The organism is Thermoanaerobacterium thermosulfurigenes (assembly GCF_051201035.1).
Taxonomy (GTDB): domain Bacteria; phylum Bacillota; class Thermoanaerobacteria; order Thermoanaerobacterales; family Thermoanaerobacteraceae; genus Thermoanaerobacterium; species Thermoanaerobacterium thermosulfurigenes.
This window is the reverse complement of sequence record NZ_JBPODR010000003.1, coordinates 57672-115342: the sequence shown is the minus strand read 5'-3', so window position 1 is coordinate 115342 and position 57671 is coordinate 57672. Positions and strand designations below refer to the sequence as shown.

Below are 57671 nucleotides of genomic sequence, written 5' to 3'. Positions count from 1 at the left end.
CGCAAATACTCCTCTTCCTGTTCTTTAGTCAAATGCCGACACCTTCCCGAATACCTCGGTATATCTCCTCTTTTAACAGATTCCTCTCTGTCTTTATCCAGCTCTTCAGGAGTACAGTAACATCTGTAGGCTTTGCCTTCTTTTATAAGCTTTTCTGCGTATTCATTGTATATGTGAAGCCTTTCGCTTTGCCTGTATGGTCCGTATTCACCAGGTTTGTCAGGCCCTTCATCCCATTCTATGCCAAGCCAGCTTAACTCTTTGAATATCAACTTTTCAAAGTCCTTAGAAGACCTCGTTAAATCCGTATCTTCTATCCTCAATATAAGCTTAGCGCCTTCACTTCTTGAAAATAAATAATTAAATAGCGCAGTGCGGATATTTCCTATGTGAATAGCACCAGTAGGGCTTGGTGCAAACCTAACTCTCTTTTCCATATAGCCATCTCCATCTTTTGTATTCATCATATACCATTATACAAATTTTATTTCACACTTACAATATGTTTTCATAAAAACGGCAATATTATATATTCTAACGCCTAAAGTAAGTAATGCGTAAAGTAATAAAGGGATAGTCTCCTATCCCTTTAATCATTTAACCGTCATGTGATTTACTTTGACAGATGGAATGCTTGTAAGCTCTTTTGAAAATTCATTTATATACTTCTCATCCCCTCTGATATTTAACGTTATAAGCCCATTATCATCACTGTCATCGTGTATTCCAAACCTGGCCAATATGTTTTGTCCGTGCTTCGTCAATACTTCTTGCACTTTTGGTGCAAAATCCGATCTTTTATCGACAGAAATGCCCATTATGTAAATAGACATTAAACCACTCCTTTCCTACTTTATTTTTTTGTCATTCTTAAAATATTATGCAAAAAAGGAGCATTTAGCTCCTACATATTTTCACTGATCAATTCTTTGACTTTGCCTAAAACTTCATCGTATTTTAATTCTATGGGCTTTTCTTCTCTTCTTAATTTCAGCTCAACTATATTGTCTTCAGCTTTCTTTCCCACTGTTATTCTAATAGGTATACCTAACAAATCGGCATCATTAAATTTTACGCCAGCTCTCAAATCCCTGTCATCAATCAAAACCTCAATGCCAGCCTTCGATAATTCATCGTACAATTTCTCTGAAAGATCTCTTTGTACATCATTTGACACATTTACAGGTACGATTATGACATGATATGGTGCTATAGACATTGGCCAAATGATACCTTTATCATCGTGATTTTGCTCTATTGCAGCAGCCGCAATTCTGTTTAACCCTATGCCGTAACAACCCATTATTATAGGCTTTTCATTGCCGTTTTCATCTATATAATTTGCACCTAATGCATCAGAATATTTTGTGCCTAATTTAAAAATGTGCCCTACTTCAATTCCTCTGTCAAGTTTTAAAGGACTGCCACATTTCGGGCATTTATCGCCATCTACAACTTTTCTGACGTCTGATACTACATCTGCTTTAAAATCCCTTCCATAATTGACATTTTTTAAATGGTAGTCTGTCTCATTAGCGCCGACGATGACATTTCTCATGGCAGGTATTTCTGCATCTGCTATAAGCATTACGTCATCTTTGAGTCCAATAGGACCAGCAAATCCCACATTGGCAGATGTGACTTTCTTTACAGTTTCTTCATCAGCCAATTCAACATCATTTTCGCTTACATTTAAAAGATTCGCCAGTTTTACAATATTTACTTCCCTGTCGCCTCTTATAAGCACCGCAGCTACCTTATTCTTGTACTTGTATATCAATGTCTTTACAAATCTTTCCGCTTCAACATCCAAATGCGACACAAGTTCATCAATCGTCTTTACATCAGGCGTATAAATTTTTTCCAATGGCCTCATCTCTTCGTCAATTGTGTTTTGTACAGTGCATTCCGCCTTTTCTTCATTGGCAGCATAGCCGCAGTTGTCGCAATAGGCAATTACTGCTTCTCCAACATTAGATGTCACCATAAATTCTTTAGAATCCTTTCCACCCATAGCACCTGTATCAGCTTCAACGACAGTATACTTTAAGCCGCACCTGTCAAATATCCTGCAGTAAGCATCGTACATCTTATCAAAAGATACATCCAGTCCATCCCAATCGACATCAAAGCTGTAGGCATCTTTCATTATAAATTCGCGAGACCTCATGACCCCAAATCTGGGCCGCCTCTCATCTCTATACTTCGTCTGAATCTGATATATTGTCAGTGGAAGCTGCCTGTATGACTTTACATCATTTCTTATAAGGTCTGTAAAAACTTCTTCATGCGTAGGGCCTAAGCAAAATTCCCTTTCATTTCTATCCTTTAGCTTAAACATCTCAGGTCCAAAAACATCCCATCTGCCGGATTCTTTTAAAAGTTCCGCAGGTATTATGGCAGACATAAGCACTTCCTGTGCCCCCGCTCTGTCCATCTCTTCCCTCACGATTTCTTCAATCTTCTTAAGGACTCTTTTGCCAAGCGGCAAATAAATGTACACACCTGATGCAAGTTTTCTCATCATGGCAGCTTTTAACATGAGAATATGGCTTGGTATCTCAGCTTCCGCTGGCACTTCTCTCATCGTTGGTATAAACAATTGTGATAATCTCATCGTCTACCTCCTAATATTTATCATGTTTGTATTTTATTTAATTTAATTTTAACTGTCAATACATTTTTCAGAAAGACTTGCTATCGCGTACGCAGCAATTCCTTCTTTTCTACCTGTGAATCCAAGACCTTCTTCGGTCTTTGCTTTAATGTTAACTCTGTCAATCCCAATATTTAAAACTTTCGACAGATTTTTGGATATAGCATCTTTATACGGTGCCAATTTTGGTTCCTGAGCTACAATGATGCAGTCAATATTGTTTATAAAAAATTTGTCTTTTATCAAATCTAATGTCTTCTTAAGGAGCACAGTGCTGTCTATATCCTTATAGATCCATTCGGAGTCAGGGAAATGAGTTCCTATATCGCCTAACCCTGCAGCACCGAGAATTGCGTCAATGACAGCATGTATAAGGACATCGGCATCTGAATGACCTAAAAGCCCCTTAACGTACGGAATCTGTACACCGCCCAATATCAATTTTCTTCCCGCCTCTAATCTGTGTACGTCATATCCAATACCGACTCTCATAAAAACACTCCTATCCCTTAAACTCAAAATTACCATTTCTATCCACAAAAAGACGAGTTTCAGACTTCCTAAATCTGTCTTTTTGCTTTATTGTTTTAACAGCAAAACCTTTATTGGTATGAATCATGATAGACCTTGCTGCAAAGTCTGGTGAAGAAAAGTGGTATTCCCCTTCTTCATTAATAGCCATGTACCAATTTACTTTTCCAAAGACATTGTACTTTTTAAGTTTTTGCCCTCTGTCAAGCACAATGACTTTGCTATCTGTCAATATATTTACAAAAGACAATACCTTTTCCAAAACACTTGCCTTAGGTGCTTCTTCTACGCCCAGTATTTCTTTTAGATGCGGAATAGAAGCATTTAATATTCCTCCATGGCCTGCATTCAAGACATATTTATTTCCCTCAACTCCTAAAGCACTTTTAATCAATACGGTTCCATCCCCTTTATCATCTCTGACAACACCAACAGCCCGACCGTCAGGCCACAATACGCTATCGTCACTATCAGCAACTTGAATGAATTTATTCGTGTATATACCATTTCCTGAAAAAACGTAAACTTCATCGGCTCTTTCATAAAATTTATCAATTGAGCTGTTTAATTCATTTAAAAAGCCATTCTGTTCTTTCATGTAAAGTATATTTTTAAACACGATCTTGTTGTTTTTAATCGGGTATTTAAAAACGTAGTTTCCGTATTCAGCACTGGGCATGAGAGATTTTATAGATGGAATGTATCTTCTTATTATCATAAGCTCATCTTTCTCCCCTTTTATTTTGCCTATAGCCCAGATAAATCCTTTTAAAAGTATATTCAAAAAATCCTCATCGTTGTCAGGAGGAACTGCACCGCCTTCCCACGCATAATATGCATTAGCAGCTCCATAATGGGGAGAAGATAAAAAGACGACTTTACCTACATCATTTCTGTAAAAATTTCCTTGCACATAGCTTCTAAGAAGTAAACCACCCATGCTGTGGCATACAACATCGACTTTATCGCAATTATTTTTTATTCTTGCCTCATTTATCTTAGACATAAGTGTGTTTACGCACTCAGGTATATCCTTCCACCACTCATAATAGCAGATAAAGAGATTCTTGCCTTCCATGTATCCCAATGATTTTAAATTTTCAATGAAAGAATCGTATATATAACCTGCAGGTCCAAACCCCCATGCTTTGCCGACAAGCGTAGGAACATACATGGAGCCAAATATTCCGTGAATAAATACAAGAGGCCTTCTCATCACAATCACCTCATATAATTTAAGCATCTTTTGCTATAATTATATGAGGTTAAAATAATAATGTTATTGATATATTGTATTTAAGAAAGCTTCAGATATTATCAAATCCTCAGGCGTAGTAATCTTTATATTTCTATAACTTCCTTCCACAAGCTTTACTTTATGTCCAAGTCTCTCTACAAGGACAGTATCATCTGTACCTAAAAAACCATCTTCCATCGCTTTTAAATGTGCCTCGTATATAAGCCTGTATTCAAAAATTTGTGGCGTTTGGATGGCCATAAGATTTGTCCTGTCAGGTGTAGACACTACAAAATTGTCATCGTCAACTACCTTTATAGTATCTTTCACTGGAACAGCAATACCTACAGCACTGTGAAGTTTAGACTCTTCTATGCCCTTTTTTAGTGTGGTTTTGTCGATAAAAGGTCTTGCTCCATCATGTATCATCACTATGTCGCATCTGCTGTCCACAGCCTTTAACCCATTGAAAACAGATTCCTGCCTCTCCATTCCACCGGCAACTATCCGCCTTACCTTTTTAAAATTATATTTATCGACTATTTCCCGTCTGCAGTAATCTATGTCCTCATTAGACACTACTAAAACTATCTCATTAAGTTCCAATAATTTTTCAAAGACATTTAGAGTATAGTACAGAACAGGCTTTCCGTTTAATTTCAAAAAAACCTTGTTTAATTTTGTACCCATTCTTCTGCCTTTACCAGCAGCAACAATTATTGCACTAATAAACATAATGCACCCTCTACAAAAAATATACTGGTAAAATTATATCACATTCACCATTTTTCCGCCATCGACAAAATAAAAAAGGCATCTTCAAAAAGAAAATGCCTTAAAAAATCACATAGCTTTTTCTTGATCTGTTTGCTTCGGCTTGGCAAATATCATTCTACCTGCTGCAGTCTGCAAAACGCTTGTTACAAGAACGTCCAACGTATCACCTATGTGTTTTTTGCCACCGTCTACTACGATCATAGTACCATCGTCAAGGTACGCTATGCCTTGACCAGATTCCTTACCATCCTTTATAACTTGAACGACCATCTCTTCCCCAGGAAGCACCACAGGCTTTACTGCATTTGAAAGTTCATTTATATTAAGGACAGGTACGCCTTGAAATTCAGCTACTTTATTCAAATTATAATCATTTGTTATGACTTTCCCATTCATCATCTTGGCAAGCCTTAAAAGTTTCGTGTCTACTTCGGATGCGTCCACATCCTTATCTACAATCTGCACCTTCATGTCCAATTCCTTTTGTATTTTGTTTAATACATCAAGGCCTCTTCTGCCTCTATTCCTCTTTAATGAATCAGATGAATCAGCTATATGCCTCAATTCCTCCAGCACAAAATTAGGTATAATAAGTGGTCCTTCTACAAACCCCGTTTTACATATATCAAAAATCCTGCCATCTATTATGACACTGGTATCGAGAATTTTTGGTATTTCACTTATCTCTACTTTTTGCGATTTTTGCTGTCCCATCTTTTTCACTATCGCAAACAAATTCATAAATTCATCTTTTTTCTTCAATGATATGCTTATTCCAAGGTAACCGAAAAACACACTGATTATTATAGGAATAACCTTCCCTACAAACGGAAGTTGATAAATGGGAGCACTAATAAGATTTGCCAAAATCAATCCAATGATTAATCCAAAAGCGCCAACTAAGATATCGTATATCGGCGATTTTTGAAGCGCTGTCTCAAGCCAACCTTCGAAATCTTTTCCCCATTTAATAAGTTTAGGAGAAAAAATAAAAAATATGATTCCGCCTATCAAAGCCCCAACAGCGTATACAATGATTGATGTAATACTCGTCAATGTCAAATCCATTAGTTTTTGCAGCTTCAATACGGCCAAAGACAAATAAGCCGCTTCAAATCCCACTCCTAAGCCGACTATCGAAATAATTCCTCTTACAATTTTGTATAACATATATTCACCTCCACTTCTATTATTATCAAAAATGCCACTAATTATAAGTCAATGGGGAAATTTTATAAATGCACATAACAAATTTTACATGTATAGGGCTTCTTTAATAAAAGTATACTACTTATAGATAAACATTGTCAATTTACAAAAAATTTAGTCATGCTATAAATGTTATTTCGTGTAAATATTGACAACGCAACATTTACAAGTATATAATTAACTTAAGATTTAAAGAAACGGGAGTGGCATAACCATGAAGGATATAATAGTCGATGATCTACAAAACACAGTAGAAGAATACCTAATACGTCACAAAAGCATTCTCGATATTTTGACAAAAATTCAAGAAAGCAGTGCCAGGGTCAACAGAGCAGTAGCAAAATCTGTTACAGAGTGCGGCTGTCTAAAAATCAATGCACAAAAACAAGAAATCCCTGAAGACGCCATGATAGAAGACGCACATAAGTACATTAAAACACATGTGGATGGTCAGTTGTGCGATAATTGCCGTGAAGTTTTGGAAACCGAAATCGGCAACAACATATTTTATATAATAGCACTTTGCAACACGCTTGGTTTAAATTTCTACGATATATTGCTTAAAAAAGATAAAGAGCTTAATACTCTGGGAGTTTTCAATATGTTGTAATTTGGTGGGGATAGACCCACTTTTTATTTTGCAATAACATCTGTAAGTTCTACGATGTTTTTAATCTTTTTTATGTTCATATCGTAATTATTTTCTACCTTCATCTGTGGCACTACTATTGTTTTAAACCCCATCTTTTTAGCTTCACTTATCCTTCTCTCCAAATTGCTTACAGGTCTTACTTCGCCTATCAGTCCAACTTCACCAGAAAAACAGATGTCATTAGAGATAGGAATATTTAAATACCCTGATATTAAAGCTGCAACTATTCCTAAATCGGCTGCAGGCTCTTGTACTTTCAATCCACCAGCTATATTTAAGTATACGTCTGATTGCGAAAAATTTATCCCACATTTCTTTTCCAACACAGCCAATAAAAGCACAAATTTGTTGTAATCTATGCCTGTGGACATCCTTCTTGGTAACCCAAAATTGGTATGGCAAATAAGTGATTGAACCTCTAATAAAATTGGTCTCGTGCCCTCCATAGAGCTTATTACAGCAAGACCCGGAGCATTTAAATCTCTCCCAGACAAAAGCACTTCAGAAGGATTCTTTACCTCTTTTAAACCTTCTGATTCCATTTCAAATACACCTATTTCATTTGTAGAACCAAATCTGTTCTTGTAAGCTCTCAATATCCTAAATGACTGCGTCCTATCACCTTCAAAGTACAATACAGTATCTACCATATGCTCCAACACTCTGGGACCTGCTATAGAGCCTTCCTTAGTTACATGACCTATTATGAATACAGTGATACCGTTTTGCTTTGATAGCCTTAGAAGATGCTGCGTAACTTGCCTTACTTGCGACACGCTGCCTGGTATAGTTGTACTTTCATCTGCATACATAGTCTGGATTGAATCAACTATAATAAAACCAGGCGATATCTTTTCTACGTGCCTTTCAACATTGTTTATGTTAGTTTCGGCCAAGAAGTATATCTCCTGCTTGCCTTTTATGATTCTATCTGCTCTCATTTTTATCTGGCTTGATGATTCTTCCCCCGAAATGTACAAAACCTTTGTGAAATTAGACATCACGTCCGATATCTGCAAAAGCATGGTTGACTTGCCGATGCCGGGTTCTCCCCCAATTAAAACAAGAGACCCTTTTACAACACCACCGCCTAATACCCTGTCAAATTCGCCAATCCCTGTTTTTATGCGGTCTTCATCCTTTGCCTCTATATCTTTTAAAAGCTCAACTTTTGATGTAAGTACGCTTTCTTGCGACTTTTTGTCGCTGTCTTCAACTACCTCTTCCACAAACGAATTCCATTCATCGCAATTAGGACACTTTCCCATCCACTTTGTGCTTTCAAATCCGCACTGTTGGCAGATAAATTTAGTCTTATCTTTTTTCACATTTCCACCGACTTTCCATGTATATCTATCACTAAAATTATATCACATTGAAATATAAAAATTGGATACCCTCACTTAAGAGAGTATCCAATTATACTTAAACTTTCGTAAAATCAAATTTACCGTCTTTTAATTTAACTAAAACTTTATCTCCAGATTTTATTTCGCCTTTCAGCATAAGCTCAGAAAGCTCACTTTCAACAACTTTCTGTATAGCCCTTCTCAATGGCCTTGCACCGTAAGTCACATCATAGCCCTCTTTAAGAAGTTCTTCTTTTGCATCATCTGTAAATTCAAGGCTTATGTTGTTATCTTTAAGCCTCTTATTCAAATCAGCGATCATCAAATCAGTAATCTTCCTTATGTCATCCTGCGTCAGTTGACGGAATACGATGATATCATCAATCCTGTTTAAAAATTCAGGCCTAAATGATTTTTTAAGCTCCTCTAAGATGTTTTCCTTCATCTTTTCGTACGATTCTTTTTCTGCGTTGCTTTCAGGCATAAAACCTAAAGTCGTCTGCTTCTTAATAAGCTGTGCTCCAACATTGGAAGTCATTATTATGAGTGTATTTTTGAAATCTACCGTTCTGCCTTTTGAATCTGTCAGCCTTCCATCATCCAATATTTGCAACAATATATTAAACACATCTGGATGAGCTTTTTCAATTTCGTCAAACAAAATTACAGAATATGGCTTTCTTCTTATTTTTTCTGTAAGCTCTCCACCTTCTTCATATCCAACATATCCTGGAGGAGAACCGATAAGCCTTGATACAGAGAATTTTTCCATGTACTCAGACATATCTATTCTGACTATCGCTGATTCGTCTCCAAACATGGCTTCTGCTAACGCTTTGCTAAGCTCTGTCTTTCCGACACCTGTAGGTCCTAAGAATATAAACGATCCAATAGGTCTTTTCGGATCCTTAAGTCCAACTCTTGCCCTCCTTATTGCTCTTGCCACCGCGTCCACCGCTTCATCCTGTCCTATTACGCGTTTATGCAGTATCTCTTCCAAATGCAAAAGCCTTTCAGATTCTTCTTGTGCAAGCTTCTGTGTTGGAATGCCAGTCCAAAGGGATACAATTTGTGAAATTTCTTCAGCTCCAACGCTTTTTTCTTTAACTAATGAATTCTGCTGCCATTTTGATTTTAAGTTTTCCAGTTGCTCTTTAACTTTTTGTTCTTCATCTCTTATCTTAGCGGCTTTTTCGTACTCTTGTGTCCTTATAGCCTCTTCTTTATCTTTATTAAGCATATTTAATTTATCTTCCAATTCTTTTATCTCTGGCGGTGCTGTAACTGTCTTAAGTCTGACTCGCGACGCAGCTTCATCTATAAGGTCTATAGCCTTATCAGGAAGGAATCTATCTGTTATATACCTGTGTGAAAGTTTTGCTGCTGCTTCAATCGCTTCATCAGTAATCTTTATCCTGTGATGTGCTTCATACTTGTCCCTAAGTCCTTTTAATATTTCTATCGTTTCTTCAACAGAAGGCTCTTCAACCATTATAGGTTGAAATCTCCTTTCGAGAGCAGGATCTTTTTCAATGTACTTTCTGTATTCATCGATTGTAGTAGCACCAATGACTTGTATCTCTCCTCTCGCAAGGGCTGGTTTTAAGATATTAGATGCGTCTATGGCACCTTCTGCCGCACCAGCACCTATTATAGTGTGAAGCTCATCTATAAAAAGTATGACATTTCCTGCCTTGATGACCTCATTCAATACATTTTTCAGCCTATCCTCAAATTCTCCTCTATACTTTGTGCCTGCAACCATTGAAGCCATATCTAATGTTACAACCCGTTTGCCCTTTAAAATCTCCGGTATAGTACCACTTTCGATGGCCTCTGCCAATCCTTCGGCGATTGCAGTCTTACCGACCCCAGGTTCGCCAATAAGGCATGGATTGTTTTTAGTCCTTCTGCTTAAAATCTGTATTACTCTTTCTATCTCCTTTTCGCGTCCAATGACAGGATCAAGCTTTCCTTCCCTTGCAAGTTCTGTAAGATCTCTTCCAAACTGATTCAAGTTAGGTGTATTTGTATTCTTAGCTCTTTGCGCTTTATTTGTAGTGCCAGAAGGTTCTTCGCTTACCATCTTTACTATTTCTTCTCTGACTCTGTTGAAATCTACACCTAACTCCATCAAAATCCTTACTGCTACGCCTTCACCTTCTCTAATAAGTCCCAATAAGATGTGCTCTGTTCCGATGTAATTTGTATTAAACCTTCTGGCCTCAGCAAAGCTAAGCTCTAAAACCCTCTTTGCTCTTGGCGTATATCCTACCACATCGCCAGGCACATTTCCCATTCCAATAAGTGATTCTACCTTTGCTCTTATATCTTCGTAAGTGACACCAAGGCTTTTTAAAACCCGCGATGCTATTCCATCTTCTTCTTTAATAAGTCCTAAAAGGATATGCTCCGTTCCCACGTAATTGTGGTAAAGTGAGCGAGCTTCCTCCTGTGCTTGATAAAGCACTTTTTGTGCTTTTTCCGAAAATCTGCCAAACATTGCCATAAAAACACCTCCTAAATTTTTATCCTTTAATCAATTTTGATACATACTCAGCCCTCTTAATATCCCTTTCATATGGCTCTAACTGTTTCCCTATTATTTTTTGTAGGTTTCCAGGCTGAATATGTGTTGTTATCTCATCTATCTTTTGAATGTCCAAATTTACAATGTTTAAAACAGCACCTAATCTAACGTCTGAAATAAGCTTCATGAATTCTTGAGTAGACATTACCTTTGCATTTGTCAAAAGACCGTATGATCTACCTATTCTGTCTTCAATCTGCACTTTTCTCTTCTTGTAAAGATCCTCTCTTGATTTTCTCTCATTGGATATAATCTGCTTTACAATGCCTTCAAGGTTTTCTATTATGTCTATTTCACTTTGACCTAATGTAACTTGATTTGATATCTGGTAAATATCGCCTAACGATTGAGTCCCCTCACCATACATGCCTCTTACTGCTATTCCGATTTTAGATACGGAGTTTAGAACATTGCCTATCTGTCCAGTTATAGTAAGTGCCGGCAGATGTACCATCACAGACGCTCTTATACCTGTTCCTACATTTGTAGGACATGCCGTAAGATAACCTAACTTTTCGTCAAAAGCATAGCTTATGTTTTCCTCAATCAAATCATCAATCTTGTCTGCCAGATCCCAAGCTTCTTTTAAATTAAGCCCATTAAATATAGTCTGAATCCTTAAATGATCCTCTTCATTTATCAATATGCTTACAGTGCCGTCGTTCTTTATAAGAGCACTGCCGTTTTTAGTATTTTGGGCAAGATCAGGGCTTATCAAATGTCTTTCAACAAGGGATTGCCTCTCAAGAGGAGTTATTTTTTTCATGTCGTACTCTAAAAACTGCGTTGAGAGTATCGTCTTACTGTCAAATATGGCCTTTTTCACTGATTCTTTAACTTTTTCTGCCTCACTTTCCGTCATGACAGACGGAAATGGAATATCGCTTAAATTTCTGGCAAGTCTAATTCTGCTGGAAATCACAACATCATTGTCATGGTCAAACATCAGCATCACCTACTTTCCATACTTTTTCTCCAATTCTCTGATTTTATCTCTCAATTTTGCAGCTTCCTCAAATGCTTCCTCTTTTACTGCTTTGTCCAGTTTCGCTTTAAGCTCCTCTATTTCTCTCTTTGCCCTTAATGCTCCACCAGTCTTTCTTGGAATCTTACCTCTATGTCCAGTGCTTCCATGAATTCTCCTTATAAGCGGATTTAATTCATCTGAAAATGAATCATAGCATCTACTGCATCCAAGCCTGCCTGTTTCTTTAAATCTGTCGTATGTCATGCCGCAATTGCTGCACTTTAATTGCTCTTCTACATAAGTATTTCCTGTATTTGGAAGAAAATTCATTAACCCTGCTAACAAATCCTGCACAGAAAATGGTGTAAAATTCACAAACGGTGAAAATGTCTCGCTGTTTAAAAGTCCTTCTTCTTGTGCACATTGCTCACACAAGTTCATTTCAGTCTTGACACCATTTATTATTTGAGTATAATGGACTGTCGCTGGTCTTTCTTTGCATTTATCGCACAACATTTCAATCACTCCTTTTTATCAAATTATTTGAAAGTTCTGCTAACATCACCTTTAAAAGTATTGCCCTTAAAATAGGCTTTTCGTACTGTGCAACAGGTAAAATCTTATCGTTAAGCACAGATTTCATCAATGCAGCTTCCCTTTCGGTTATCAAATCATGTTCTAATAAAGTATCGATGTAAAGCCTGCCTTTGCTTTCTGTTATGTTGTCACCTATATCTGAAATCAATTTTGCCATCCAATCCTTAGAAACAGGTCTTTTGATTATTTTAATGTATCCGCCACCACCACGCCTGCTTTCAATGATATATCCATTTGATAAGTTGAATCTCGTCTCAAGTACATAGTTTATCTGTGATGGGGCGCAATTGAAAATATTAGCCAGTTCATTTCTCTTTATCTCAATATATTCTTCATCAGCTTCTTCTATCAAGCTTTTTATAAAATCTTCTATTAAATCGCTCAGCCTCGCCATCCCATCACCTCTTTCTTACTTTGACTTTCTTTGACTTTCACTTACTATTTTATTCCTCTTTTCTATACAGTCAACAACCATTTAATTTATATTTTTCCATTTAAGCGTCATTTAAAGCAGATTAAACGTATATTTCAAATATTTATTAATTTTTACTCATCATAACTTTTATTTTCGCTAAAATAAAAATCACAATCACTGTAAAAGTCATTGTACTCATCTATAAACTCATGGCCTTTTCTCTTAATATTAGATTTCCCATACGCGCTTAACATCTTTACAATATCGTCATCTATGTTTATAAAATCATTATTGCCATAATAAATATTAGAAAGTCTGTGATGTAGTGGCATAAAAAAACCTCCTTTTTTAATTTATATTTATTTTTTTCAAAGGAGGTCAATTCATACTATAAAATTTTATTCAATTTTGACTCTATCTCTTTTATATCCACATCGCAACTAGCGACATTTGTATCTATAGCAGCTTTTACAACACTCAATGCAACCGCCTTAGCTACTCTTTTATCAAATGCTTTTGGTATTATGTAATCTTCATTTAATTCATCATCAGAAACCAATCCAGCAATTGCATATGCTGCTTGAATCTTCATTTCCTCATTTATCTCAGAAGCTCTAACATCAAGGGCACCTCTAAATATGCCTGGAAAAGCCAACACATTGTTTATCTGATTTGGAAAATCAGATCTTCCAGTTCCGATTACAAGTGCTCCGCCCTCTCTCGCCTCCTCAGGATATATTTCAGGAATTGGATTTGCCAATGCAAATACAATCGAATTTTTGTTCATGGATTTTACCATGTCTTTTGAAAGCACATTAGGAGCGGATACACCTATAAAAACATCCGCACCAATCAAGGCATCAGCCAACGTTCCCTTTATCTTATCTTTATTCGTAATCTTAGCAATTGATATTTTTGATACATCTGTATCATTTCTACCATCGTAAATGATGCCTTTTCTATCACATAACACAACGTCTCCAACTCCAGCATTGATAAGTAACTTCGCTATTGCAATGCCTGCTGCACCAGCGCCATTTATGACAACTTTGATACTATTCAAGCTTTTACCTGCAATTTTTAAAGCATTTATCAATCCAGCAAAAACAACAACCGCTGTCCCATGTTGATCGTCGTGAAAAACAGGTATATTCAAAGCTTCTTTTAATCTTTCTTCTATCTCAAAGCATCTTGGAGCAGATATATCTTCAAGATTTATGCCTCCAAAAGTAGGAGCTATGTTTACAACCGTCTCAACGATTTTATCAACATCTTTTGTAGCAATACAAATTGGAAATGCATCAATTCCTCCAAATTCCTTAAACAATACCGCTTTTCCTTCCATTACAGGCATTCCAGCCATAGCGCCAATATCGCCAAGCCCTAAAACGGCACTGCCATCAGTGACAACCGCTACAAAGTTACCCTTGTTTGTGTATTCATAAGCAACATCAGGATTTTTTTGTATCTCTTTGCATGGTTCTGCAACACCTGGTGTGTAAGCCAGCGACAAATCTTTTGAATCATTGACTGGCACTTTGCTTAAAATGCTGATTTTCCCCCTATTTTCTTTATGTAATTTTAATGCTTCTTCCCTTAAATCCATTGTTACCCTCCTTAAAGTATACAGTATATTAAGAATATTATATATCATAATCTTGCAAATATCTATTGCTTTAGATTGATAAATCACTAAAAAGTACAATCGATATTATTTAGAAACCCGCTATTTTGTTTTTGCTTATAAAAAAGACTGATGCACTATGACCTATTCAGTCGGTTGTGCAACAGCCCAATTTGAAATTACTCTTGAGATTTCTTTCTCGCCTCTATGACTTTTTCTGCAACAGCAGGTGGTGCCTCCTCATACCTTGCAAACGACATCTTGAATTCTCCTCTTGCCTGTGTCAATGACCTTAAATCTGTAGCATATTTGGCCATTTCAGCCTGAGGAACTTCAGCAGTCACCACCTCCATATCTCCCTTTGACTCCATCCCTAATATGCGCCCTCTCCTTTTGTTTAGGTCTCCAATCACATCTCCCATATACTCTTCAGGTACCGTTACTTCTACGTGCATTATAGGCTCTAACAAAACAGGATTTGCCTCTTCCATGCCTTTCTTAAAAGCTATAGATGCAGCAACTTTAAACGCCATCTCAGATGAATCTACAGGGTGAAAAGAGCCATCCAAAAGTGTCGCTTTTATATTCACAACAGGGTACTTAGCAAGCACGCCTTCTTTTATGCATTCTCTAAGTCCTTTCTCAACCGCAGGAATGTACTGCTTTGGCACCGCTCCACCAAATATCTTATCTTCAAATTTAAACTCTCCTTCTTTGTACGGTTCAAATTCTATCCATACATGGCCGTATTGCCCATGTCCACCAGTCTGCTTTTTGTGCTTGCCTTCTACTTTTGATTTGCCTTTTATCGTCTCTCTGTAAGGTATTATAGGCTCTGTAAGAACACACTCTACGCCAAATTTGCTTTGAAGTTTCTTGGATATGACTTCTATATGCTGCTCACCCATGCCATATACTATAACTTGCCCTGTTTCGACATTTTTCTCGACTTTAAACGTCTGATCTTCCTCTTGAAGCCTCTGAAGTCCATTGCTTATCTTGTCTTCATCGCCTTTTGCCTTAGGCTCGATTGCCAAAGCCAATGTGGGCTCAGGAAATACAATGGGGCCATATTCTATTTGATTTGCCTGATCACAAAGTGTATCGCCTGTCATTGTAAATTGCAATTTTGAACATGCTCCTATATCACCAGCAACCAATTTTGAAACGGGTATCTGCTTTTTTCCTCTTAATACATACAACTGTCCAATCTTTTCATTTGCCTTCTTTGTACCATTATACACAGTGGAGTCAGAAGATACAGTTCCAGAAACTACTCTAAATATAGATAATTTCCCTACAAAAGGATCCGCTATCGTCTTAAATACAAAAGCTGAATAAGGTTTATTTTCATCTGCCACAGCCTTAAATTTGTTGGCCTCAATAGGCGATGGCAAAACATCTGTCATAATATTTAACAATGCATCTATACCGATATTTTTTAAGCTTGACCCACAAACTACAGGGAAAATGTCCCTACTTTTCACACCTTCCTTTAAACCTTTAAGCAATTCGTCTTTAGAAAGCTCTTCTCCCGCAAAAAACTTTTCCATCAAGGCTTCATCATTTTCAGCAATGTCTTCTATAAGCTCCTCTCTATATTGCGATGCACTTTCTTCCATCTCAGCAGGAATGTCTGTCTCTTGAACCCCCTTCTGGGTGTAAACGTATGCTTTATTCGTAATAAGGTCTACATATCCAGTAAAACTGTGTTCACTGCCAATAGGCAATGTCATAGGCACAACTTTATTGCCAAACTTATTTCTCAACTGATCAAGTGTCTTATAAAAGTCTGCATTTTCTCTATCCATCTTGTTTATAAAAACCACAGTAGGAAGCTTTTCAGCCTCTAACATGTGAAATGATTTTTCAGTGCCAACTTCAACCCCTGATGCAGCACAAACAACCAGTACAGCACTATCGGTAGCCTTCAATCCACTGATTACTTCGCCAAAAAAATCAAAGTATCCAGGTGTATCAAGCACGTTTATTTTGCAGTCTTTCCACTCAATCGGAATTACAGATGTGGATATAGAGATTTGCCTTGAAATTTCCTCAGGATCGTAATCAGATACAGTTGTTCCGTCTTCTACGCGCCCAATCCTATCTATGGCTTTTGCATTGTATAGTAGTGCTTCTGTAAGCGTAGTTTTTCCAGCTCCTCCATGTGAAACTAATCCAACATTTCTTATTTGTTGCGTTTTATAATCTTTCATATATATCCCCCTATCTTATTGCTTTAATATTATTATTCTATACTGATTTTAAATTTCCTTTTTTAATTTGAAATTTTTTTTAAAAAACCTCCGGTATACCCGGAGGTTTTTTATTCGCCAATTATTTCATATAAAATTTTTTTTGCTGCTTCTTCTATATCATCAGGTGTTGACATGTTTAATACAATTTCCGTAAACTCTTTAGCTTTTTCATAAGAAACATTTCTTATGATATTCTTTATATTCGGTATTGAACTTGCACTCATTGAAAATTCATCCAAGCCTAATCCTAAAAGAATAACCGTTGTAAGAGGATCTCCCGCCATTTCACCGCACATAGCTGTGAATATGCCTTCTTTGTGTGATGCGTCTATGACATTCTTAATAAGCCTTAATATAGCAGGATTAAACGGCTTATAGTAATCCTTTATCCTCTCATTCATCCTATCAACAGCAAGCGTGTATTGGCACAAATCGTTAGTTCCGATGCTAAAGAAGTCTACTTCTTTTGCGAGAAGATCCGCAGTCACTGCAGCAGATGGTATTTCTACCATTATGCCAACTTTTATGTTTTTATCGTATTTTATGCCCTTTTGATCCAGTTCTTCTTTAACTTCGTTTAAGATCTCATTTGCCTTTCTTACTTCAACTACCGAAGAAATCATCGGATACATTATCAATATATTCCCAAATGCACTGGCTCTAAGCAAAGCTCTAAGCTGTGTTTTAAACATCTCTCTTTCGTCAAGACAAAGCCTTATGGCTCTGTAACCCAAAAATGGATTCATCTCGTCTGGCATATTTAGATATGGTAGCTTCTTATCACCGCCAATATCTAATGTCCTTATGGTGACTGGTTTGCCATTCATCTTCTCTGCAACGTATTTATATGCTTCAAATTGTTCTTCTTCTTTAGGAAAATCATTCCTATTCATGTACAAAAATTCTGTTCTAAAGAGTCCTATCCCCTCAGCACCGTTTTTCAAAGCACCTTCTACGTCATTAGGAGTGCCGATATTTGCCGCCAGCATCGATTGCCTTCCGTCTGTCGTAACTGCAGGCAAATCTTTTAACTCTTTTAGCTTTTCAACTCGAATTTTGTATTTATCGCGCTTTTCCTCATATTCCTTGAGGACATCTTCAGTGGGATTTACAATTACTACTCCTTCGTTTCCATCTACAATGGCGATATCACCATCAGAAACTTGCTTAGTGACATTTCCTGTGCCAACTACTGCTGGAATTTCTAATGATCGTGCCATAATAGCAGTGTGGGAAGTCCTACCACCTACATCTGTAGCAAATCCTAAGACTTTTTCTTTTCTCATTGTAGCCGTGTCAGATGGTGTTAAATCTTTGGCAATTATTATCACATCTTCATCAAGCTCTGACAAATTTACATCCACTATACCGTGTATATTATTTATTATCCTATGCCCAACATCTCTTAAGTCAACCGCTCTTTCTTTTAAATACTTGTCATCAAGGGATTCCATCACAGATGCATGCTGCTCAATGACGTGATTCACTGCATTGTCAGCCGTAACATAGTCAATTTTTATCATATTTACAACAGAATCATAAAGCTCCGGGTCGTTTGCCAGCATAAGATGTGCTTCAAAAATCTCAGCCTTGTCTTTTCCAAACTCCCTTTCCGTCTTTTCCTTGATCTTTTCCAATTGAGCTTTTGTCAATTCAATCGCATTTTCAAATTTTGCTATTTCATCTTTTACCATTGATTCATCGATATTTTGTGTATTGATTTCAGCAAATTTCTTCGTGTACAAAAAAACCTTGCCTATTGCAATACCCGGTGAAGCCGCAACGCCTTTTAACATCTTTTTTCCTCCTCATTTGACTTTAATAGATATTATAGCATAATAGTAGTAAAATTTTAAGTGTTTATAATATTTTGCCAACAGTTATTAACTGGCAAACAACAAGAATAGTGTATCATTTATAGACTGTTTTTTCAAACATATTTCACTTATCCCACCTTCACAATTTATCATATCATAAAAATCAAATTAATTGAAGTTTGTCTATGAAAACAAATCAAAATATAACAAAATGAGGAGGTTAACCTCCCCATTTCTGAAGTATCTTAAGAGCATCTTCAACGACTGCCTTAGCATTTTTTATGGCCTTTTGCGCCTCTACTTTATAAATTGGTTTATCTTTGAACCTCAACTCTTCTTTTACTGCCACATCTGCTGCAAATATCACCAAATCTGCTTCATCAATTTCTTTAAATGCCGGTATAAACCGGCGTTTATTGGTCTTTGTTGTTATCAGCAACATTTTGATTGGTTTGATTGTAAGCATCATTAATTGATTTTTCTGCTTCATCGCTTAATGTAATGACTTGCTGTGTAAACTCGTTTGAAACTTTTTCTCTATACTTGCTGTCAAATATATACCTAAATATCTCCATTTTGAATTCCTCCTTGAAAGATCGCTTACATATATTGTATCCACTCAAAATGAAGATATTATGAAGATTTATATTTCATACACAGCGACTCTGTCTCTGCCTTTTGTCTTGCAGCCAGCGTAAAGAGCCCTATCAGCATGGCTTATAAGTTTCTCTGCTGACTCCGCTTTATTTGGAAAATCAGCGACGCCAGCGCTGACAGTTATACTTATATCGCCAGCATCAGTCTTTATCGGTTTAGACGATACTTCATACCTTATCCTTTCAGCGATCACACACGCCTGTTCGGCTGTCAAGTTTGGAAGTATAACAGAAAACTCCTCCCCGCCATATCTTGCAACGATATCATTGTTTCTAACACAGCTTTTTATCCTCGATGCAATCTCCCTAAGCACGGTATCTCCCACCATGTGCCCGTATGTATCGTTAATCTGTTTAAACCTATCTACATCCAGCATTATGAGGCTTACAGACGTCTTTTCAATAGATGATTTTGCTATGCTGTCATGCAATATCTGATCGAAAAATCTCCTGTTATATGTTTTTGTAAGTGGATCAGTAATAGACCTTTTGCTTATTTCAAAGTACCTCTTTGCGTTCATTATGGCTATTGAAGACTGCTCTGATAATGCCTCCATTATCTTTAAAGAATCTTCATCGAATGCGTTGATTTCATTTTGAAATGCAGATATACAACCTATTACACCTTCTGCTCCTTTTATAGGAACTACAATTGCAGAATCGTAATAATTAGATATATTTTTGTCTGAGGAGCGCTTATCTGTTTTTAAATTGCCTATTATTACAGACTTACCCTCACTTACTACTTTACCTATCAGACCTTCATTGTTCATGTACACATCCTTAAAAGCTCCTAATGATTCTTCCCGACACTTAGTCTTTTCATTTATCAAAAAGCCATTGTCATCTTTCAAATAAATAGCTACTCCCGATACGGTTACCACTTTTTCTGTCTCATACAATATTGCTTCTAAAGTTTTGTCTAAATCCAACTTCGAATTGATTATTTTCACCATTTCATATAAAGCATTTAGCCTCTGATTGGCCTTGTAAAGATCCATAAAAGCTTTTATGAAAAACGACAGCAAAATCAAAGGTATGACGTGGTATATAAAAATAACAGTGCCAAATTTCATATACATATTAGCTAAAAATATACCTACAGGTACCATTACAAAATAAGAAGCCAACTCTAAAACCGAGCTCTCTGTCCAGTATTTTTTAAATAGAATTTTTCCCTGTGCCTTTAACGCATAAAACAAGATAAAGTAATTTATTGCAAAACTGGTCAAAACATAAATCACTATGTATATTAGTTGTCCAATGGAAAATCGCCCGATTTTTCCGCCTAAAATCTCATAAAGATGCCCTGCTACTATGTATGTTATGGAAAACATTGCTCCATTTAAAAATCCATTCTTTACTTTTTTTCTAAAAAATATTGTTTCAATCATGGTAGATGCAACAGCCAAAAGAACTGATGACTCTGTACCATATATCAAAAAATATGCTATCGTGATTACAGGACTTATGGAAAGCTTTATATCTGTGTACTTTATACCCAAATTGTCAAGAGTAACCATGGCTAACAAAAGTATAGAAAATAACTTTACGTCGATTTTAATGCTGTATTTAAAACATGCATATAGCAGAAGCGAAAACCCCACCGCAATTAACACAAAATCAAACAATGCTTCCCTTTTTTTTAACATTTTTAACCCCTCTTAATCTAATTAATGTGTTATTCGACACAAATTAAAAAAATCCTTCATTGTTAATAGATAAAATTTTATATACAAATGAAATTATATCACATATATTATTCACAATTTGTCGTTTTTTGATTGAATTAAAAAATCTCCCTGTTTTAGGGAGATTTTTTTAACAGTCCATTAACCGCATTTTGAGTAACCACAATTTTTACACACTACACAGCCACCTTCATGTTCTATTTCACTGCCGCATTCTGGACAAAAGCGTTCTTCTTGTGTGTCATAAGTATATGCCGCCTGTAAAACCGCATCATCATTTTTATGGTTGTTACCATTTATAGGCACGTCGATTGGAGCAAAGTTTTCATCTTCTTCGACTTTTAATTTCATCACTTTTTCAATGACTTTGGCAATAGCATCTGGACACGAAAGAACTTTAATTTCCTTATTATTTGCCATTTGCCTCAATGTAGAATGACACCTTATACCCTTTAGCTGCTCTACTATAGATTTCGCATCGAGTCCCGATCTTAAAGCTATAGATATCAGCCTACTGGTAGCCTCTGACTGAGATGGACAGCCTCCAGCTCGTCCTAAATTAGTAAATACTTCGCATATACCTTCGTCATCGTAATTGACGGTAATGTACAAGTTGCCGCAGCCAATCCTCACCTTTTCAGTTATGCCTTTCGTCACAGAAGGTCTTGGTCTTGGAACGATTTGATTGCGATTCCCATGTTTCTCCTCTTTCGTATTTTCTTTCACACTTTCTTTTTCGTCTTTCTTTATCCCCAAATTAAGCACCTGTGAGTCGCGGCTTCCATCGCGGTAGATGGTAACACCTTTAAGTCCCAATTTGTATGCCAACTCGTAAACTTCCCTTACATCATCTACTGTCGCATCATGTCTGAAGTTCACCGTCTTTGAAACCGCATTGTCAACGTGTTTTTGAAAAGCCGCTTGCATCTTTATATGCCATACAGGATCTATGTCGTGAGCTGTTACAAAAACCCTTTTTACATCATCCGGTATGCCATCAATGCCTTTTAATGTGCCTTGCTGTGCTATCTTCTTCATCAATTCTTCTGAATAAAATCCTCTTTTCAAAGCCACTTCCTTAAATATGGGATTGACTTCCACAAGCTGTGTATTATCCATTACATTTCTTGTCATAGCTATTGCAAAAAGCGGCTCAATTCCGCTGGACGTTCCTGCAATAATAGATATCGTGCCAGTAGGTGCTATAGTTGTAGTTGTTGCATTCCTCAATCTTATGTTCTTGTCTTTGTATATACTTTTATCGTAGTATTTAAAAACGCCTCTCTTTTCTGCAAGTTCCATCGATGCCGCTTTAGATTCTTCATCGATGAATTTCATCAATTTATCAGCAAATTCCACAGCTTCTTCAGAATTATAAGGTATATTAAGCATAAGAAGCATGTCAGCAAATCCCATAACTCCTAAGCCTATTTTTCTTGTACCTTTCGTCATTTCGTCTATCTGTGGCAGTGGATACTTATTTGCATCGATCACATTGTCAAGAAAATGCACAGCATTATGAACAGTATCTCTCAATTTACCATAATCTACTTCGTATTTGCCGTTTTCCTCTTTAAGCATATTTTTTAGGTTTATAGAGCCTAAGTTGCAGGATTCATATGGCAAAAGTGGCTGTTCACCACATTGATGAACTACTATTCCATTACAAATCATAGAATGTGTAACAGGTTCAGTTAAATCATACACTACTTCTTTACCAATTTTTTCAATTGCTGCAACTTCATCATAAAATTTCGTTTTATAGAATGATTTATACTTAATATTGCTAAGTGCTTTTTGTTTCTTTTCAGACATAAACCCAATCTCTTTGGCAAATTTATCACGTGATTTTCCAAAAATACCTAACTCATACAAAATACCATCAGTGCTATAAAATTTTTCTTCTCCATTAACAGAAGTATACTTAAACGTTGCTTTTCTTGGTTTTCTCGAACGATCGAATATGACACTTTTCATACCCAAATTTATAAGCAATATTTGCACATCTTGCAGTAACCTTTTACTTTTTGATGTCAATACTACCCATGAACTATTAGACTTAGGATTATCCCTAACACTTCCATCGGCTGTAAACAGTGCTTGTAGGAAACCTACAACGGCTTCATATGGAGCTTTATATATGCTTTGAGGCACTTGCTTATTTTCTGCTTTCACATTTTTTACACCCAATTTTTTAAAAAACTCTACAAGGTATTTACTATGGTATGAAAGATGATAAACACCGTTTTCTCTTTTAACTTCTTTTACATCTTTGCCATATATATTATTAATAAATGGTTTTAGGTGATACATTACTTCTACATCATCATTTCCAAAAGTAAATCCTACTCTTGTATCTTTATCACCATCTCTTAGCCAACCATCGCCTATAAGCCAGCCCAATGTCTGTCCAAGCTCTTTAGACCATTTATTAGGCAAATTTAATGTATAAGTCCTTCCATTATTTCCAGTATAAATATTATCTACTTTAAAAGGAAGTTCATAAACATTCGAAAAAAATCCATCTCCTGATTGTATTAAAATTTCATCACCAATTTTAATCCTACTAAGTTCTTTCCATCCTTTTGATGTTAAAAATCTATGATCAGGAGTTGCTTTTATCTCATAGCCTGATTTCAGTGTTAATTTGATTACATCTTTTTCTCCATTATTGTATACGTTACTTATCATGTTTAAAGATGTACCTTCACTATTCAAATCAGGGACAGCTTCTGTAATATATCCTCCATTTACTACTTGATATTGTGTCATAGGGACTCTATTATCTGTTACAATATTCAATCCCCCATTTTGATATTTATTATATATCTCATCAATTCTCATCAAACCATACTCTGTAGATACCCACGTATCCCCAGTGACACATGGGTTAGTTGATTCTATCTCACCCGCAAGAGGCGTTGGATTTTTTTCGTTTATGCGATCTAAAAATACGATTCCAGGTTCTCCGTTTTTCCAAGCCATTTCCACAATAAGCTTAAATACTTCTCTGGCATTTAAGCTTTTCACGACTTTATTGGTATGCGGATCTATTAAGTCATAATCCTGTCCTTTTTCAACTGCTTTCATAAAATCTTCTGTTATTCCTACACTTATGTTAAAATTGGTGATTTCATTGTTGTCTTGCTTGCACTGTATGAATTCAAGGATATCTGGATGATCTATCCTAAGTATGCCCATATTTGCTCCACGGCGTGTGCCGCCCTGTTTTACCGCTTCAGTAGCAGAATTAAACACTTTCATAAAGCTTACAGGCCCAGACGCTACACCACCTGTCGATCTTACTGTAGCTCCTTTCGGTCTAAGCCTTGAAAAGCTAAATCCGGTACCACCGCCGCTTTTGTGAATTATGGCAGCATACTTCACTGCGTCAAATATTTCTTCCATGGAATCCCCCACAGGAAGCACAAAGCACGCCGAAAGCTGTCCTAATGGCCTTCCCGCATTCATAAGCGTGGGAGAATTAGGCAGAAAGTCCAAATTCGTCATCATCTCATAAAACTTTTTTTTGACCTTTTCCGTATCTGCGTTTATATCGTATTCTTTGTCTACATCTGAAATTGCTTTCGCAACTCTCTCAAAAAGCTCCTCAACGGTCTCAACGACGCGTCCATTCTCATCTTTTGCCAAATACCTTCTCTCAAGAACCTTCTTAGAGTTTTCAGTTAAATTCATTTAAAACCTCTCCTCATATGTATTTAACTACAATATTTTGTATGCTGATAAAGTTAATTATACATCTTATTGTGTGTTTGAACAAATCTATTCTCATTGAATTTTTCTGTCCATTTGCCGTGATTTTTCTTCATATCTTAAAATTTCTAAATTTTTATATCGTCATTTGCAAATTTTATTTGATACGCCATAAAAAAATATCCCGCCATCATGAACGGGATATTTTTTCCAAAAGCTCATCTATAATTTCTTTGTCGTATTCTCCATTTACATAACCTATTCTAAAGCTATTGTCGCCTTTTCCCACAAGTTCTTTTATTATTTTAGGCCTTTCTATCCAAATATCCAATACATTAAAATCATAGTCGAGAAATACGAATGTAGGTATCTTTGCTTCTTTGTCTTTGCAAAATGTCATCATGTCTTCTTCGTGCCCTTCTCTTTTCAATATGCGAAAATCGATTCCCAATATAGCACATATTTTAGCCATTATAGGTAAGCTTACTTGGCAGTCCGGGCACCAGCTTTCAGCAAAAGCCAAAACATTTGAAACCATGCTGCTATTTTTAATATTCTTTATGCTTTCATCTATATTTACAATCTCAAACCTGTTTTTGAAAATTTCCGGTTTTTTGTTGTCTCCACTTTTAATAAACTCATCAAAGCTTATACCGCTATCAAACAATTTCTTAATATCCACAAAAATCACCTATCTGTTGAAAAATGAGCCCAAAACAGTCTTTGCGCTGGACAATGTCATCCCCAAAAGACTGCCGCTTCTCGTCATTATCTCATCCAAAGCATCTACAACTCTATCAATCTGCTCTTTAGTCACAATAAGCGGCGGTTCAAACCTTATAACGTTTGGATTGTTAAGGGTATATGCGGTTATAATATGATGTTTATTTTGAAGTTCTCCAGCCACCAATGAACCTAAATATTCGTTGGACAATTTTGATACGGCTCCTCCAGACAATTTGTCTAAAAGCCCGCCTTCTGGCTGGTTAAATTCAACACCTATCATAAGCCCTTTGCCTCTTACATCTTTTATCAATTTATGTTTTTCTTTTAGTTCCTTTAGCCTCTTTAAGAAGTACTCTCCTTTTTCTCTCGCAGCATCAGGAAGGTTTTTGTCTAAAATAAGTTTTATAGCTGTAATGCCAGCAGCACATGCCAACGTATTGCCTCCAAAAGTTGATGTATGTAAAAGACACCTATCGGTAGTTCCATATCCTTTTTTCCAAATCTCATCCTTTGCAATATACGCACCTATAGGCATCACACCGCCTCCTAAGGACTTAGCCAAGCACATTATGTCAGGCACCACATTTTCATGTTCACACGCAAACATCTTTCCAGTCCTGCCAAACCCAGTCTGTACTTCATCAAATATCAGATACGCATCGTATTTCTCAGTAAGCTCTCTCACTTCTCTTAAATATCCATCTGGCGGCACTATGACGCCGCCTTCACCTTGTATTGGTTCAACAATAAATGCAGCTACATCTTTTCCCTTTAACGCATCTTCTAATGCATTGGCGTCTCCATATTCCACCTGCACTGTGTCGGGAAGGAGAGGCATAAAGTACTTCTGGTATTTTTCACGTCCCGTAACAGAGAGAGCTCCTGCAGATTTTCCATGAAATGAATTTTTGCAGTAGACTATTTTATGCTTGCCTGAAGCAATTTTAGCAAGTTTCAAGGCGCCTTCCACTGCTTCAGCACCGCTGTTGCAGAAAAAGCTTTTCTTTAAATCGCCAGGCGTAACCATTGCCAAATCATACGCCAGTGCCCCCGGAAAATCATTTACTGCAGCCTGAAGTATGTTTGGAAAATCTTTCACTTTTTCTATCGCTTCATAAATCTCATCTGGATTGTGACCTAAATTTAATGCACCATATCCGCCAAGAAAATCCAAATATTCATTTCCATCGCTGTCCCATACAGATACGCCTTTTGCTTTCACAAAAAGTTTATCAAACTGCAACATCGACAACATAGAAACAAAATTAGAATTCACGTACTCCTTGTAATTTTCCCGCACCTGGCTCCTGTTTAGTCTAAGCGCATCATCGCACGTTATGTATTTTTGATCCTCTTTCATAAAAAACATCCTTTCTTTAAATTTAAAATGATACCATCAGTATAAATTTGTTTTATAAATGAAAAATATAATTAAACACCAAAAATCATTGGAGGTGTTTTTGATGTCAATCAGAAAGAGCCACTGGACCAACATCAAGGGAAACCGAGTGGAATTCGCTGCTGACATCTACAAGTGGGAGACAAGGCATTTTAAGCGAGAAGCAAAATCGCAAAAAGTCCAGTACAGAGCCCACAACCATGGCATAAGCAAAGATGTAAAAAGGCCTATGCACGACAAAGTCACATGAGGGAGAAACATCTCTCCCTCTTTTAATGGTGATGGTGATGATGGCAGCAATCATCGTGACAATTATCTTCATCTACAAATTTTATGCTGTCAAGCTGCTGTTTTACTCTCTGTCTTATTTCCTTTACGTACTCCATCCTTAATTTTGACTGCTCTATCTTTTCTTCATCTGTTAAACCTTCATTTTTTGATTTATGGTACAGATAATTTATCCTGTCTATCATCTCTTTTGTAATCATATATTCACCTCAATTACTAATTAATAATTATATTATATGACTTTTATCAAAAAAACAAAAGACGAGTAACCTCGCCCCATGAATATGGTTAAATTTTAATTTTAACTTCACCTTTAATGTCAATAAAGTTTTCTTTAACGTCGCAACAATATGCGTACGCTTCAACACCGGATTCAATAGCATCTTTCAAAGCAGATGCAAATTTAACATCTGTCTTTACATTTGGCGTAAAATAAAGCACATCATCCATCTGCACGAGAAAAACGACAGCAGCCCTCATACCTTCTTCTTTAGCTTTCTTAAGTTCCATCATGTGTTTTGTTCCTCTTTCAGTTGGTGCATCCGGAAACATTACAACGCCATTTTCCTCAAGGGTTACACCTTTCACTTCTACGAAAAAAACTTCATCTTTTTTAGAAAGCCTAAGATCAAATTTGCTGTTTTTATATGTCTTTTCTTTTTCGATTACATCATAACCTACAAACTTATCTAATTTGCCTTTTAAAATGTTATCCATCACCACTTTGTTGGGAATCTGTGAATCGATAGATATAAGCCTTTTCCCTTTATAGACGAATTCTAATTCGTAAGGAGTTTTTCTCCCCATTCCTTCCCGCCTTTCAAGGACAACAGTTGCGCCAGGCACAAAAAGTTCCTTGCACCTACCTGTATTTGGAACATGAACAGTCATAATTTCACCATCTATCTCTACACGAGCTAAAAATCTGTTTATCCTCTCCAAAAATCTCCCTCTTACAATAGGGTTTTCTATAAACATTTAACGCCGACCTTCCACAGTTACTTTGTAAAGTCCTGTATGGTTACTTCAGCAAAACTCGTAGGAGTTTCCCACAACCTTATGCTGAAAAGATGAAATCTATCATCTTTTAAAAGAGGGTCTAACTTCCTCCACATCCAAATTGCTATATTTTCACACGTCGTATTAAAGCCTAAGACTTCATTTAAGTACGCATGATCCAATTTTTTTACCACTTCACTATCAACGATAGCTTTAAGATGAGCAAAATCTATGACCATTCCCTCATCGTCTATACTGCCTTCCACCGTTACCTCCAGCTTGTACGTATGCCCATGAAGATTTTCGCACTTGCCATTGTACCTGGTCAAATTGTGGGCACTGTCAAATGTGAATACCTTTGTCACCTTCATATTTACACCACCTTGTACCAATCTCTCTTTAATAGTTTGACACCTTCTCTATCCGGCAGCCTTTCTATTATGCGAGACAATTTCTCCCCATCTTTTGTTATGTAAGGTGCAATATCATTAAGTGGAATCAACACAAAAGCTCTTTCCCACATGCGCTCATGAGGTATTTTTAAATCGTCATCATCTACAACCAAATCACCGTACAGAAGGATGTCTATGTCAATCGTCCTCGGGCCCCATCTTACAGTTCTCTCTCTTTTAAGCTCTTTTTCTACACTATTCACAACCTTTAACAGTTCATGTGGTTTAAGTTCCGTTTTTACCTTTGCTACGGCATTTAAAAATTTACCTTGATCTTTATAACCTACAGGTTCTGTCTCGTAAATAGGCGACACCTTTTCTGTGATAACAGAATTTTCTGAAAGCTTCATAAGGGCGTTTCTCAAGTATTCTTCCCTATCGCCCATGTTAGAGCCAATTGATAAAAAGATATCTTTCATCTTACCATCGCATCCGTCATCTTGGCCACTCGCCACATTTCTTTCACGTCGTGCACTCTGACAATGTCAGCACCTTTCACTATTCCAACCGCAACTGTGGCAGCAGAGCCCTCCATTCTTTCATTTACGTCAAGGTTTAAGACACGCCCTATCATCGATTTTCTTGATGTCCCAAGCAATATAGGAAGTCCCAATATTTTAAGCTCATCAAGCCTTTTCATCAATGTCAGATTGTGCTCTAAAGTCTTTCCAAAACCTATTCCTGGATCAATCATTATGCTTTCCTTTTTTATGCCTGCTTTTAAGGCAATATCAATGCTTTTCTCAAAGAAGTTTATAACCTCCTGCAAAAGGTCATGGTACTCTGCCACTTCTTTATTGTGCATTATTACAACGCCAGCGCCATGATCGGCGACGACTTTTGCCATATCGGGATCTCTTTGCAAACCCCAGATATCGTTTATGATGTGTGCTCCATTTTTAAGACACTCGTAAGCCACTTTTGACTTCATCGTATCAATTGAAATTATGGTATCTACTTCACATAACTTCTTAACTATATCATTTATCCTTGAAATTTCTTCTTCTGCAGTAACAGGTTCGTACCCAGGCCTTGAAGATTCTCCGCCTACGTCTATTATATCTGCTCCATCTTCCATCATCTTTAAGGCTCTCTCCATGCCCTTCTCCAATGTATTGTATTTTCCCCCATCAGAGAAAGAATCAGGCGTCATATTCAAAATTCCCATTATGTACGTTCTCTTGCCGATTTCCAACTCTTTATCCCTTAATTTCAACATATAAGCCATAATATCACCCTTCCCTGTGATCATCGCTTTCCATTTATCAAGAGCATGACTTCCTCTCTTGACCTTTGATCTGTCTTAAATAATCCCCTAAGTGCAGATGTTACAGTCTTAGCTCCAGGTTTTTTTATACCCCGCATCGTCATGCAAAGGTGCTCCGCCTCTACGACGACTGCAACCCCTAAAGGATTTGCAGCTTTTACAATCGTGTCAGCGATCTCGCTGGTAAGCCTCTCCTGCAGTTGAGGCTTTTTGGCTAAAATATCGACGATTCTGGCAAGCTTTGAAAGTCCCAAGATTGTGCCTTTTTTTGGTAGATAAGCCACATGGGCAACACCTATAAACGGAAGCAAATGATGCTCACACATGGAGTACATTGGAATATCTTTTACAATAACTATTTCTTGATGCTCGTCTTCTTTAAATGTCTTTATTACATCCATCACATTTTCATGAAGGCCTGAAAAAATTTCTTCGTACATCCTGGCAACCCTATCGGGTGTCTCTAACAGTCCTTCTCTTTTAGGATCTTCACCTATCGCTTCAAGAATATCATACACTGCTTTTTTTATCTTCTCTTTATCTATCATCGCCATGCTCCTTAAAAGAACTTATTTTTATATCAATATAACATTTTTTATCCTGGCGTACAAGTATTGCGCCAATTTTGACGATTAAAAATAAAAAACGGCTCTCATGAACCGTTTTTCGCTTTAACAATTTATTCGCCATCGTCTTTTGTTTCATCTTGATCCGTCCTTGGCTTCATTGTAGGGAATAATATGACATCCCTTATAGAATAAGCATCGGTCATAAACATGATAAGCCTGTCAATTCCAATGCCTAATCCACCTGTAGGAGGCATACCAACTTCCAAAGCATTTATGAAGTCGTCGTCCATCATGTGAGCTTCATCATTTCCAGCTTCTCTCTGCTTAAGCTGTTCTATAAACCTCTCCTTCTGATCGATAGGGTCGTTTAATTCTGAAAATGCGTTTGCGATTTCCCTGCCGTATATAAATGCTTCAAACCTTGATGTAAGTGCAGGATTGTCGTGTTTTCTCTTGGCCAACGGAGATATTTCAACAGGGTAATCAATTATGAATGTGGGCTGTATTAGATGGCTTTCGCAAAGCTCGTCAAATACAAGAGCTATCACATCACCCTTCTTCATGCCTTCTTTGACTTCAAGATGATGCCTTTTAGCAATTTCTATAGCCTCTTCATCTGAGGATACTTTGTTAAAGTCAATATCCAGGAATTCTTTTATGGCATCGATCATAGTAAGCCTTCTCCACGGCGGCGTCAGATCTATCTCAGTACCTTGGTATATTATCTTTTTGCTGCCATTTACCTTTTCAGCTACATAAGCAAATAAATTTTCTGTTATGTCCATCATTCCATGGTAATCAGTATATGCCTCATACAACTCCAAAAGTGTAAACTCTGGATTGTGCCTTATATCCATTCCTTCGTTTCTAAACACTCTGCCCATCTCGTACACTTTTTCAAGTCCACCAACGATAAGCCTCTTTAAGTGTAGTTCCAATGCAATCCTTAAGTACATATCGATGTCAAGGGCATTGTGGTGTGTAATAAACGGCCTTGCTGCCGCACCGCCTGCTATAGTGTGAAGTATTGGTGTTTCTACCTCTATAAATCCTCTACTATCTAAAAATTCCCTAATAGCTTTTATGATTGCAGTCCTTTTAATGAAAGTTTCCTTTACAGTTGGATTTATAATAAGGTCCACATACCTTTGTCTGTATCTTAAATCAGGATCTTTAAGCCCATGCCATTTATCTGGAAGTATTTGCAATGACTTGGAAAGAAGCTTAAAATCCTGAACCCTTATAGTCACTTCACCTGTCTTTGACTTAAATACTTCACCTGTCACACCTATGATGTCGCCGATGTCAAGTATCTTAAATATTTCGTAATTCTTTTCACCCAAAACATCCATCTTGAAGTAAAGCTGTATTCTTCCATCTCTGTCCTGTATATCAGCAAAGGAAGCCTTTCCATGCCCTCTTTTGGACATTATGCGGCCGGCGATAGTGACTGTCTTGCCTTCGAATTTGTCATAATCATTTTTGATGTCAGAGGTCATATTAGTCCTATCAAACTTGTCAATGCCATAAGGCTCAATGCCTAAGCTTCTAAGCTCGTCCAACTTGTTCCTTCTAACTTTTAAAAGCTCATTTAAGTTTTCGTTGTTGTTTACTTCATTTGTATTCGCCATAATACTCCTCCAAATTTATTTGTGTATTTCTAAAACTTTGAGTTTTATTATGCCTGCTGGCACTTCCACACTGATTGTATCACCTACTTTTTTGCCTAAAAGTGCCTTCCCTATAGGCGATTCATCAGATATTTTGTTGTTCATAGGATCTGCTTCAGTCGATCCTACTATCGTGTACTCCGCCTCTTCTTTAAAATCCTCATCGTAGACTTTTACAGTGCAGCCTACACTTACTTTGTCGATGGTGATATCCTCTTCATCGATGACTTGAGCATTTCTAAGCATGGCTTCTATTGTAGCTATCCTTCCCTCAATAAATGCCTGCTCGTTTTTCGCCTCATCGTATTCAGAGTTTTCGCTTAAGTCTCCAAATGCACGGGCCTGTTTGATTTTTTCAGCCACTTCAGGCCTTTTTACAGACTTAAGATAGTCTAACTCCTCTTCTAATTTTTTTAAGCCATCATAAGTTAAAATCACTTGCTTACCCATATTGCCAATCTCCTTTATAACAATAATATTGTATTTTATTCTATGTTTAAGCCATATCAATTATGATAATATTAATACACAAGCACTGCTTTATGCAGTGCTTGTGTCTATATTTTCATGTGGAATATTATAAAACAGTTTACAAATAAAGTCAAGTATTATACAGCACTAAATCTGTTTTCTTTTAATCTCCTTGCTGCATTCTTTCTCACGTTTTCTATAGTTTCCTCTGATACAGCTCTTTCAAAGCTTCTAAATCCCCCAAGTTTGAAACTGTGTTTTTTTGCCAATTTTGCTATCGTATCAACTTGTTCCACCGTTAAGTCTCTACCTAATGAGAAATTTTCTATCATGCCTTCCATTGCAAGTATCATTGTCTCTGCCATACACGCATAACTTGTCTTTGGAGGAAAACCAAAATTGAAGTGAAAGTCCACATCGCCTGGCACTTCCACGACACCACCTTCTATAACCAATACATCATCTCTTGCATCAGCAACTTCCTTCGATACATCCCTGGGCCTTGCCACATCACAAACGACAGCACCAGGTTTTAGGTATTCAGGCTTTATAATGGTATCTACAGCACTCGTAACTGTCACAACTATGTCTGCTGTTTTCAATGCGTCTTTTACGTCAGATGTAACTCTTGCAGCCATGCCTGTCTTCTCCAAAAGGTATTTGCTGAAGTCTTCTAATTTTTGTTTGTTTCTGGCCACCAATGTCATGTACTTGGCCTCTCTGGAAAGTATCTCAGCACACACTTTTCCTATGGAACCTGTAGCACCTATTACTACAACCTCCGAATCCCTTATATCCTTTCCCATAAGTTCAGCAGCTTTTTTTGTGCCTTCTATGGCAGTAGCGATCGTGTAACTGTTGCCTGTAGTTACAGCAATATTTAGATTTTTTGCCACTGTGATTCCTGCATCCCCAACTACAGACGTCAAAGCGCCTAATCCTACAATTTCAGCTCCCAAATTCTCTGCTATCTTGCCAGCCTTAATAATTTTTTTCATGACGTAATCCTCAGGAAGGCTCATCATCTGATTAGAGATAAGCGGTACAGCCACAAAATATCCTTCCGTTTCAGCATACTTGCTTTTTACACCTGTTATCTCCGATACTTTAAGAGGCGGCAGCATTTTTGTAAATCCCTCTACAACGCTGCGAGGCAATTTATTCATGATTTTAAACTTTCTGCTGACATCCTCGTATTCAATTGGATGTATGATAAAAGCGAACTTGTGCATGTTAAATCATCCTTTCAACAAAATATTTACTTTTCTATTGAAGCTTTTTCGCCGTTTAGATATTCTACTCTCGGCTCAAAGCCAATCCTATCGAGAAGAATATTGTAATCATCCGGTTTCATCTCAGATGGACTTTTGCCTGATAGTGATACGAGCACAGCCTCCATTACATTCGTACCAAACGACCTTCCATTTAAATTTGGTGTCGTTGTGATAAGAAGCTTTACACCTCTATCTTTAAGCATTTTTACATCATCTTTTGTGACAGTATTTGTCACGATAATTTTGTCTTTTAAATCGTCAGGCATGTACTTTTTGACAAACAGATAATCACCTGCTATTATGTCAGCTTCCTTATAGAATTTTTCGTATTTTCTGCTGTCTATTGAAAGCTGCTTATCCCCTGTAGGGTACAGCATCTCAAATGGCATTTTGACTATTATAGGTGCTATAATAGCTGCTAAACCGTAAAGAAGTTTAAGCGAATGAAGTGGTATCGGCACACCTAAGGCGAATATCATATCGCCAAGCGTCAAATCAGCACCGTACTCATGAAATGTCTGAGTCATGCCGAACCGGTCCATCGCACTTACTATGAGAACTTTCTTGCCTTTTATGCCCACTATGTTGTTGTCATGTATGTACTTTATTACCCTTCTTTCAAGCGTATTCTTAAGGCCAGAACCGTCTACGATTGGCGATATCTTAGCAGCATTTTTAAGTGGAACCGCATCTTTTATGACATACCTTCTCTCCCCAGCGTAAAGATACAAGTCTATACCACCCATGCCGAATGCATCAACTTTTCCATCAAGCTCTTTTATAAGCTCTATGGCTTTCTTCATATCGCCATCTGTGCCGATTCTTTCGATTATAAATTTTTCCCCTAATATCTCCGTCTCTACTCTGTTATTCCTTGTAGATGAGCCTATGCTTACACTCACTACTCTTTTCACAAAATCATCTCCTTAAAGTATCTAAAATCTCGATTATGAGTTCAGGCTTTACAAATACATCTTCTGTTATTGGAGAATGCCCTATGTTGACACAGATCACTTCTTTGTCAAATATGGCTTCCATCAAATTTGTCCTTTTGTCAGAGCCAAGAAATATAATCGTGTCATAAGATTGTACCTTTGCGATTATGTCCATAACCATATTAAAAAGCTCTGCACCCGTCATATTATCTGCAATGCCAAGGCGCTCTTTTTCAGACAAAAGCAAGATAAAATCAATGCCATAGTCTTTCAATAATTTTTCAATTTCTTCTTTGTTTTTAATTGGAAATCCTATTACTGCAATGTTTCCTCCTTTCCTCACCTCGCCTATGTTTTCTAACCTTGATATAAAACTTCTATCGACTTTAAATTTTGACGCCGTCTCCTGCTGTGAAAAACCATTAACTCTCATTTCGATCATTTTGTCTATAATGTTGTGAAGCTTTTTGGTGTTTATTATCTTTTCGCCTATTTTTACAAAATCCATATTAACCATCCTTTATGTGCACAAATTGTGCTCATACTATTTATAATTCTACTACTTTCTGGCATATATTTCAAGATGGTTTTAAGGCAAATGAAGAATTACTTCATTTGCCCCATATTTTTTCTATAGGCTTCATAAGCATCTCAATGAGCTTATTTGTAGCAGTAATCTTAACATCAAAAGCCACTAACAAATTAAGTGTATACCCGATTGCAACAAGTATAAAAAACGCTACGACTTCTTTTGTCTTTTTCTTTTTTATAAGCCCAGGCACTTCCATAAATATTACTATCAAAAATATAACTGTTACTCCCAATGCATTTAACATATATAACCCTCTTTTACCTTGGTTCAATTGGCTTTGAAGTAAGTCCAGACCTCTTTAGTGTGGCCTTCACGCTTACATTCACCTTTACGTTTGGATAAATCTCATCCCATCTGTCCTTCAATTTTTCCCACACTTTAGGATATTTTTCTTGAAGCTTCTGTCCTAATCCTATAGAGTCAATCTTGTACTTTTTCTGAACTGCGTTTAAAGCATCCAAGACTTCGCTTTTTACCTTCTCTTGCTGCAGATTTTCAAGGCTTTTTATCATCTTAAGATCTGTAAGGTTGTACCTTGAATTCTGCTCTATCATGTTTGAGTCAAAATTGATTTTGACATCAAAAGAGACATCTTCACCGCTTACTTTAGGCGTGATGGTAGAATTGGCTTTTATTATAGTAAATGAAATGTGAGTCCTGTCTCCTTTTGGTCCTTTATCAACAACAAGCGATGTATTTTTAATCAAGTTATCCATCCACATTATGCCTTTTGTCTCTTGTTCTGTCAGAAATCCAACCATCTTATCATACTTAAATGCTGCAGAACCTACAAATCTTACGTGCTGCGGCTTACCATCTTTCTTTACGATCTCCAATCTCCCTACTATAGGTTGGACCTTTTCTGTTTCTAAAGTCTCTACAAAGTGGTTTATATCACATACATACGCTGAAGACGTGTTTTTTTGGTTTTGAATCATGCCGAGGATTTCACGGTAAGGATACTTTTCAACATTTTTTGACAATTTCATAAGGTCATCGAGGGTTCCTCCGGATACCACCACCAGATAAGATGTCCTTCTAAACTCAGGATTCCTCGTGATAAAGTCCAGCATGCTGTAAATACCTGATCTTGCAAGGTTCTCACCTATAAATATTATTTCATTGTGTTGGAGGAAAAGCGTCCTTGAAAGCTCTGTATTGAAATTCGAAAATGCCTTGGCAAAGTCGACACCTCTTGAGCTGTAAACCTCATACGGCTTTCCTGCCGCAGCACCTCCTCCGCCGCCGCCAGAACTTGTAGCTAAATTTGCCGGCTTCAAAATTTGTACAGTGATATTGCACATCTTATCTTTGTCTATGTCCATCCCTATACCTTGTACAAACGCCAGCTCATTTATCTCCCTTTTGTCCCAGCAGCCTGTAAGAAGCAATGATAGTATGATAAACAAAATCAAAACCCTTTTCATAAACAATGCCTCCCCAGATGTTGAAAAATTCAACCTCTTGTGTAATTCTGCCTCTTCACATTTCTCCCTGCTACCTTATGTGGCCTAAATATTTTAGCCCACCATGGTATCCTTATAAACACGTCATTTAGTTCTCTGGTGTTGGAAGGTGCAATTGGCGACAGATAAGGTACTCCAAAGGACTCCAATGATGCTAAATGTGCCAGTATCATCATAAGCGCCATTATTATGCCAAAAAAGCCTAATGTACCTCCAACTATTAGCATGGCAAACCTTAAAAGCCTAAATGTTATAGCTATATTAAATGCAGGTATTGAAAATGAGGCTATTCCTGTCAGTGCCACGACGATCACCGTCGCAGCAGATACAAGACCTGCCTGCACTGCAGCTTGTCCAATGACCAAAGCACCTACGATGCTTACAGCTTGACCAACCTGCATTGGAAGCCTTATCCCTGCTTCTCTCAATATCTCAAAGAAAAATTCCATCAAAAATGCTTCCATGAGAGTCGTAAACGGAACTCCTTCCCTTTGGGCTGCAATAGATATAGCCAGTGGCGACGGTATCATTTCTTGATGATACGTAACAGCCGCCACGTAGATAGATGGCAGCGTCAGTGACATCAGCATTGCCGCAAGCCTCAATATTCTAAAAAGAGTCGATATATAGTACCTTTCGTAATAGTCTTCAGATGACTGGAAAAATTGGACAAAAATCGTAGGCACCACCAGCACCTCAGGAGAACCATCTGAGATGATAGCGACTCTCCCTTCCAAAAGCTCTGCAGCAATCTTGTCTGGCCGCTCAGAATGTTCAATCTGAGGAAATGGTGAAAATGGATTGTCCTCTATCATTTCTTCCAAATACCCGCTGTCTATGATTCCGTCTATGTCGATTTTATTAAGCCTTTTTTTTACTTCCTCAACGACTTCATCTTTCGCTACATCTTTAATGTAAGCTATCGCCACATCTGTCTTGGTGTACTTGCCGATTTTTAATGATTCTATGACAAAATTAGGGTTTTTTATTCTTCTTCTAAGCATGGAAGTATTAACCCTAAGTGTTTCCACAAAAGCCTCTTTTGGTCCTCTCACAACGGCTTCAGTAGTAGACTCAGATACACTTCTCTGCTCCCAACCTCTCGTACTTATCACAATAGATTTGTCCACACCGTCAACAAAAACAGGCGTATCGCCGCTTAAAATGCTTTCTACGACATCACCAAATTTTTCTACTTCCTTTAGATCTGCCGTTGTTATGAAGTAATTTAAAAGGGATTCGTAGACGTTTTTTTTGCTTAAATAATTGCCATCCAATTTTCTGCTTTCCAACGTTATAGGCTCCATTATATTGTTGTTTATAAGCGCCTTATCCACAAGCCCATCCACACAAACCAAAAAGCCTTTTACCCTTTTTTCTCCTATCCTGAATTCTCTAAAAATCACATCGCTGCTTTTGTTTAATAACGTCTTTAGCACATCTATATTTTTATCAATATCATCGTACAACCCCATTTCTTTATAATTTTCCACCAAATAAGTTCTGTCCATAAAAACCATCTCCAAATTTATTATTCCAAAAACACATACAGAATATAATTGGCACATAAATCAAATAATATTCCATGTAGAAACATTTTAAGGAGAAGAACATGTTCAAGAATATATTGAGTTTTGAAGCAACAACAGAAAAAAAGATCTCACCAAAGCAATTCATATACTTGATAGTATCAGTTGTACTGTCTACAGCAACGATATTTTTGCCGTCTATTGTTGCATCAAAAGCTGAACAGGATTCTTGGATGTCTGTAATAATGGCGACAGCATTCAGCATCCCCGTATTTTGCTTATATTACGGCATATCCGCCATATTTAAAGACAAAACCCTATTTTCCTTTTTGGAAGATATTTTTGGAAAAATCATAGGCAAAATAATCGCATCCCTCTACCTTTTATTTTTCATCCACTTAGCTGTGATAATGCTTAGAGAGCTTTTTGAAATCATGAGAAGTGCTTTTATGCCTAAAACACCGCCGATAGTCTTTTCACTAGCATTGATGATTGTAGCATCATACGCTGTCACAAAAGGATTTGTAGCAATTGCCAGAATGAACGAAGTGGTATTTCCTTTTGGGATGGGACTTTTGGCATTCGTCATTTTTTTCTCAATACCTTATGTAAAATTTGAAAATTTCCTCCCCATCTTGGCAAACGGACTATTACCACCCATGAAAGGAGCTTTGCCACTTATATCGTGGATGCTGGAAAGCGTAATAATATTAGCCATATTCCCACACATATCCGACAGCAAAAAAGTCTTAAAAAGCGGCGTAATATCTCTTGTGTTTATCTCTTTTGCACTTATGCTGGGTGTACTTGCAATAGGAATATTCGGTTCTAAAACCACTGCAGATTTTAAATTCACTGCATTAGAAATGACCCGCACCATAAGGCTTAGCAATTACTTTGCAAGGCTTGATTCTATCATAATGGCTATCTGGGTAGAAGGCATTTTCATGAAAATAACGGTTTTTACCTATATAATAGTGAAGGGATTTTCAGATGTGTTGAACTGCGACGATTACAGATTCGCTGTGCTTCCAATTGCAGCCATAATGATCCCAATGTCTGTATTTGTATCGTCAAATATAGATGAATTGTACAATTTTTTAAAAGACAAATTTTTCTACGAAACAGTCATTTTTGAAGTCATATTGCCTTTGTTTATATTTTTTGTCGCAAAAATAAGAAGGCTGGACAAAAAAACAAATGTCCAGCAAAAAAAGTAATCACACTTTTTCTATGTTTCGCTCGTATATTATCCTAAGCCCTTCCAAAGTCAACATGTCATTTACTGTATTTATAACTTTTGATTCTTGTGCAATCAGCTTCGCAAGGCCACCTGTCGCTACCACATAGGCGTTTTCCGCAAATTCCTTTTTCATCTTAGCGACAATGTAGTCCACCATTCCTGCATGTCCATAAATCAATCCTGACTGCATGCTTTCGACGGTATTTTTGCATATTACCCTCTCGGGCTTTACAAGCTCTATCTTAGGAAGCTTTGCAGTCCTCTGAAAAAGAGCATCAGCAGATATGATAAGTCCTGGTGCAATAGCACCACCTAAATACTCACAGTTTTTAGAGACGGCACAAAAAGTAGTGGCTGTGCCAAAATCTATTATTATGACAGGTCCACCATACAGTTCATAAGCTGCCACAGCATTTACTATTCTGTCTGCACCTACTTCTTTTGGATTGTCGTATTTTATGTTTATACCTGTCTTTATTCCTGGACCTACCACCAATGGATACACATTGAAGTATTTTATAGTCATAGCTTCCAGCGTGTGCATTATAGGAGGCACAACAGAAGATATTATGACGGCATTTATGTCGCTTAAATGCATATTTCGGTATTCAATAAGTTGCTTTATCAATATTCCATATTCATCAGACGTCTTTGACTTGTCTGTTGAGATTCTGAATGAATATAAAAGCCTTTTTCCATCGTAAACACCTAATACGATATTTGTGTTTCCAACATCAAAGACCAACAGCATTTCGATACATTCCTTTCATGCTATATTATAAAGCAGGCGTATAGCCTGCTTTTTTACTTAATATATCTTTTTACAGATTTTACTATGATTGTTGTCAGGATAACTGCGATGACAACTTCAAATATTGTATTTTTAAGCACTACCATAAGCGCGACTTGCACTGTCAAATATTTCTTTAAAACAGCTAATCCAAGCACGCCAACTGTATTTGTAAGAGTTCCCGCAATCGCTGCAACACCAGAACTTTTCGTTAACTTATACGTGTAATAGGCTACGATTCCTATAAGCAGCCTCGGCAGTATCGCTACCACAGGGTCTGCAAATAGCGGGGTATTCTGTCTTATAAAGCTGGATACGCCAAAAATAAGACCTATAAAAGTTCCTACATAAGGTCCTTCTAATATAGAACCTATTATAGTTGGTATGTGCATCGTCGTAGCATTGGCAATGCCTAATGGTATATAACCTAAAGGGGTTGTAGCCATTACAATAGATATGGCTGATAGCATACCAGCAACTGTAATCTGTCTCACACTGAGCTTTGAAGTCATATTTACACCTCCAATCCAGTTCCATTTTGGATACCGGTCGAACCACTGCAATATTTTAATATGTCCAGCTCGCAAGATGCCGGCAAAATAATTCTACCAAAAAAGTAGGTGTATATCAAGCATTGTATCATTTTACGTACAAAAGCACATCTCCTGTATTTACAGAAGCTCCCTTTGAAACATTTATGGATATTACTGTGCCGTCGTAAGGTGATGTGATTTCATTTTCCATCTTCATGGCTTCCAGTATCAAAAGCACATCGCCTTTTTTGACTGCCTGCCCTTGGCTCACTTTGACATCCAGTATAGTACCAGGCATTGGTGCATTGATGGCAGAACCGTCTTTGACTTCATTTTTGACTTCCACCGGTGTACTTTTTGCACTTGTCTTTACCTCATTATTTTTAGTAGCAGTTTCTTCTGGCGATTTTTCCTCGCCTGCGATATCTTTTACTTCTTCCACTTCCACATCATACTTTTTACCATTGACAGTCACTATAAATTTTTTCATTTCCATCCTCCTCATCTATCTCATCTGACTGTAAAGGCCAGCTTTTCTCCATTCCGGCATATTTGATTCGGTTCTCTTTATTGATTTTATGCGAAAATTCTTTCCATACTGACCAAACGCCGCATAAATCGCAGCTTCAATGACAGCAACAATTTCTTCATTTATCTCTTCCATTCTTTCACTTCCCTTTAAATGCGATTTTACACAGGAAAATTGCCATGCTTTTTGCTTGGCCTTGCTTCCCTTTTGCTCATAAGCATATCAAAAGCTGAGATGAGGCGGGGTCTCGTCTCTTGTGGCAAAACTACATCATCTACATATCCTCTGGCTGCAGCCCTGTATGGATTTGCAAAATTCTCCCTGTACTCATTTATCTTCTCATTTCTTTTAGCGACAGGATCATCAGACGATTTTATCTCATTTTTAAAAACAATATTTGCCGCTCCATCAGGTCCCATGACCGCTATCTCGGCAGTAGGCCATGCCAAAACAAAATCAGCCCCTAAGTCTTTGCTGCACATCGCAAGGTAAGCACCGCCATAAGCTTTCCGCACAATAAGAGTCACTTTTGGCACCGTAGCTTCAGAGTAAGCGTACAACATCTTAGCGCCATGGCGTATTATTCCACCGTACTCTTGATTCGTGCCAGGCAAAAATCCAGGAACATCCACTATATTGAGAAGTGGGATGTTAAAAGCATCGCAAAACCTTATAAACCTTGATGCCTTGTCAGATGCATTGATGTCAAGACATCCAGCCAAAACTTTAGGCTGATTTGCTATTATCCCTACTGTCCTTCCATTAAGCCTTGCAAATGCTGTTATTATGTTTTGCGCATACATTGATTGTGACTCAAAATACACCCCTTCGTCTACAACTTCGGAAATGACCTCTTTCATATCATAAGGCTTATTAGGACTATCTGGTATTATCTCCACAAGCCTATCGGACAATCTGTTTATGTCATCATCGGTTACCATTTGCGGAGGATCTTCCAAATTGTTTGATGGAAGATAACTTAAAAGCTTTCTCACCATCTCCAAACACTCTTCGTCGTTTTCAGCTCTAAAATGCGCCACACCGCTTTTTGTGCTGTGAGTAATAGAACCACCAAGTTCCTCTGCAGAGACATCTTCCCCTGTCACAGCTTTTATGACCTGCGGTCCAGTTATAAACATCTGGCTTGTCTTGTCTACCATGAATATAAAGTCAGTAAGAGCAGGCGAATAAACTGCACCTCCTGCGCTGGGTCCCATTATCACCGATATTTGCGGTATCACACCTGATGCCAACGTGTTTCTGAAAAATATGTTGCCATATCCTGATAAAGCGTCGACACCCTCTTGTATTCTGGCACCTCCGGAATCATTTAATCCAATGAGTGGCGCTCCCATCTTTAAAGCCATATCCATTATCTTTGTGATTTTTTTAGCATGATACTCACCTAATGATCCTCCTAAGACCGTAAAATCCTGTGCATACACGTAAACAAGCCTTCCATCTATCGTCCCATACCCTGTCACTACGCCTTCGCCAGGTATCCTTTGCTTTTCCATGCCAAAGTCAATACATCTGTGCTCAACATACGCATCTATTTCCACAAAGCTATCCTCATCTAAAAGCTTGTATATCCTTTCTCTTGCAGTAAGCTTTCCCTTTTGGTGTTGTTTCTCTACTTTGTCCAAACCACCACCTTCTAAAACCATCTCTCTTCTTCTAAGAAGGTCTTCAATCTTATCATCTATTGACATCAATTTACCTCCTTTGTATGTTACTAACTTCTAATATATCATATTATGACCTAATAATAAATATTATTTTAAGTTAATCTTAAAAATATTTAAAAGCGGATGAAAGAAGTTTTTTCTCAAATCCGCTTTTTATATAATTCTATTTCATTAAAGCCTCTATACTTCCAGACACTTCTTTTACAACATCATCAAGTCCAAAATATCCCTTTTGCATTTTAAGCTTTGACAAAAGCCTTAAATACTGTTTTAAAGTCCCCATAATGACCACATGAGAGCTTTCTATACTCATGTTTACGCAGCCTCTCTCTACTGCCGCTTCTCCGCCTAAAGCTAACATTTCCTGTTTTATGATATTTGCAGCAGCTGGATGGACGTCATAAAGCTTTACGACGCAAAACACGGCTTTCGAAGCCATCATGGATACAGAAATGTCTTCAATGTGAAGCTTTTTCAATTCATCTTTAGCCTGACTTAAATTTTGTATACTAAGCATCTCACTTTTCATATCAAAATAAACCCTTAATATTGCCCTCCTCATCTATATCCATCTTTTCTGCCGCAGGCGATTTAGGAAGCCCTGGCATCGTCAAAATATCACCTGTCATTGCAACGACAAATCCGGCTCCAGCAGATATGTTTAAACTTTTTACAGTAATGTTAAATCCCTTAGGTCTTCCTAAAAGCTTTGGATCATCTGACAGTGAATACTGAGTCTTGGCAACACATACAGGAAGATAGCTAAGTCCCAATTTTTCTATGTTTTTAAGGTCTTTTACAGCTTCTTTAGTAAACTCCACATCATCCGCGCCGTAAATCTCCCTTGCTATAGTTCTTATCTTATCTTCAATAGATGTGTCCAGTTCATATATTGGCTTAAAATCAGACTCTTTTTCACATGCATCAATTACTTTTTCTGCCAGCTCAATGCCGCCTTCGCCGCCTTTTTCCCAAACTTCTGCCAAAGCCACCTCTACACCTAAATCATTGCAATATCTTTTCACAAACTGAATTTCCCTATCCGTATCGTGCGTAAACTTGTTGATAGCAACGACTACTGGTATTCCATACTTTTGTACATTTTCTATCTGCTTTCCAAGGTTCTCTATGCCTTTTTCAAGTGCATCAATGTTTTCTTTTGATAACTCTTCCTTTTTAAGGCCACCGTGCATCTTAAGAGCCCTTATGGTCGCCACAACTACAGCGGCGTTTGGCTTTAATCCTCCATACCTGCATTTTATATCAAAAAACTTTTCTGCACCTAAGTCAGCCCCAAAACCGGCTTCTGTCACAAGGTAATCTGCCAGCTTTAATCCATATCGTGTCGCTATTATGCTGTTGCATCCATGGGCAATATTTGCAAACGGACCACCATGTATGAATGCAGGCACATTTTCCAAAGTCTGTACCAGATTAGGCTTAATAGCATCTTTAAGCAAAAGTGCCATTGCGCCATCGGCTTTTAAATCTTTGGCCGTGACAGGATTGTCATCCTTGTCGTAGCCTATTATGATCTTGCCTAATCTTTCTTTTAAATCTTTAAAATCTGTGGCAAGGCACAAGATTGCCATTATCTCAGATGCCACAGTTATTATGAAGCCATCCTGCCTTGGATATCCATTTACTTTCCCTCCAAGCCCTACGACAATTTCTCTTAAGGCCCTGTCATTCATATCGATGGCACGCTTCCATGTAATGCGCCTTACGTCGATATTTAGTTCATTTCCTTGATGTATGTGATTGTCTATCATTGCAGATAACAGATTGTGGGCAGAACCTATTGCATGCATATCACCTGTAAAATGCAAATTTATATCTTCCATAGGCACAACTTGCGAATATCCACCACCAGCAGCACCGCCCTTTATTCCCATACAAGGACCTAATGACGGCTCTCTTAAGGCTATTGCAACCTTCTTTTTAAGCTTATTTAAAGCTTGTCCTAAGCCTACTGTTACAGTGGATTTTCCTTCGCCTGCAGGTGTAGGGTTGATAGACGTAACCAAAATGAGCTTCCCATCTTTTCTGTCTTTTATCTTCTCCCAAAGCTTTTGTGAGATTTTTGCCTTGTAATTCCCGTAAAGCTCCAGATAATCTTCATCTATTCCTATCTTCTCGCCTATATCGGCTATATGCTTCATTTTGGCTTCTTGCGCAATTTCAATGTCTGTTTTCAAACTAATCCCCCCAGTCATTATTTTTTAAGCTCCAAGTATATATTCACAATCGTCCCAGTACCTTTTTTGCTGAATATCTTTAAGTCGCCGCCGTACTTGTTGAGAATGTTTTTGCTAATAGATAGCCCCAAACCTGTACCGTCTTTCTTTGTGGTAAATAAAGGCACCATAACTTTTTTAAGGGTTTCTCTGTCTATTCCACCGCCGTTATCTGCTATCTTTATTATAACCCTATTTGTGTAAGAATTAAATCTGGTTGTTATCCATATCTTGCCTCCAGAGCCGATAGCCTGAAAAGAATTCTGAAAAACATTTAATAACACTTGTTTTAGTTGGTTGTTGTCTATCTTCACCATTGGAACTTGTCTCAATTTTTTTATTATCTCGATTTGCCTATGTTTTGCTTCCGCTTCAATTAAGATCATGTACTTTTCAATAAGCTCGTTTAGGTCAATACCTTCATCAGGGCTATTTCTAACCACGCCTAAATAGCTCATCACCAAATCTATTATTCTATCTGATTCGCTTATGATGGTGTCAAAAAAAGAAGCATTCGCTTTGTCTTTAAGCTGCATAAGCTGTAAAAATCCTTTTATAGATGTGATGGAATTTTTTATCTCGTGGATCAACGACACAGCCAAGCTTCCCATCAAGTTAAATTTTTCACTTCTTTCGATGATCTCTCCGAATTTCAGCTTTTCTGTAACGTCTTTTACGATGATGCATAAAAAGTTATCGTCGTAAGTATCTGCTACCTCCATAGACAAAAAACGTCCACTGTCTTTTAAATTGTAAACAGCGATCTTATTGCTTACTATTTCATCAAAGTTTATCTTTTCATCTAATGATTTCAGCACTTTTTCTGCATTTTTCCGGTAAGCCTTTTTATAGTCTAAACACATAAGCTGGCAAGCAGCCTTGTTTATATACTCTATGCGCCTTTTCTTATCCATAAGCAAAATACCCGTATCCACCATGTCCACAAGCTTAAACCTATTGTACAAAAGATCCAAATACACGTTTACGTCTCGCATAGAATCTAACTCACTTTTTACAAAATTAAGCGTGGAAATGATGCAAAGTTTTCTCCCATCGTCAGAATTCAAAAAATTGTCCACCATCTTAAATCTCAATGTAAAACCATATCTGGAATTCAAAGTAATATCATATATGTTTTCATCCACTTTCTTAGCTTCATTAAGAAAGAAGTTTTTAAAAAAGAAATCGTAATTTCCCCCTATATCATCGTGATTAAATCCCAATAATCTTAGAAGAACTTTGTTTATATATATCACTTCACCGTCAAAATTTTTTAAAATAGTAAACCCTTTTAGTCCATCGACTAAGTCAAATATCCAATTGTAGTTAGGCTCCTTCGATGACCTTATCATTTTGTCCATGATAATTCCTCTTTTCTTTAGTATAAGTTTTAAGGCAACATTTATATATTTTGACATAATTGTCAAAAATCCTTCTTATTTTGACAAACTTTTTCGATATTTTATAAAAAATTTATTATTTTTATATATATGTGGCAAAGCGTAAAAAATAAGCCTTATGCCTTTATCGCAAGACATAAGACTTCACACAATATTACCAAACTTTTATGTAATTATCTCCTTTTTTCAAAAGCGCAATTGGACCTATTGAACTATTTCCCGGCTTTTTTGCGTCTAAATAGTCAGTGTCTAACACCAGCTCTTTGCCATCTGGACTTTCATACTCCGCATCCACAATCCGCACTCTTTCCAACGTCTTTGTCGAATGGATATCGCCTACAATATTTTCAAATTCATCTGGCAATTGCAGTGAAAGGTAAACTTCATCTCCTTCAGCAATGATGGTAAGTTTCGGGTCGAAGTCCTTTTTAACAAGATTGTCTTTTTCTCTTTCAAATGGCTCTGCACCATTGAAGTATGCATTTTTATTGATGTAGACCGGTTGTTCCACTCGCTCAAACCTTTCTAAATCGCCAGGCACTTCATTTACCTTTTCAATGTACTCCTCTAAAGATGTTGTATAGTTGTTGTAATGAGAAGTTCCCACATTTTCTAATCCATCTTTTCCTATGAAGATATTGTTGTAGAATCGATCATCTCCCCCGTATACAAATGCGAATCCCGCAACTTTAGTGCTGTGTGGAAGATGGTACTGAGTCGAGCGATTTAACACTTTTTTCTGATTCATCTTGCCTGCTATTAAATTGTTTATATACGCTCCGCCTTGTGACATGTTGTCTATAGCGTATTCGGAGGCCAAAATATTATGGTCAACCACATACGGCCCATGACTCACCTCAACAAACATATCCCTGTTATTATGGTAAAACAAGTTTTTGCTGACTCTTGTCCCTTGTGCTTCCCAATCCAGCCATAATCCTAATGAGCAATCGTGAATGCGGTTATGATGAATCTGAACATCTATAGCCGCATGTAGCTTAATCCCCGCTATCTCATGGCCGTAGAATTCCCTTTTCAATGCGATGTTGTAAATATGGTTATTGTAAATTTCACTAAAGACACATCCTAAGTGTCCAACAATCGCATTTTGCCCGCAATCATAGATTGTATTATTTCTAATGATATGTGAACCTATCTTTTCTTTAGACCAACCGCTCCTCTCAGCATTAAAGACAGCTTCTAATTGATACTGATACCCAGGCTTGTCTTTCCGTATTGAACGATAATTATTGCCTGTTGTGGCTTCTTTGCCGATGCTTATTGCGCTGCATTTAGCATCATGTATGATATTATCCTCGATTATCCACCCTTTGCTCCAGTTAGGGCCTATAAGTCCCGGCTGATCTGCTGTGGGAGGTGCCCATGGTGTTGCCGCATGTGCCATCTCGAACCCTTTGACTGTAATATAGTCTATGCCTGTTTCGACAGGATAAAAACACGATCTCCTGACGTTTATCTCCACAAATTCTTCGTTGGGATCAGCACCTTGAAAATTAGCGTAAATCGTCGTCTTTTCTGAATCTACCTCAGCGTACCAAACGTACTTCGTTTGTTCTACATTGTTAACAGGTACAATCTTTTGAGTCCAGTGATCGAGGACTTCTGTCCTAACTTGTGGATTAAAAAGATCTTCATAATTTGTGACTTCATAAAACGACATGCCATTTAAGTATACATCCCCTAAGTGTTTTTTCTCATCAACTGTAAGCAGCCAATCTCCAAAAATTTCTTCTTTGTATGGATTGAATTCCCCAAAGAAAGAATTGGGCAACTGACATTTCCATACGTCTCCTTCTACATGCTGCCAGCTTTGAATCCTCTCTGAACCTTTTATTATTACTCTTTCGCCTTCTGCCGCCTTGTATGTAATCCTTCTTTTGTCGCTTAGCCCTTTATACTTTGGTTTAACCCATTCCCGATATACTCCTTCATGGACTATAATTGTGTCGCCAGCCATTGCAACAGACGCAGCCTTATTTATAGTCAAAAACGGATCTTTAAGCGTTCCTTTCCCTTCATCTGAACCAGTCTTAGCCACATGGTATTCCATTTCTAAAACCCCTCCTCTTTAAACGATTAATTCTATTTTAAGCAAATGCCTGTTGATATCGCTATGCAAAAAGTAGTATACTTTAAGACAATATTAGTGTTTTTTTAGGAGGGACTCTTATGGTCTTTTTTCAAAAGCATGGTGTAAATGAAAAAGATCTCTTCCGCTTTTTTTCACTTAGAAATTATCAATTTCCATATCATTTTCATAGAGCGTGCGAACTTATATACTTAAATGACGGCCAATTATCTGTCTCAATAGACAAAAAAGAATACACACTTAATAAAAATGATTTAGCCTTTGTCTTTCCTAATCAAATGCATGAATTTAAGACGATTGATTGCTCTGACATCACAATCATTTTGTTTTCTCCAGAACTTATCGGAGATTTCTACATGAATTACAAAGGCATGATCCCTGAAGATAACATACTGCACTTGGATAACATCATAAATTTCAATAAGCTTGATTCCATATACGGTAAAAAAAGCTTTTTATATTCACTGTGCGATATGTTAGTAAACCATACCTCATTCATTCCCTCAAAACAATCGACTAAGACAAAAGTTCTATACAAGATGCTGCTTTTTATTGAGCAGAACTATTCAAATGACTGTACATTAAAAAAGGCTGCAAAATACCTAAATTACGATTATCCATATTTATCAAAACTATTTATCCAGCAAATGGGCATGACTTTTACAGAATATCTAAACAACTATCGCATTTCGCAATCCTGCTACATGTTAAAAAACAGCAATCTTTCTGTAAGCGAAATCGCATTCAATTGTGGATACAGCAATTTGCGGACATTTCACAGAAACTTCAGGAAGATGACAAATATGTCCCCGAAAGAATACAGAGAATTAGATTAATCGCAAAAGCAATATCACACTATATCTTGAAAAATTTGAAATCTCATTCATGAAACTAAAAAAAGACATACAAAGTAAATTGTATGTCTTTTAAGTTATGCTTCTTCGCTCTGATTCGTCTCATCTACATTTTCGCCATTAAAATACTTTTCAAATTCCTCTGCGTTAAGTTTCTCTTTCGTCATCAAAGCCTGTGCAATTCTATGAAGCTTATCTATATTCTCTTTCAACAGTGTCTCAGCCTTGTTGTAGCATTCATCAATGATCCTCTTCATCTCTTTGTCAATGTCGTACTGAACTTCTTCGCTGTAATTGCGCGTCCTACCTAAATCTCTTCCAATAAATATTTCGTCGTTGTCTGTACCGAAAGTCATAGGACCCAATTTTTCGCTCATGCCATACTCTGTAACCATCTTTCTCGCTATGTTTGTGGCTCTTTCTATGTCATTTTGTGCACCTGTAGATATATCATTCAAGACAAGGCTCTCAGCTACGCGTCCTCCCAAAAGGTGGACAATCTCGTCCATCATCTCAGACTTTGACATGTAGTACTTGTCTTCTTCAGGAAGCAGCATGGTGTAACCGCCTGCTCTTCCTCTTGGAATGATCGTCACTTCGTGAACAGGAGGCGTATTCGGAAGGAGTTTTGCAACAACCGCATGACCTGCCTCGTGATACGATACGAGTTTTTTGTCTCTTTCAGATATTACTCTGCTTCTCTTTTCAGGACCTGCTATAACTCTTGTAATAGCTTCTTCCAGCTCTACCATAGTTATCTGCTTCATGCCTTTTCTGGCAGTCAAAAGTGCAGCTTCGTTCATGAGATTCTCAATATCAGCTCCTGTAAATCCAGGCGTCCTTCTCGCCAAAACTTTCAGTGACACATCAGGTGCAAGAGGCTTGTTTCTGGAATGTACCTTTAAGATCTCTTCTCTTCCTTTGATGTCTGGAACACCTACAGTAACATGCCTGTCAAATCGCCCAGGCCTTAAAAGAGCAGGGTCAAGGATGTCTGGCCTATTTGTAGCAGCTATGACTATGATGCCTTCATTTACACTGAAACCATCCATCTCAACCAACAACTGGTTTAATGTTTGCTCTCTTTCGTCATGTCCACCGCCTAATCCTGCGCCTCTATGGCGACCAACAGCGTCAATTTCATCTATGAAAATTATACAAGGAGAATTTTTCTTGGCTTGTTCAAAAAGATCCCTAACCCTTGATGCACCGACACCTACAAACATCTCCACAAAGTCAGAACCGCTTATGCTGAAAAATGGAACTCCAGCTTCACCAGCCACAGCCTTTGCAAGTAAAGTTTTACCTGTTCCAGGAGGTCCTACTAAGAGAACGCCTTTAGGTATACGAGCGCCTAAATCTAAGAATTTCTTGGGGAATTTCAAAAACTCTACTATTTCCTGCAGCTCTTCCTTTTCCTCATCTGCACCAGCTACGTCATTAAAAGTGACTCTCCGCTTATCGTCTGTTACCATCTTAGCACGGCTTTTTCCAAAAGACATGACTCTATTGCCACCACCGCCTTGTGCTTGCTGCATAAACACATACCATAGCACTACCAACACAGCCACCATAAATAGCGTTGGTAAAAGTGAATACCACCAAGGAGCTCCTTGAGGCGGTTCACTCTTGACGACAAGTTTATTGTCCTTAATGTAAGGCGTCAAGAAATTCATAAACGACGTCACATCAGGCACATTGCTGCTAAACTGTGTGCCGTCTTTTAAAGTACCTGTAATGCTTGTGCCGGAAATAGTCATCTCTGAAACATTGTTTTTGATAATCTGGCTGTACAGTTCAGTAACGTCGATAGCCGCAGGTTGTTTAATATTATCAGTATACAATTGTACCATTGCATATAATGCGATAATTATCAGTATCCATATAACGATACCTCTGATCGTTTTATTCAAATATGGCCCTCCCTTCAAAGCCGTATCACTTAATTTATAATAACATATACCATATAAAAAAACAAATTTTAGCTGTACATTTCAGGTTTCAAAACGCCTATAAAAGGAAGGTTTCTGTACTTTTCATCAAAGTCTAATCCATAACCAACGACAAACTTATCCGGTATCTTAAATCCCACATAGTCGACTTTTACAGATGCTTCTCTTCTCTCCGGTTTGTCTAATATTGTGCATATTTTCAAGCTTTTTGGTTTCCTCCCAAGTAGGGTTTCCCTCAAGTAAGACAGAGTCAAACCGCTATCAATTATATCCTCCACAATCAGGACATCTTTGCCTTCTATGCTTATATCAAGGTCTTTAATTATCTTTACTATTCCTGATGAATGTGTTGAGCTTCCATAGCTGGAAACAGCCATAAAATCAAGTGATAAAGGCAAATCTATGTTTCTTGACAAATCAGCCATAAACATTAAAGCACCTTTTAAGACTCCTACCAGCATTAAATTTTTCCCTTCGTAGTCCTTCGTAATCTGCCTCCCAAGCTCTTTTATCTTTTCTTTAAGCTCTTCTTCTGTGATCAAAATTTCATCGATGTCTTTTGATAAATTTTCCATCAAATTTCCTCCTTAATCTTGTTCAATATACTCTATAGACAATATTTTTTTTGTGCTATCACGTACTTTGTACTTTTCAGAAATTCTATATCCCACAATCCACAAAATAGTGTTGCCAATAGCTAATAATGGTATCTTATCCCTCTCCTCTCTTGGGATTTTCTCATCGATAAAATACTTTTTAAGTGTCTTTGTCCCTCTCATGTTTAAAGGCAAGATGCAATCTCCAATTCTCCTATGCCTTACGACTACATCGCCATCAATCAAATCAGCATCGAAAAACTTACGGTATCTACCTAAATTAAGGCTTTCTATTGATTCTCTATCTATTATCTCCGCCTTATATACTCCTAAACATCCACCATCTGTTATACCGGGAATATTAAGCTTAACTTCACTAAAATCTCGCTTTTCATAAAAGTTTCTCTTTCTGAATATAAGATTATTATAACTTTTTATAACTTCAATTTCAAAGGGTAAATCAATTTTTGACGATGTCTGCTTGTCCATGATATCTAACACATCTTCCACGTGCTTAAACGCTAGCTGATTAAAATCTCCCTTTAGTTTCTTATACGCCAATCTAATGACTCTTCTTTTTATGGAACTGTGTAATTTTTTTATCCCATCAATGTCAAGTTTAACATTTCCATTGTCAATGTCAGCAATCTCATTAAATATTTTTTCAGATTCACGGCTTAAATAGTCTTCATCATCAAGTACGATCTGTGATGTTCTGTACAAATTTTCGACCATGTCTATATCAAAATATTCTTCAATAAATGGTATCAATTTTAGCCTTATTCGGTTTCTTCTATACGCATCTTCTTTATTTGTCACATCTTCTACAAACTCTAAATTCTTCGAATTAAGGTAGTCAATTATCTCACGCCTTTTCGTCTGTATAAGAGGTCTTATGATGCATCCATTAACAGGCTTTATGCCCACAAGTCCAGTTGTACCAGCACCTCTTAAGATGTTTAAGAGAACCGTTTCGGCTACGTCATTTTTGTTGTGGGCAATGGCAATTTTGTTTCCACCAACTTCTTTAAGCACTTTATTAAAAGCACTGTACCTTATTTCTCTTCCGGCAGCCTCCTCTGATAATCCCTTTTCTTCAGCATATCTTCTCACGTCTTCCTTAAATAAAAAAAATGGGATATTTATTCCCTTGCAGAACTTCTCAACGAACAACGCATCACTATCTGCATCGGCTCCCCTCAGCATGTGATTTACATGAACCACAAAAAGCTTAAGCTTATACCTTTCTTTTATCTCTAAAAGCAAATTAAGAAGGCAAATAGAATCAGGGCCTCCAGATACTCCTACCACGATTTTATCGCCTTTTTCTATCATTTTGTATTCTTTTATCGTCTTTTCAAAGCTATCTATCATATATATCCCCTACACCGCTAAAATCATAAGTAAAATGAATATCATACCCATTATGAAAAGAATGTAATTTAAATACATTGACGCCTTTTCACTAAAACAGCCATTTTTAAAATTGACATACAGTTTATTTATATCGTACGTGCCATTAAGCGCCTTCATTATGGCAATATAAAATTTTCCAAGCCTTGCTCTTGATTGCTTTAACACTTCTCCTATCGTGTGGTAATCATGTCTAAATGTCTTGCCCATTACAAGACATACAAAAAGCATCCCTGCTTCAAACGACAGATACCCTGAATCCGCTTTTCTTAAGCCCACTTTCCAACTGGCTCTGTCAAATTCAGGTGTAAATTCTTTTACGGTATCATCTTTAGAAGATGTTGAGCCATAGTCAATAAGCACTATACGCTTTTTTACCTCATCTATCATAACATTGGATGGTTTTAAATCTGTGTAAAAAATGCCTAATCGCTTTAATCTAAGCAAAACATCTAAAATTTCAGTAAGTATGTATGAAGCATTCTCCAAATCAATACCTGATTTAATCAATCTATCAAGGCTATATCCCTCTATGTACTCCAAAACTATATAATGATACATTTTATTATACAATAATACATCATCTAAATCAAATACGTGTGGAGCAAAATCGCAATTTTTCAATGATGTCAACACTTTGTGCTCTCTCGTGATGCTTATTAAATCTTCACTTATCTTAAGCGCATATTTTAAATTTTCCTCGTCGTGCACAAGGTATACGTTGGCTACACCGCCATGACCAATTTTTTTCTCGACTACGTATTTCCGTCTATTGTGTATGCCTGTCAAAACATAGCCATTCTCAAGCATTAACCGATACCTCTTATAGATTCAACTTCTGTGTCAAAAAGCGATGTAGCCAGCTTTATCGCATGGTAAGTAGGGGTATTTCCACCTGCCTTTAAGTTCTTAAGATGAGCTTCTATATCATTTATCTTCGATGTAAATGGACATATAACCTTCGCATAAACATCATTGCCATATGGAAATCCTATTAGGCAAAACTGGCTTTTGCCCTTTCTCACTTTCATGGTGCTTAGAAGATCCATTACTCCATTCACTGCTTTTTTCAATTTTCTTGCCATACTTCCACTTAAGTCCAGCAAAATTGCGCATCTTACATCTGAAATATCAAGAAGTTTATCGATGTATTCTACGATTTGAGACCGCAATACAGGATGAAGTCCTTCTATATTTTTCCCTATGAGTTTCATCAATTCGCTATCTAAGGTATCGTACAAAGTTTTTTCGGCTGATTTTTGCGTCACCATCGATAAAGACCTTATAAAGTCATCTGAATAAATTATGTCATACACCCCACCACCGGAACTTGCAATATCTTTTATCTCTTTTATAGACAGCTTTCCGTCGTCAACGATACCTATAGAACTTACTCGAATTCCCTTCCTATACGCCAAAAAAGCTGCATCTGCTGGATTCCCACCGACATTTGATTTGCCGTCTGTAACGACGATTATCTGTTTTATCAAAATCTCCAAAATCAAATCCCTCCATAAGATTTTTTATTATTTTTGCCATCTTATGGAAGGATTATTCAGCTTACAATCGCTTTTTCCAAACTTTTACCGTAAGCACTGTCATGTCGTCTTTAGGCTTGTTTTCACAAAGCTCAAGGCATTTCTTCATTATAGCTTCAGCCATGTCCTGAGGATCCTTTAAATCAAGGTTTCTTAAAAATCTTGCCATGCTTTCTTCTTTGTTACCATCAAAGCAGTCTAATACCCCGTCTGTCGTCAAAATCACAAAGTCACCGTCTTTTAACTTCCTATCGTGAATATCTGCATCGACGTCTTCCAAAATACCGATAGGCAATGAACTGGATTCAATCACATCCACATCTTTTCCGCTCTTTATAAATGTGGCTGAGGCGCCGATCTTTATAAACTCTGCATCTCCCGTAAACAAATCTATAAACGATATGTCAACTGTCGAGAACATCTCCTCAGCTGACCTTAATGCCAGAATAGAATTTATAGTTTGTACAACCAAGCCTTTATCGAATCCCGCCTCAATGAATCTTTCCAGCAAGGATATTGTCGTACTGCTTTCAGAAGCTGCTCTTAAGCCAAAACCCATACCATCGCTTAAAGCCGCCATGTACTTTCCGCCTTCCAGTTCCATGAAAGAGTATGTGTCACCAGATATTTTATTGGCGCTTTTACTGATTTTGCTAATGCCTGTGGATACTTGATAGCTTTCAGCTCTTGTAAGAGTCAAGCTGCACCGCCCTTTATTATTTATAGAACACAAAGTATTTTTCCGCTCGTACTTCTCCCCCATAATCTCTGATACAGCCGGAATAATTTTTTTCTCGCATTCTTTAGCTGCATAACAGGCTTTCTTGTATATCTTTATCACCACATTTCCGTCTCCAGCATCGTAAACTATAGCATCGTCTACAGGTATCCCTCTTTTATCCAATTCTACAAGCAGATACTGTTCAAGATCATCTTTGAAAGTGATGTCCATGCTTATATCGTCAGCCATGTTTGATATAACTGAGGAAATGCCTTTTAATTGGTTTGAAACAATATTCTTGGCATCTTTAAGCCTTTCCCTCCACTGCATGTTTATCTTGTAAATCATGAGATTATGCCTCGTACAATTAAGAAGCTCAGGAAACCTTATGCACTTTTTATAAAGCTTGTTGCTTTCAACATTCCCTGTTCCTTCCAGGCTTTCTACTAAATCAAACATGCTTTTATATGTAAAATAAAAATCTTTATCCCAGCACATTTTGTACATAGCACAATCAGTACATGTCTTATTGGCTATTTCTTCAAAAAGATATGATATATCCTTGTGATCTAAGATCTTCTCATTGGCCTTTTTAAAGCTTTTCCCTAACTCGTCGAACACTTCGGCATACTCTTTTAATTTATCAGTCACCACTTCTTTAAGTTTTACACTGTAGTTTCGCTGTAACAAGTTTTTATCGCCTTTTACAATTGACACAAGATGATCTAACCTCTTTTTAGGAACAGATAAAAACACTAAAGAAGCTAAAGCAAAATCGTAAGGACTGATGATCATATTTGCAAATGCATTGACATAAAATGTCATAATAGCAGCAGCAGTAAAAAATCCCAATGTAATTCCCAATCTGCCAAGTTTTTTCATACTTCCAGACAAAAGTCCTGTAAACCCGTATAATCCTACAGATGTAGGAGTATTTGTAAGAGCAAGGCTTCCAATAAGACCAATGGTAGTTCCTACGCTGGCACCCGTGCCTACACCACCTATGTACGAACTCATCAGTATAGTAAGTATGCCAAATGAGCTATTTAAGTTAAATCTCCACACCTTTATATTATCAAGGCCTAAGATAAAAATACTTAACAATATACACAATGATATGATTTCTTCGTTTGATATGACTTTTCTGTTTGAGCTACCCAAGAGTAAAATTGCCTGATTAAATATGAATACCATTAACATGGCTATGACAGATTCGTAAATAGACGTCATTACGTCAAACAGCAAAAATCCATACGCTTTGCTGTAGATGAGGTCTACTAAAAGCAGCGAGAAAAATGTTATCAACGCCACTTTAAAAATATTTTTGCTTTTAACTTTTAATAGATGCTCAAAAGCCAATATCAAAACCAAAACGATTAGATATTTGATGCTATTGATACCGGGTAAAGACAATACTCCAAGGTAGACTCCAATTCCTGACAAAAAGTACTTTCTCTTTTGCATTAAGAGAGATGCAAAATACGCCACACCAAACGGAATAAGGTTGTCCATTATTTGTGCACGACCTATGACAAAACCTATCAATGCAAAAATTAAAGCATTGAATATAAATTTTACATTGTCTTTTTGCAATTTTTCATTGCTTTCTTTTCTTCCTATCCTTGAGTAAGGAAGAATATCAGCACTCTGCATATTTACCACCACCATTTTTTTTGATATGATTATAACA

Annotated in this window: 55 protein-coding genes (1 of these 55 only partly in view); 4 read left to right on the top strand and 51 right to left on the bottom strand. The window is 37.2% G+C overall.

The genetic code is table 11. The annotated features are described in order from the left end of the window. From gltX to HNR52_RS01940, 7 genes are all read right to left on the bottom strand, one after another. Nucleotides 1-437 carry the start of a glutamate--tRNA ligase gene (gene gltX / locus HNR52_RS01970; protein ID WP_435619546.1) on the bottom strand. 1021 nt of this gene lie to the left of the window's left edge, so only the first 437 of its 1458 coding nucleotides appear in the window; the start codon lies at nt 435-437; its stop codon lies off the left edge, out of view. Between the two features lie 156 nt (nt 438-593). Next, nucleotides 594-833, bottom strand: coding sequence for a hypothetical protein (locus tag HNR52_RS01965; protein ID WP_435619540.1), 240 nt, complete (start codon nt 831-833; stop codon nt 594-596). 71 nt (nt 834-904) lie between these two features. Further along, nucleotides 905-2617 (bottom strand): proline--tRNA ligase, encoded by a 1713-nt coding sequence (locus tag HNR52_RS01960; protein ID WP_435619539.1) that lies wholly within the window; start codon nt 2615-2617, stop codon nt 905-907. 48 nt (nt 2618-2665) lie between these two features. Then, nucleotides 2666-3148, bottom strand: coding sequence for a 2-C-methyl-D-erythritol 2,4-cyclodiphosphate synthase (gene ispF, locus HNR52_RS01955; protein WP_435619538.1), 483 nt, complete (start codon nt 3146-3148; stop codon nt 2666-2668). A 10-nt stretch (nt 3149-3158) separates the two neighbouring features. Beyond that, nucleotides 3159-4403: a lipase family alpha/beta hydrolase gene (locus tag HNR52_RS01950; protein WP_435619537.1), complete on the bottom strand. Its 1245-nt coding sequence runs from the start codon at nt 4401-4403 to the stop codon at nt 3159-3161. Nucleotides 4404-4466: 63 nt separating this feature from the next. Further along, complete coding sequence (ispD, locus tag HNR52_RS01945; protein WP_435619536.1) at nt 4467-5159, bottom strand: 2-C-methyl-D-erythritol 4-phosphate cytidylyltransferase; 693 nt, start codon at nt 5157-5159, stop codon at nt 4467-4469. A 108-nt stretch (nt 5160-5267) separates the two neighbouring features. After that, nucleotides 5268-6371 (bottom strand): PIN/TRAM domain-containing protein, encoded by a 1104-nt coding sequence (locus HNR52_RS01940; RefSeq protein WP_013787121.1) that lies wholly within the window; start codon nt 6369-6371, stop codon nt 5268-5270. A gap of 253 nt (nt 6372-6624) precedes the next feature. On the opposite strand from HNR52_RS01940, the gene HNR52_RS01935 reads away from it, so the two are divergent. Beyond that, nucleotides 6625-7020 (top strand): nucleoside triphosphate pyrophosphohydrolase family protein, encoded by a 396-nt coding sequence (locus HNR52_RS01935; protein ID WP_013787120.1) that lies wholly within the window; start codon nt 6625-6627, stop codon nt 7018-7020. Between the two features lie 23 nt (nt 7021-7043). Here HNR52_RS01935 and radA read toward each other — a convergent pair whose 3' ends face one another. From radA to HNR52_RS01860, 15 genes are all read right to left on the bottom strand, one after another. Further along, complete coding sequence (radA, locus tag HNR52_RS01930; protein ID WP_435619535.1) at nt 7044-8390, bottom strand: DNA repair protein RadA; 1347 nt, start codon at nt 8388-8390, stop codon at nt 7044-7046. Nucleotides 8391-8487: 97 nt separating this feature from the next. After that, nucleotides 8488-10920, bottom strand: coding sequence for an ATP-dependent Clp protease ATP-binding subunit (locus HNR52_RS01925; RefSeq protein ID WP_013787118.1), 2433 nt, complete (start codon nt 10918-10920; stop codon nt 8488-8490). Nucleotides 10921-10939: 19 nt separating this feature from the next. Beyond that, nucleotides 10940-11947, bottom strand: coding sequence for a protein arginine kinase (locus tag HNR52_RS01920; RefSeq protein WP_013787117.1), 1008 nt, complete (start codon nt 11945-11947; stop codon nt 10940-10942). 9 nt (nt 11948-11956) lie between these two features. After that, the gene (mcsA, locus tag HNR52_RS01915) at nt 11957-12484 is read right to left on the bottom strand and encodes a protein-arginine kinase activator protein McsA (RefSeq protein ID WP_013787116.1); all 528 of its coding nucleotides are present in this window, start codon (nt 12482-12484) and stop codon (nt 11957-11959) included. A gap of 1 nt (nt 12485) precedes the next feature. After that, nucleotides 12486-12959 (bottom strand): CtsR family transcriptional regulator, encoded by a 474-nt coding sequence (locus tag HNR52_RS01910; protein ID WP_013787115.1) that lies wholly within the window; start codon nt 12957-12959, stop codon nt 12486-12488. A 152-nt stretch (nt 12960-13111) separates the two neighbouring features. Further along, the gene (locus tag HNR52_RS01905) at nt 13112-13312 is read right to left on the bottom strand and encodes a hypothetical protein (protein ID WP_013787114.1); all 201 of its coding nucleotides are present in this window, start codon (nt 13310-13312) and stop codon (nt 13112-13114) included. A gap of 56 nt (nt 13313-13368) precedes the next feature. Continuing rightward, nucleotides 13369-14586, bottom strand: a complete 1218-nt coding sequence (locus HNR52_RS01900; protein WP_013787113.1) for an NAD(P)-dependent malic enzyme — start codon at nt 14584-14586, stop codon at nt 13369-13371. 197 nt (nt 14587-14783) lie between these two features. Next, the gene (gene fusA / locus HNR52_RS01895; protein ID WP_435619534.1) at nt 14784-16820 is read right to left on the bottom strand and encodes an elongation factor G; all 2037 of its coding nucleotides are present in this window, start codon (nt 16818-16820) and stop codon (nt 14784-14786) included. Between the two features lie 110 nt (nt 16821-16930). Continuing rightward, complete coding sequence (gene ptsP, locus HNR52_RS01890) at nt 16931-18658, bottom strand: phosphoenolpyruvate--protein phosphotransferase (protein ID WP_435619533.1); 1728 nt, start codon at nt 18656-18658, stop codon at nt 16931-16933. Between the two features lie 241 nt (nt 18659-18899). Continuing rightward, nucleotides 18900-19121, bottom strand: coding sequence for a hypothetical protein (locus HNR52_RS01885; protein WP_435619532.1), 222 nt, complete (start codon nt 19119-19121; stop codon nt 18900-18902). Next, nucleotides 19093-19254, bottom strand: a complete 162-nt coding sequence (locus HNR52_RS01880; protein WP_435619531.1) for a hypothetical protein — start codon at nt 19252-19254, stop codon at nt 19093-19095. Before HNR52_RS01880 ends, HNR52_RS01885 begins: the two co-directional genes overlap by 29 nt. A 68-nt stretch (nt 19255-19322) precedes the next feature. Beyond that, nucleotides 19323-20987, bottom strand: a complete 1665-nt coding sequence (locus tag HNR52_RS01875; protein WP_435619530.1) for a sensor domain-containing diguanylate cyclase — start codon at nt 20985-20987, stop codon at nt 19323-19325. 180 nt (nt 20988-21167) lie between these two features. Then, a complete protein-coding gene (locus tag HNR52_RS01870; RefSeq protein ID WP_435619529.1) occupies nt 21168-24722 on the bottom strand; it encodes an adenosylcobalamin-dependent ribonucleoside-diphosphate reductase in 3555 nt (1184 codons plus the stop codon). Between the two features lie 208 nt (nt 24723-24930). Next, a complete protein-coding gene (locus HNR52_RS01865; RefSeq protein ID WP_435619528.1) occupies nt 24931-25422 on the bottom strand; it encodes a thioredoxin family protein in 492 nt (163 codons plus the stop codon). Between the two features lie 9 nt (nt 25423-25431). Continuing rightward, nucleotides 25432-26826 (bottom strand): aspartate aminotransferase family protein, encoded by a 1395-nt coding sequence (locus HNR52_RS01860; protein WP_013787102.1) that lies wholly within the window; start codon nt 26824-26826, stop codon nt 25432-25434. A gap of 103 nt (nt 26827-26929) precedes the next feature. On the opposite strand from HNR52_RS01860, the gene HNR52_RS01855 reads away from it, so the two are divergent. Continuing rightward, nucleotides 26930-27115, top strand: coding sequence for a hypothetical protein (locus HNR52_RS01855; protein ID WP_013787101.1), 186 nt, complete (start codon nt 26930-26932; stop codon nt 27113-27115). 22 nt (nt 27116-27137) lie between these two features. Here the strand turns inward: HNR52_RS01855 and HNR52_RS01850 are convergent, their stop codons facing one another. The 14 genes from HNR52_RS01850 to HNR52_RS01785 form a co-directional block, all read right to left on the bottom strand. Next, the gene (locus tag HNR52_RS01850; protein WP_013787100.1) at nt 27138-27353 is read right to left on the bottom strand and encodes a DUF896 domain-containing protein; all 216 of its coding nucleotides are present in this window, start codon (nt 27351-27353) and stop codon (nt 27138-27140) included. 88 nt (nt 27354-27441) lie between these two features. Continuing rightward, entirely contained in the window at nt 27442-28131 is a 690-nt protein-coding gene (gene sfsA / locus HNR52_RS01845) for a DNA/RNA nuclease SfsA (RefSeq protein WP_435619527.1), read from the bottom strand. 20 nt (nt 28132-28151) lie between these two features. Further along, complete coding sequence (queD, locus tag HNR52_RS01840) at nt 28152-28523, bottom strand: 6-carboxytetrahydropterin synthase QueD (protein ID WP_013787098.1); 372 nt, start codon at nt 28521-28523, stop codon at nt 28152-28154. A 2-nt stretch (nt 28524-28525) separates the two neighbouring features. Then, complete coding sequence (folK, locus tag HNR52_RS01835; RefSeq protein WP_435619545.1) at nt 28526-29023, bottom strand: 2-amino-4-hydroxy-6-hydroxymethyldihydropteridine diphosphokinase; 498 nt, start codon at nt 29021-29023, stop codon at nt 28526-28528. Continuing rightward, on the bottom strand, nt 29020-29832 hold the full coding sequence (folP, locus tag HNR52_RS01830; protein WP_435619526.1) for a dihydropteroate synthase: 813 nt from the start codon (nt 29830-29832) through the stop codon (nt 29020-29022). Before folP ends, folK begins: the two co-directional genes overlap by 4 nt. 20 nt (nt 29833-29852) lie before the next feature. Beyond that, a complete protein-coding gene (gene folE, locus HNR52_RS01825) occupies nt 29853-30419 on the bottom strand; it encodes a GTP cyclohydrolase I FolE (RefSeq protein ID WP_435619525.1) in 567 nt (188 codons plus the stop codon). Between the two features lie 131 nt (nt 30420-30550). Next, nucleotides 30551-32071 (bottom strand): lysine--tRNA ligase, encoded by a 1521-nt coding sequence (lysS, locus tag HNR52_RS01820; protein WP_013787094.1) that lies wholly within the window; start codon nt 32069-32071, stop codon nt 30551-30553. A gap of 15 nt (nt 32072-32086) precedes the next feature. Then, entirely contained in the window at nt 32087-32560 is a 474-nt protein-coding gene (greA, locus tag HNR52_RS01815) for a transcription elongation factor GreA (RefSeq protein WP_013787093.1), read from the bottom strand. 158 nt (nt 32561-32718) lie between these two features. Beyond that, complete coding sequence (locus HNR52_RS01810) at nt 32719-33813, bottom strand: NAD(P)H-binding protein (RefSeq protein ID WP_435619524.1); 1095 nt, start codon at nt 33811-33813, stop codon at nt 32719-32721. Between the two features lie 26 nt (nt 33814-33839). After that, the gene (locus HNR52_RS01805) at nt 33840-34769 is read right to left on the bottom strand and encodes a DUF8754 domain-containing protein (RefSeq protein ID WP_435619523.1); all 930 of its coding nucleotides are present in this window, start codon (nt 34767-34769) and stop codon (nt 33840-33842) included. Between the two features lie 4 nt (nt 34770-34773). Continuing rightward, on the bottom strand, nt 34774-35298 hold the full coding sequence (locus HNR52_RS01800; RefSeq protein WP_013787090.1) for a hypothetical protein: 525 nt from the start codon (nt 35296-35298) through the stop codon (nt 34774-34776). Between the two features lie 103 nt (nt 35299-35401). Further along, the gene (locus HNR52_RS01795) at nt 35402-35626 is read right to left on the bottom strand and encodes a hypothetical protein (RefSeq protein ID WP_013787089.1); all 225 of its coding nucleotides are present in this window, start codon (nt 35624-35626) and stop codon (nt 35402-35404) included. A gap of 13 nt (nt 35627-35639) precedes the next feature. Then, a complete protein-coding gene (locus HNR52_RS01790) occupies nt 35640-36809 on the bottom strand; it encodes a Ger(x)C family spore germination protein (protein WP_435619522.1) in 1170 nt (389 codons plus the stop codon). 29 nt (nt 36810-36838) lie between these two features. Beyond that, entirely contained in the window at nt 36839-38359 is a 1521-nt protein-coding gene (locus HNR52_RS01785) for a spore germination protein (protein ID WP_435619521.1), read from the bottom strand. Between the two features lie 101 nt (nt 38360-38460). Here HNR52_RS01785 and HNR52_RS01780 point away from each other — a divergent pair, with 101 nt between their 5' ends. After that, on the top strand, nt 38461-39597 hold the full coding sequence (locus HNR52_RS01780; RefSeq protein ID WP_013787086.1) for a GerAB/ArcD/ProY family transporter: 1137 nt from the start codon (nt 38461-38463) through the stop codon (nt 39595-39597). Here HNR52_RS01780 and HNR52_RS01775 read toward each other — a convergent pair whose 3' ends face one another. The 9 genes from HNR52_RS01775 to HNR52_RS01735 form a co-directional block, all read right to left on the bottom strand. Continuing rightward, a complete protein-coding gene (locus HNR52_RS01775; protein WP_435619520.1) occupies nt 39598-40371 on the bottom strand; it encodes a type III pantothenate kinase in 774 nt (257 codons plus the stop codon). Nucleotides 40372-40424: 53 nt separating this feature from the next. Then, the gene (locus tag HNR52_RS01770) at nt 40425-40922 is read right to left on the bottom strand and encodes an ECF transporter S component (RefSeq protein WP_435619519.1); all 498 of its coding nucleotides are present in this window, start codon (nt 40920-40922) and stop codon (nt 40425-40427) included. Nucleotides 40923-41049: 127 nt separating this feature from the next. Further along, the gene (locus HNR52_RS01765; RefSeq protein WP_435619518.1) at nt 41050-41433 is read right to left on the bottom strand and encodes a biotin/lipoyl-containing protein; all 384 of its coding nucleotides are present in this window, start codon (nt 41431-41433) and stop codon (nt 41050-41052) included. A gap of 15 nt (nt 41434-41448) precedes the next feature. Continuing rightward, on the bottom strand, nt 41449-41607 hold the full coding sequence (locus HNR52_RS01760; protein WP_013787082.1) for a hypothetical protein: 159 nt from the start codon (nt 41605-41607) through the stop codon (nt 41449-41451). Between the two features lie 26 nt (nt 41608-41633). After that, nucleotides 41634-43184, bottom strand: coding sequence for an acyl-CoA carboxylase subunit beta (locus HNR52_RS01755; RefSeq protein WP_435619517.1), 1551 nt, complete (start codon nt 43182-43184; stop codon nt 41634-41636). Between the two features lie 139 nt (nt 43185-43323). Beyond that, complete coding sequence (locus HNR52_RS01750; RefSeq protein ID WP_013787080.1) at nt 43324-43689, bottom strand: hypothetical protein; 366 nt, start codon at nt 43687-43689, stop codon at nt 43324-43326. Nucleotide 43690: 1 nt separating this feature from the next. Next, nucleotides 43691-45358 carry a formate--tetrahydrofolate ligase gene (locus HNR52_RS01745; protein WP_435619516.1) on the bottom strand — a complete coding sequence of 556 codons (1668 nt, stop codon included), beginning with the start codon at nt 45356-45358 and terminating at the stop codon, nt 43691-43693. A gap of 17 nt (nt 45359-45375) precedes the next feature. Continuing rightward, nucleotides 45376-46758 carry an ATP-binding protein gene (locus tag HNR52_RS01740; protein WP_435619515.1) on the bottom strand — a complete coding sequence of 461 codons (1383 nt, stop codon included), beginning with the start codon at nt 46756-46758 and terminating at the stop codon, nt 45376-45378. A gap of 193 nt (nt 46759-46951) precedes the next feature. Beyond that, a complete protein-coding gene (locus HNR52_RS01735) occupies nt 46952-48868 on the bottom strand; it encodes a right-handed parallel beta-helix repeat-containing protein (RefSeq protein ID WP_435619514.1) in 1917 nt (638 codons plus the stop codon). A gap of 119 nt (nt 48869-48987) precedes the next feature. On the opposite strand from HNR52_RS01735, the gene HNR52_RS01730 reads away from it, so the two are divergent. Continuing rightward, nucleotides 48988-49743, top strand: a complete 756-nt coding sequence (locus tag HNR52_RS01730; protein ID WP_435619513.1) for an AraC family transcriptional regulator — start codon at nt 48988-48990, stop codon at nt 49741-49743. A gap of 95 nt (nt 49744-49838) precedes the next feature. On the opposite strand, the gene ftsH is transcribed toward HNR52_RS01730, so the two are convergent. From ftsH to spoIIE, 6 genes are all read right to left on the bottom strand, one after another. After that, nucleotides 49839-51674, bottom strand: coding sequence for an ATP-dependent zinc metalloprotease FtsH (gene ftsH / locus HNR52_RS01725; RefSeq protein WP_085112764.1), 1836 nt, complete (start codon nt 51672-51674; stop codon nt 49839-49841). 68 nt (nt 51675-51742) lie between these two features. Further along, nucleotides 51743-52288, bottom strand: a complete 546-nt coding sequence (gene hpt / locus HNR52_RS01720) for a hypoxanthine phosphoribosyltransferase (protein WP_013787074.1) — start codon at nt 52286-52288, stop codon at nt 51743-51745. 12 nt (nt 52289-52300) lie between these two features. Beyond that, nucleotides 52301-53683 (bottom strand): tRNA lysidine(34) synthetase TilS, encoded by a 1383-nt coding sequence (gene tilS, locus HNR52_RS01715; RefSeq protein WP_435619512.1) that lies wholly within the window; start codon nt 53681-53683, stop codon nt 52301-52303. Between the two features lie 9 nt (nt 53684-53692). After that, the gene (locus HNR52_RS01710; protein ID WP_435619511.1) at nt 53693-54532 is read right to left on the bottom strand and encodes a protein kinase domain-containing protein; all 840 of its coding nucleotides are present in this window, start codon (nt 54530-54532) and stop codon (nt 53693-53695) included. Further along, nucleotides 54532-55221 carry a vWA domain-containing protein gene (locus HNR52_RS01705; RefSeq protein ID WP_013787071.1) on the bottom strand — a complete coding sequence of 230 codons (690 nt, stop codon included), beginning with the start codon at nt 55219-55221 and terminating at the stop codon, nt 54532-54534. The genes HNR52_RS01710 and HNR52_RS01705 overlap by 1 nt, the downstream gene beginning before the upstream one ends. 61 nt (nt 55222-55282) lie before the next feature. Beyond that, nucleotides 55283-57634, bottom strand: coding sequence for a stage II sporulation protein E (gene spoIIE / locus HNR52_RS01700; protein ID WP_435619510.1), 2352 nt, complete (start codon nt 57632-57634; stop codon nt 55283-55285). Nucleotides 57635-57671: the final 37 nt, after the last annotated feature.

Bases quoted from the DNA above. Each gene is read 5' to 3' on its own strand.
- HNR52_RS01960 (WP_435619539.1), bottom strand. From the start codon at position 2,617: ATGAGATTATCACAATTGTTTATACCAACGATGAGAGAAGTGCCAGCG.
- sfsA (WP_435619527.1), bottom strand. From the start codon at position 28,131: ATGTTTATAGAAAACCCTATTGTAAGAGGGAGATTTTTGGAGAGGATA.
- greA (WP_013787093.1), bottom strand. From the start codon at position 32,560: ATGGGTAAGCAAGTGATTTTAACTTATGATGGCTTAAAAAAATTAGAA.
- HNR52_RS01795 (WP_013787089.1), bottom strand. From the start codon at position 35,626: ATGTTAAATGCATTGGGAGTAACAGTTATATTTTTGATAGTAATATTT.
- HNR52_RS01855 (WP_013787101.1), top strand. From the start codon at position 26,930: ATGTCAATCAGAAAGAGCCACTGGACCAACATCAAGGGAAACCGAGTG.
- HNR52_RS01965 (WP_435619540.1), bottom strand. From the start codon at position 833: ATGTCTATTTACATAATGGGCATTTCTGTCGATAAAAGATCGGATTTT.
- HNR52_RS01925 (WP_013787118.1), bottom strand. From the start codon at position 10,920: ATGGCAATGTTTGGCAGATTTTCGGAAAAAGCACAAAAAGTGCTTTAT.
- HNR52_RS01920 (WP_013787117.1), bottom strand. From the start codon at position 11,947: ATGTTTGACCATGACAATGATGTTGTGATTTCCAGCAGAATTAGACTT.
- HNR52_RS01885 (WP_435619532.1), bottom strand. From the start codon at position 19,121: ATGTTGCTGATAACAACAAAGACCAATAAACGCCGGTTTATACCGGCA.
- HNR52_RS01875 (WP_435619530.1), bottom strand. From the start codon at position 20,987: ATGTTAAAAAAAAGGGAAGCATTGTTTGATTTTGTGTTAATTGCGGTG.
- fusA (WP_435619534.1), bottom strand. From the start codon at position 16,820: ATGAAAGATTATAAAACGCAACAAATAAGAAATGTTGGATTAGTTTCA.
- HNR52_RS01940 (WP_013787121.1), bottom strand. From the start codon at position 6,371: ATGTTATACAAAATTGTAAGAGGAATTATTTCGATAGTCGGCTTAGGA.
- folE (WP_435619525.1), bottom strand. From the start codon at position 30,419: ATGATAGATAAAGAGAAGATAAAAAAAGCAGTGTATGATATTCTTGAA.
- HNR52_RS01880 (WP_435619531.1), bottom strand. From the start codon at position 19,254: ATGGAGATATTTAGGTATATATTTGACAGCAAGTATAGAGAAAAAGTT.
- HNR52_RS01710 (WP_435619511.1), bottom strand. From the start codon at position 54,532: ATGCTTGAGAATGGCTATGTTTTGACAGGCATACACAATAGACGGAAA.
- HNR52_RS01950 (WP_435619537.1), bottom strand. From the start codon at position 4,403: ATGAGAAGGCCTCTTGTATTTATTCACGGAATATTTGGCTCCATGTAT.
- HNR52_RS01735 (WP_435619514.1), bottom strand. From the start codon at position 48,868: ATGGAATACCATGTGGCTAAGACTGGTTCAGATGAAGGGAAAGGAACG.
- HNR52_RS01870 (WP_435619529.1), bottom strand. From the start codon at position 24,722: ATGAATTTAACTGAAAACTCTAAGAAGGTTCTTGAGAGAAGGTATTTG.
- HNR52_RS01740 (WP_435619515.1), bottom strand. From the start codon at position 46,758: ATGGACAAAATGATAAGGTCATCGAAGGAGCCTAACTACAATTGGATA.
- ptsP (WP_435619533.1), bottom strand. From the start codon at position 18,658: ATGTTAAAAGGCGTTGCGGCTTCACCGGGTATTGCAATAGGCAAGGTT.
- HNR52_RS01760 (WP_013787082.1), bottom strand. From the start codon at position 41,607: ATGGAAGAGATAAATGAAGAAATTGTTGCTGTCATTGAAGCTGCGATT.
- spoIIE (WP_435619510.1), bottom strand. From the start codon at position 57,634: ATGCAGAGTGCTGATATTCTTCCTTACTCAAGGATAGGAAGAAAAGAA.
- HNR52_RS01775 (WP_435619520.1), bottom strand. From the start codon at position 40,371: ATGCTGTTGGTCTTTGATGTTGGAAACACAAATATCGTATTAGGTGTT.
- HNR52_RS01810 (WP_435619524.1), bottom strand. From the start codon at position 33,813: ATGCACAAGTTCGCTTTTATCATACATCCAATTGAATACGAGGATGTC.
- ispF (WP_435619538.1), bottom strand. From the start codon at position 3,148: ATGAGAGTCGGTATTGGATATGACGTACACAGATTAGAGGCGGGAAGA.
- HNR52_RS01910 (WP_013787115.1), bottom strand. From the start codon at position 12,959: ATGGCGAGGCTGAGCGATTTAATAGAAGATTTTATAAAAAGCTTGATA.
- HNR52_RS01790 (WP_435619522.1), bottom strand. From the start codon at position 36,809: ATGAAAAGGGTTTTGATTTTGTTTATCATACTATCATTGCTTCTTACA.
- HNR52_RS01750 (WP_013787080.1), bottom strand. From the start codon at position 43,689: ATGAAAAGTGAGATGCTTAGTATACAAAATTTAAGTCAGGCTAAAGAT.
- HNR52_RS01850 (WP_013787100.1), bottom strand. From the start codon at position 27,353: ATGATTACAAAAGAGATGATAGACAGGATAAATTATCTGTACCATAAA.
- HNR52_RS01900 (WP_013787113.1), bottom strand. From the start codon at position 14,586: ATGGATTTAAGGGAAGAAGCATTAAAATTACATAAAGAAAATAGGGGG.
- folP (WP_435619526.1), bottom strand. From the start codon at position 29,832: ATGGCTTATATGTTGAAATTAAGGGATAAAGAGTTGGAAATCGGCAAG.
- HNR52_RS01785 (WP_435619521.1), bottom strand. From the start codon at position 38,359: ATGGACAGAACTTATTTGGTGGAAAATTATAAAGAAATGGGGTTGTAC.
- hpt (WP_013787074.1), bottom strand. From the start codon at position 52,288: ATGGAAAATTTATCAAAAGACATCGATGAAATTTTGATCACAGAAGAA.
- HNR52_RS01935 (WP_013787120.1), top strand. From the start codon at position 6,625: ATGAAGGATATAATAGTCGATGATCTACAAAACACAGTAGAAGAATAC.
- HNR52_RS01755 (WP_435619517.1), bottom strand. From the start codon at position 43,184: ATGTCAATAGATGATAAGATTGAAGACCTTCTTAGAAGAAGAGAGATG.
- mcsA (WP_013787116.1), bottom strand. From the start codon at position 12,484: ATGTTGTGCGATAAATGCAAAGAAAGACCAGCGACAGTCCATTATACT.
- queD (WP_013787098.1), bottom strand. From the start codon at position 28,523: ATGAAGGTGACAAAGGTATTCACATTTGACAGTGCCCACAATTTGACC.
- HNR52_RS01780 (WP_013787086.1), top strand. From the start codon at position 38,461: ATGTTCAAGAATATATTGAGTTTTGAAGCAACAACAGAAAAAAAGATC.
- lysS (WP_013787094.1), bottom strand. From the start codon at position 32,071: ATGGCGAATACAAATGAAGTAAACAACAACGAAAACTTAAATGAGCTT.
- HNR52_RS01860 (WP_013787102.1), bottom strand. From the start codon at position 26,826: ATGAAAGAGGATCAAAAATACATAACGTGCGATGATGCGCTTAGACTA.
- HNR52_RS01770 (WP_435619519.1), bottom strand. From the start codon at position 40,922: ATGACTTCAAAGCTCAGTGTGAGACAGATTACAGTTGCTGGTATGCTA.
- HNR52_RS01905 (WP_013787114.1), bottom strand. From the start codon at position 13,312: ATGCCACTACATCACAGACTTTCTAATATTTATTATGGCAATAATGAT.
- HNR52_RS01730 (WP_435619513.1), top strand. From the start codon at position 48,988: ATGGTCTTTTTTCAAAAGCATGGTGTAAATGAAAAAGATCTCTTCCGC.
- tilS (WP_435619512.1), bottom strand. From the start codon at position 53,683: ATGATAGATAGCTTTGAAAAGACGATAAAAGAATACAAAATGATAGAA.
- HNR52_RS01765 (WP_435619518.1), bottom strand. From the start codon at position 41,433: ATGAAAAAATTTATAGTGACTGTCAATGGTAAAAAGTATGATGTGGAA.
- HNR52_RS01800 (WP_013787090.1), bottom strand. From the start codon at position 35,298: ATGGATTTTGTAAAAATAGGCGAAAAGATAATAAACACCAAAAAGCTT.
- folK (WP_435619545.1), bottom strand. From the start codon at position 29,023: ATGAAAGATATCTTTTTATCAATTGGCTCTAACATGGGCGATAGGGAA.
- ispD (WP_435619536.1), bottom strand. From the start codon at position 5,159: ATGTTTATTAGTGCAATAATTGTTGCTGCTGGTAAAGGCAGAAGAATG.